Genomic DNA, 57,671 nt, shown 5'->3' with positions numbered 1-57,671 from the left:
CGCGGCGGCCATCCGGAGGGCGTCCCGGTCCTGGGGCATCCGATTGAGGTACTCCTCGTTCAGCCACGGGGTCAGGGTCACGCCGTACGGGGTCCGGGCGGCCGCTCGGCGGCGCTTCTCCTCGTCGACCAGCTTGCGCACGACCGCCAGATCCGAGTTGTAGGGCATGCGGTGGATCTCGTACAGCAGCAGTCCGTCGATTCCGTAGGGCCAGTTGCGGTTGAACGTCGGCTGGAAGCAGATCCACTCGATGTACTTGTTGCCCTTCTCGTCGGTGGACGGCGGCAGCGGGACGATCCGCTGGTACATGGGCGTCGGCCGCCACTTCGAGGCACCGGCCTGGACACTGTAGGAGGTCAGGCTGAAGCCCTCCTTGATGTCGGGATCGAGCCTGCGGATGATCTGCTCGAACTTGTTCAGCTTGTAGCCGATGTCGTCTCTGAGGGTGGCCACCGCCTGATTCGCCGTGGAGACCTCCAGCAGTTCCAGCACGATCGGACCGGCCTGCGGGGGCCTCGCACAGAATCCGAGAATGTCGGGACGCAGTTGCCCCCCGGCCTTGTAGTCCTTGCGGAACTCCCTGAACAGCCGCTCCAGCAACCGGTCCGGTCCCGTCATGTTGGTGAGCAGACGCGTGTACTCGTTCTCGACCAGTACGAAGGACGCCTCGGGACAGCGGCTTTTGAAGTCGGGATAGAAGTAGCCGAACATGGCCCCTTGGGCCCACTGCCACTCCATGGTGTTCTGTTCACCCTTCGCCGTGCCCTGCACGCGCCCCGCGCCCCGGGTGAAGTTGCCCTCTCCGGGGCAGATCGTGACCTGCTGGGTGTCGAGCCGGGAGGCCATGACGCACCAACGCCCTTCAGGAGATGGCCGAGAGATTGCTGGTGACCGCGATGTCCGTGCCCGACGTCGGGGTGTATTCGTTCCATTCGGCGATCAGTTCGCCCTTCTCTCCCGGCTGCATGACCGGGAACGGCGCGGTCGGTGACCCGGCGTGTGCCTTGTCGAGCCCGGCGACCTCGATGTGGGTGCCGTCGGGAATCCTGGTGATCTTCTGCGCCTCCTGGCTGTGTTCCAGGCCGTGGACCGCGTCGATGACGACCTGGGCACCGACCACGAACCCCGCGCTGGAGGCGACCGGGATGGAGACCGGCCGGGTGGACGGGCCCACGGTGGCGGTCGAGGTGGTGAACACCGCGTCTTCCAGCCGGGCCGCGGCCCGGCCGGGGTTGGCGGGCGGGATGCCCGGATAGTTGCGGTCGTCGTAGGCGGCGATCTCCTGCGCGACGGTCCAGTACTGCGAGGGGTTCTCGGGGGTGTTCGGGTCGTCGATGACGCCGTGCTCGACGAAGTTCACCCACCGCGTCTCCCACCCCCTGCGGATGGTGAGCACGACCCGCGCGCTGCCCGCGCGCAGGAACGCCTGCCGGTTGGCGTCGGGGTGCTCGATCCCGCGGATGAAACGCCAGCTCTCGGGGAGGTCCCAGAAGTACGAGTAGAGGAAGCTCACCACGTTTTCCCACTCGATCGCCTGGTTGACGAAGCGTACGACGTCCTCGTACTGACGCACCGTGGTCCACAGCGTCGAGTCGGGGCCGACGGTGTTTCCCTCGAAGCCCGTACCGTGCGCCACGTCCACCTTGGCCGCGGCGAACGCGTCGAGAACCTCCTTCGGCATGCTGGGGAACCTGCCGCCGAGCAGGTAGCGCAGCACGTTCTTCATGATCTCGTCGCTCTCTTCACGGCGCAGGGTGAGCGTGTCCACGTCGTTCAGCCGCGCCTCCAGCGCCGAGATCCGGCCGGCGATGTCCTGCTGCTGCGCGTAGTATTTCGTCTGCGCGGCGGTGTAGAGCGCGTTCCACACATCGAACTGCCAGCGCTCCATGGCGGCGTGGGTGGGCCGCACCTCGGCGGTCAGCAGCAGGGACTGGGTGGACACCTGGTCGAAGACCAGGACGAGCACCGGGGTCCCAGTGGCGCCGGCCATGAAGTCGCCGCCATCGGTGCCCCGCTTCAGCACGGTGCCCGGATCGAAGATCTTGTCCGGGAAGGAGTCGAAGGGGAGGGTCGTGCCCTCGATGGTGAACTGGCCCAGATGGCCGGCGAAGCTCGTCATCCGGCCGCTGATGGTGATCCTCACGATCTCGTACCCGGCGGGGAGGTTGAGGGGCATCCTGGTGACGCCACGGCCCTGCGGAAGCGGCCCGGTCTCCACCGCGTACGTCTGCGGGGGCAGGTCCGGGGGCGGCGGCGGGACCTGCGCGTCGAACTGGTCGGCGAGCACCAGGTAGTGCGGCGACTTGGGGGTGGGCGGATCCGTCTTCGGCGGCTCCGGGTCGCCCTTGCGGACCTCGGCAGTGATGTCGTTGTGCGGGACGTTGAAGACGAACGGCCCGAGCTGGGCCTTCAGCGCCTCCAGTTCCGCGTACGGGCGGCGCATCGTGGCGGCAGGCTCCGGGAGGACGACGTCGTACGTCTGCCGCATGCCGTACCGGTAGAGACGGACCCGCCACTTGCGCATCAGGCTGAAGTAGTCGATGCGGATCGGGTTGGTCGCGCTGGGATTCCTCAGCGTTCTGGTGGTGGTCTGCGAGGTCCCCGTGACCGTGGTCGTGGTGATGGTGACCTTGTGCTCCTGCCGGGCCCGGGTGGACGCCTTCTGGGTCAGGGTGGTCGCGTGCTTCCTGCTGTCGGTCGCCGACTGGGAGGAGGTGTCCTGGCCGGTGTATCCCGAGGTGACCGAGCCGGAGATGACGGGGATGCCGCCGGAGACGGTCCCGGTGATGTTGAACTGGTTGGAGTGCTGCTGCTGCGAGGCCGTCGACTGCGACAGCTCGGTGTTGTCCGTCACCCCGGTCTCGCTGAAGGTCTCCAGCGAGTCGGTGACGATCGAGCTGAACTCCTTCTTCTGGACCGACCATTCCTTGTAGGTGACGGCGGTCTCCTCCTGCGGGGCCAGGGGAATGGTGGCGACGAGTTCGCCGCGCTCGATCCCGGCCGGCGTCATCTCCAGCCGCTCCAGGTTCATCAGGCCCATCCGGGGCGCGGTGGTGTTGGCCTCGAGGCCCTTGGCCGCCACCACGGCGGTCTGCAGCGCCTGCAGCGCCGCGCCGCGCGCGGCCTCGCCGGCCTGGTCGGGGTCTTCCGCGCGCTCGTGGCGCAGGGCGACGACAGCCTGCCCGAGTTCCTCGAGCGCGTGGGTGGGGATCGCGGCGAAGGCGGAGAGGGGGGCGGGGGAGAAGGGGGACGGGGTGAGCGGGTCCCGCAGGGGCTCGGCGAGCTCGGGGTACCGGTCCCGTATCACCTCCGCCTCGTCCGGCTGGAGCTGGAGCTGGCGTACGAACGCGGCCTTCGCCAGGGCCTGTCCGATGGGTGGGGTCTCCACGTCCAGGGGCACGAAGGTCGCTTTGTCGATCTCACGGGTCGACTGGTCGAGCACGGGCGCCGTCACCGGCGGAGTCGTCGGCGGGATCGTCGGCTGAGGCAGCGGCGGCACCGGTGAGGCGGCGCTCGGCGTGTCGGCTCCGGACCCGGATCCTGATCCGGACTCGAGCACATCGGTCATGATGATCTCCACAGAGGGTGACGGGGGCCGCACTCCGGGCCACTGGGCCCGACCTTCGCACAGCGGGTCACTCCGGGACATCTGTTGTGCCGCTGAGCGGATCAGCGCCCCGGGCGCCCTTGCATCGCGGCGCCGATGACCCTCCCCGTCCGCATCACCGAGGCCGTCAGCGAGGACAGCGGCTGGGAGGGGTCGACCAGGGCGCACAGGGCCGCGACGGCCGTACCCCTTTGGCCGTGCAAGGGGACGGCGACACAGCACACCCCTTCGGCGACCTCCTGGCGGTCGACGGCGACCCCGGCCTCCCGGATCCCTGCCGCCTCCCGCGTCCATGTCCTGGACGGCGGGTCCACGGGCAGCTCGGGGGGTGCGCCCGCCACCAGGACCTTTCCCGCGGCGGTCGTCCAGGGAAAGGTCATCCCCGCGCGCATCGGCGCGAAGGACTCCCATTCGCCCGGGACCGCGGCGGCCGTCAGCGCCCGGCCCTCGCGCAGTACGAAGATTCCCACCGTCGCACCGGTGGCTCTCGCCAACTCGTGGACCGGTCTGCGGGCGAGAGCCAGCATGCCGGGGTGCGGCTGCCAGCCGAGGCCCAGTCGGAACATGCGCGAACCCATTCGGAAAAGGCCACCCGACTGCTCCACCGCGCCCAATTCGACGAGCTGTTCGAGAAGTCGACGTGCGGTCGTCTTCGGTAATCCGCTCTCCGCGGCCAATGCCGTCAGCCGGGATTCCCCGGCCCTTTCCACGGCTTCCAGCAAGGCGAACGCACCTTCGAGAACCCCGCGCCCGCCGCCTGGCATATTCGTATCCACCACTGCCGAGCCCGCCCTTCCGCCACTGCTTTGCAGTCCCTCAGGGAAAGGAAAGCATTCTCGGATGGACGGGAGATAAATTCCCACGTGAAATACCCGACCGGTTGACAAGTGGAACGCGGATCGCCGCGTACGCCGAGCCGTAACCGGGCCGCGCCCCGGGGTGTGGCCCGGTTACGACGGCTGCCCGGCCCCCTGGCCGGGCGAGGTGACCTCGCCCGGCCAGGGGGGCGTCTCTCCGCGTTACGCGGTCACCCGAGCACGCCCTGTCCGACGGTCGGCAGGTCCTCCGGCAGCAGCGTCCGCAGGTCGTCCACGCTCGGCTGGCGCAGCGCCGTCAGCCGCCGCGCCTGGTAGGTGATCATGGTTTCGAGCAGCTGCCGGGCCAGCCGCGCATTGCCGAAGGAGCGGTCGCGGGGAATGGCCGCGATATGGGTGCGCAGCGCCTCCAGCGTGGCTGCCGGGCAGGTGTAGCCGGACTCCTCAGCGTGCCGTTCCAAAATGGTGAGGAGTTCGTCGGTGGTGTAGTTCTCGAACTCCACGAAGCGGGAGAAGCGTGAGGCGAGGCCGGGGTTGGGGTCCAGGAAGCGCCGCATCTCCGCGGTGTAGCCGGCGACGATCACCACGACCTGGTCCCGGTGGTCCTCCATCAGCTTCAGCAGCGTGTCCACGGCCTCGCGGCCGAAGTCGCTGGAATTGCCCTCGAGGGTGAGGGTGTACGCCTCGTCGATGAACAGCACACCGCCCATCGCGCTCTCGAACACCTCCTTGGTGAGCTGTGCGGTGTGGCCGACATAGCGCCCCACCAGGTCGGCGCGCGCCACTTCCACCAACTGGCCGCGGGGGAGTACACCCAGGGAGTGCAGCAGCCCGGAGTAGAGGCGGGCCACGGTGGTCTTGCCGGTGCCGGGCGGGCCGGAGAACACCAGATGCTGGCTGATCCGCGGGGCGGGAAGCCCGGCCGCCTCCCGCTGCTTGACCGTGGTGAGCAGGGAGAGCAGATCGGTGACCTCGCGTTTGACGGCGCCGAGGCCCACCATGGCCTCCAGCCGGGCCAGCATCGCCTCCCGGTCCTCGCCGGGCTTCTGCTCCGTACCGCTCTCGTCGCTGACGTCCTCGGGCAGCAGCAGGGTGAGGTCGCGTTCGGCGGGTTCGGCCATGGTGGCGAGGCGGAACGCCTGGCGGTCCACCATCTCCTCGAACACCCGGCGCGCGGCACGGCCGTTGCCGAACGTGGCGCCCCGGTCCATCGCCTCGAAGTGGGCGGCCAGCGCCTCGGTGGTGCCGGGGCCCAGTTCGTACTGGTGGGAGGCGCACATGCTCTCGGCGATGGTCACCAGGTCCGTGACGGAGTAGTTGGTGAACTCGATGGTGCGGGTGAAGCGCGAGGCCAGACCCGGGTTGGACTGCAGGAAGGAGGTCATTTCCGCCGAGTAGCCGGCGGCGATGACCACGACGTCCTCGCGGTGGTCCTCCATCAGCTTCAGCAGCGTGTCGACGGCCTCGCGGCCGAAGTCGTTGGAGCTGCCACCCTCGGGGGTGAGGGTGTACGCCTCGTCGATGAACAGCACACCGCCCGATGGCCTCGTTGAACGCCTCCGTGGTCTTGATGGCGGTGCCGCCGATGACCTGGGCCACCAGATCCGCGCGGGACACCTCGACCAGATGGCCCGAGGGCAGGACGCCCAACTGGGCGAGGATGGAGCCGTAGAGGCGGGCCACGGTGGTCTTGCCGGTGCCGGGCGGGCCGGCGAACGCCAGATGGCGGCTCATGGACGGCACCGGCATGCCCAGCCGCTGGCGCCGCTGGGAGAGCTGGTTGAGGTTGACCAGGGTGCGCACCTGGTGTTTGACGCCGTCCAGGCCGATCAGGGCCTCCAGCTCGTCCAGCGGCTCCTTGGACTCGCCGGAGCCGGAGCCGGAGCCGGAGCCGGAGCCCGAGCCCTTCCGCGAGGCGCGCCCGGTGGTGTTCGCGGTCACCGCGGCGCCCCAGATGTCGGGTGTGGCGTTGTCGGCGCTGGTCAGCTCCAGGACCTCCAGACGCTCGCTCACCCGGGTCTGGGTCAGGCCGGCGCCCCGGTTCTCGCGTACGGTGCAGCCGGTGACGCTGACCGGCTCGGCGCTGTCGATCCGGATGCCGTCGCCGACGCTGCCGCTGATCTCACAGTGGTGCAGCTGTGCGCGGGAGCCCGCGGCCAGGAGCACACCGTGTGCTCCGGCCCCGGTGACCCGGGCCCGGGTCAGGGCCAGCTCCCCGCCCTCCTCCACGGCCACGCCCGAGGCGCCGCTGGTGTCGATCTCACAGTCGAGCACGGCCGCGACGGCGTCGCGGCCCACCGAGACGCCGGTCTCCGAGGACGAGCGCAGCGCGCAGTCGTCGATGCGGATGTTGCCGCCGTCGGCGACACGTATCCCGCCGTGGCCCGCCCGCTCGACGGCGCAGGACTCCAGGCGTCCGCGCCCGTCGTCGACCACCTCGAAGCCGTACTTGCCGGGCGCGGTGAGACGGGCGCCGCGCAGCAGCGGGTTGGCGTGCGAGCGGATGGCGACCGCGGTGCCGACCGCGTCGGCCACCTCCAGCCGGTCGAACTCGGCGGTCGACTCCTCGGTGAGCAGCACGGCCGCCGCCGCGTCGGCGCAGTCCGACACCGCGGTGCGCAGAAACGACGGTGAGCTGGAACCGGCCACCCGGATCGCCGGGCCGGTGGCCGAGATGAACGCGGTGTTCCGCAGGGCGCACACCACGGCGACGGGGGCCTCCCGCAGTACGGCGGTGAGCCGGCGCAGCAGATCGTGGAAGTCCGGTGGCGCCCAGTCGAGGTCGTCGATGACGCACAAGGCGGGCCCTTGGGTGAGCTCCCGGACGAGCGCGGCGAGCCGGTCCTCATCGGGGCGGGCCACGGCGGTGTTCCCCGGGCGGGCGTCGGGGCCGGTGCCGGGCCGTTCCCGGCGCAGCGCGTCCAGGAGCTGGGCGGCGGGGCACACCAGGGAGATGCCGTGGCTTTCGCTGAGCGCCTGGCCGCCACTGGCCCGCGCCACGGTGAACCCGGCGTCCTCGGCCCCGGCGGACATCTCCTCCAGTAGCCGTGTCTTACCGGACCCCGGCTCCCCCGAGACGACGGCCCACTGGGTGCGCCCCGCGGCCGCGGCCCGTAGCAGGGCGGCGAGCTGTGCGGTCTCCTCGGCCCTGCCCACCAAAGGCGCCGCGGCGGAGGCGGTTCGGGCGGGGGACAGGGTCACCGCGGGGCTTGTCGGGTGGGGCTCGCCGAGGACCTGGGTGTCGTGGCGCAGGATGGCGGTGTGCAGATCGGAGAGACCGGGGCTGGGGTCGAGGCCGAGTTCCTGGGCCAGGAACGTGCGGAACCGCTCGTACTGCCTGAGCGCCTCGACGGACCGCCCGGCCCCGTACAGCGCGCGCATCAGCAGCGCCCATGAGGCCTCGCGGAGCGGGGCGCTGACGGTGAGGCCTTCGGCCACGCCGATCGCGGCTTCCAGGTCGCCGCGTTTGATGAGGATCGTGGCCTGTAACTCGGTGGCATCCTGGCGTGCGGCGTTGAGCCGGGCCGTCTCGCGCGCCGCGAAGGCGTGTTCGGCGGTCTCGCCCAGGGCCTCGCCGCGCCACAGTCCGAGCGCTTCGTCTATCTCCTTGTGAGCGACGTCCAGTTGGCCGCGCCGCATCGCCTGCCGGGCCTGGGTCACGGACATCTCGAAACGTGTGGTGTCATGCGCCTCGCCGGGCACCTTCAGGGCGTAGCCGGCCGGGCCGTTGACCAGGAGGGTGGAGCGGCCGCGCCGTACGGGTTCCAGCACCGAGCGCAGTCTGCTGATGTGCGCGCGTACTGAGGAGACGGCCCCGGTCGGCTGGGACCCCTGCCACAGGTCCTGGCAGAGCTGTGCCAGGGAGACGGGCCGGCCGTCCTCGATGAGCAGTGAGTTCCTTCCCTGTCAGCACGCGTGGGGGTTCTCCCAGGGCCTGCGCGGCAGGGTCCGAGGGAAGGGGCTGCCGTGCGGGATGAGTTGTCCGGCAGGGACCGGAAAGCCCTCTTGGTGTGGCCACCGCGGGGCGCAGGCGACAAGCCCGGATACTCCGAACGCGACGCTATAGAGCCCGCTTTGAGCAGGTCCAGGTGTGCTGGGGCATTGTGTCTGGGCCTTTCGGGCAACGGGGGGCGTCCCTCGGGGCGCGCGGGCCGACCGCGGCGGGTTCCCCGAGCGGGACCGGTCACCGGGGTGCCCGGGCGGCCGCTCGCGATCACCACCCGCCCGAGCCTGCCTGCGCGTTCATGTCTGCGCGGCGCTTTTTCGAGGATTTTCCTTAGCGTTTTCGTTGTAGGGGCTGCCGGTGATATCGGAATGATAAGGGAGGATTTCGCGCGGTCGCTGAGGTCGGCCAGCGTATGACCAAATCCGGAGCCGTACAATCCGTTTCAACGGTGGACAGAGGGAGAACATTGCGCGCCTCTTTAGAGCCGCCGAATCCACAGTCGGCGACAAAAGAATCCAGGCGCAGGATTTCCGTCGTGATCCACGCGCAGGACCCGATCTCCCGGGAAGGGACGATCGGCCAGCTGCGCCGGCACCCCGAGGTCGCCCTCCTCGACGAGGCGGACGCCAAGGCGGGGGATGCGGCGGTGCTGCTCGCGGACTCGGTCGACGAGGCCACGCTCTCCAGCCTGCGCAGGCTCATCCACGACGCGGGGCTGCGCGTGGTCCTGGTCGCGAGCCTGATCCGCCGGGCCGAACTGCTCGATGTGATCGAGTGTGGCGTCGGGGCCATCGTCTGGCGGCGCGAGGCCACCGGGGACCGCCTCTTCCAAGCGGTCCTCGCGGCCTCCCGTGGCGACGGCGACCTTCCCACCGACCTGATCGGCCAACTCGTCAGCCAGGTCGGCGCGCTGCGGCCCGGGGCGGTCGGCCGCCCCGGGGTGCCACTCGGTCTGACGCCGCGTGAGACGGATGTCCTGCGGCTGGTCGCGGAGGGGATGGGCACCGGTGAGATCGCAGTCAAACTTGCCTACTCCGAACGGACCGTGAAGAACGTCATCCAACGCCTGACGGCCCGCCTGGGCCTGCGCAACCGCGCCCACGCCGTGGCCTACGCACTGCGCGAGGGATACATCTCCTGACGGCGCGCGCGAAGTGTCCGGCCGGCCACGGCGGTCACGTGGAATATGCGACGTTGCCGGTACGACGATTCACTCGTTCGCGTGCCGCGGGGGAGAAACGAGCACCTTCGCGGATCGGCGGCCGTTGTCCTCCCGCCACCCCCAATGTGACGCTGCTGCCCCTGATCGGCGGTCAGTGGCGGCCGGGGGACCGCCACCCTCATGAGCCGCGCTGGTGACGAACTCCCGGCCGCCGGTAGCGCTTGGTACCCATCCCGGCACCCGGCGAGTCGTGGACACCGCCGGCCGCGTCGAGCGCTTCGAGCGGCGCTACGGGCGCGGACGGGGGAGCCGATGGAACCGGTCGGAGACACGGAGATCCTGCGCGTGGTGCCCGGTTCCATCGCGCTGCACCACGACCTGACGGTCCCCGCCGACGGCGCCGTGCACCGCACCGTACGAGACGCCTCAGGCCTGCTCGACCGGGGCGACGCGCCCCTGGGGAACGACTGCGCGTGCTGTGCGCTGCGCGAGGACCTGGTCCCGGAGCTGCTGCGACGGGGCGACGGTGGCGGCCACCGGCTGGCCGTCGTCGAGCTGTGGGACTCTGCCGAGCCCCAGGCCATGGCCGCGATCATTGCCGCCGAGGGCGCGCCCCTGGTGCTGACCGGAGTGGTCACCGCGGTCGACCCGGCCCTCGTGGTGCCCTACCTCGCGACTCGAATACCCCACGGTGATCGCAGTCGCCGAAGGCGGCGCGGCCGACGAGCCGCCGACGACGGCGACCACGCGCTGCTCGCCCAGCTCACGCCCGGCGCGCGGCGGGTGCGTACGGGCGAGGCGGCCCTCGGCGCCGCCCTGATGGAGGGGTTCGACGTCGCGGCGGCGGCCGCCCGGCAGCATCCGGCGTGCGCGCTGTTGCCGCAGGAGCGCGAGGAACACAGGGGTGCGCACCCTCGTCTGGCGGCGCGAGCGGCCCTTCCACCCGGGCGGCTCTACGCGGCGCTGGAGGACCTGACCTGCGCCGCCGCGCGCAGCCGGGGACGCTTCTGGCCGGCCGACCGCCCCGACCCCCTGCTGTCGTGGGACGCGGCGGGCGGCGCGCTGTGCGTGGAGTCGGCCAAGCCGTGGATGGCCGCGCTGCGGGAGGCGGCCTGGGAGATGGCGCCCGCCGAGCGCCGGGTCGCCGCCGCGGGGCCTGGCCGGCCCCGACCGCGACGGCCTGCGACTCCTGCCTGCTCACCGACGCTGGACTACAAGGACAACGAGCTGCTGCGGAGATTCATCTCCGACGGCGGGGCGCTCCGGCCCGGGATCTGTGACGGGACTGTCAGACCAGCGCCTCGTGGATGAAGCACCACCGCCAACCCTCACCCGGCTCCATGGGCTCCATGATGGGATGCTCCTCGCTGTGGGCGTGGGCGCGGGCGTGCCTGAGCGGTGAGGAGTCGCAGCAGCCGACGTGTCCGCAGGTCAGACAGAGCCGCAGATGCACCCAGGGGGAGCCCAGGCGCAGGCACTCCTCGCAGCCGTCGGGGGTGCGCGGAGTGACGTCGCGGATCATGGACAGGTGCGGGTCCCGCTCGATGGCCATGTCCTTCACTCTTTCTGTCGCTCTCCTGTCCTTTCCGCCTTCCATCGTCCACCCTGGCGCCGATCGCCGGGGCAGTCGCTCAGCGGGTCTTCTTTCGGTCGAACCAGACGGTGGCCAGCGTGGGCGCCAGCCCCGCCCAGAAGAGGGTCTGCGGCACGGTGCGCTCCGTCCACGGCACCTGCGAAATCAGCAGGGCGCAGAGCATCGCCCAGGCCGCCTGGGCGAGCACGACGCGGGCCCAGCGGCCGCGGCGCACCAGGGACCACACGTTCAGCTGGACGCCGGTGCGCAGCCTGCGGTAGCGGCGCCAGGCGCCGAAGCCCCAGACCGCCGTCATCGGCACCAGCACCCACAGCCGGTTGCCGAGCGGCACCGGCAGGTCTCGCGCCACCTCGCCGTCCTGGGGGAACAGGTCGACCATGGCGCCCGCGGCCGCCACACAGATCAGCGCCAGCCAGCGGATGCCGCGCAGCAGCCGGTAGGTGGCCCGGTCGAGGTCGTGGCGCAGCCCGGTGTTGTCCGGGGCGGCGGCCAGGGCGTCGGCGTACACCGCCGCGGCCTGCGCGGCCGTGGTGCCCGGCTTGTGGGCCTCCTGCATGCTCACCAGATACAGCGCCTGGTTATTGGTGGGCTCCAGGCGGAGCACCTGGCGCAGCGCCCACTTGTACGTCTCGGTCTCGGGGATGGCGCCGGCCGTCCGCCACAGTGCCTGGTACGCGTCCACGCTCTCCGGGTCCAGCCGCACCGCCTCCTTGGCCAGGTCCAGGGCCTCGAGGCGGCGGGTCGGGTAGTACATCAGGAACTCGGCGAGCAGCGCGTGCGCGAAGCTGTTGTGCGGATCCACGCGCAGGGCCTGGCGCAGCGACGCCTCCGCCTTGCGCCAGCGCTCCGGCTGTTCCAGGTGGTCCGCGCGACGCAGCGCCTGGGCCTGCATACACAGCGCGCCGATGTCCTCGGGGGCGCGCTGGAGGGCCTCGCCGAGCGATTCGAGCGCCTGCTCCACCCGGCCCGCCGCCACCTGGCAGCGGCCGAGCGTCACCCAGGCGCGGATGTCCTCCGGATCCTCGGCCAGGCGGCGGCCCAGCAGGGCCGCGGCCTCGTCGTACCGCTTCAGCTCGATGAGCACATCGGCCTGTTCGAGGGCCGGGTGCAGGCTCACAGCTTCCGCCTCTTCTTCAGATAGGTGAGCAGGTCGTCGTACATCCCGCCCTCGTTGGCGAACATGGCCACATTGCGGGCGGCCGCGAACCACGGTTCGGTGGAGGGGACCACGGATTTCGCGGCGCCGAGCAGGTCCTTCATGCCGATCATGCGCACGGTGCCGGTGCGCGCCGAGTCGAGCAGCGCCGTCTCGGCCGCGGCCTCGCACACATGGGCCAGGTCGGCGCCCGAGAGGCCGTCGGTGGCCTTGGCGAGCTTGCCCAGATCGACGCTTTCGATGGGGCGGTCGCGCAGGTGGTAGTGGAGGATCGCCTCTCGCGCGGGGGCGTCGGGCGGCAGCACGAGGAGGGTGCGGTCCAGGCGGCCGGGGCGCCGCAGCGCGATGTCCACGTCCCACGGGAGATTGGTGGCCGCGAGCACGAACACACCGTCGTTCGCGGGGGCGTCGACGCCGTCCAGCTCGGTCAGCAGCTGGTTGACCGTGTTGCGCATGCCGCTGTTCTGGGTGCGGCTGCGCTTGCCGCCGAGGGCATCCAGCTCGTCGAGGAAGACCACACAGGGGGCCTGGCGGCGGGCGGTGGCGAACACCTCGTGCATATTGCGCTCGGAGTTGCCGATCCACATGTCGAGCACATCGTTGATGGACACCGACAGAAAGCCGGCGCCGAGCTCTCCGGCCACGGCGCGGGCGATGAAGGTCTTGCCGCAGCCGGGCGGGCCGTACAGCAGCAGTCCGCCACGCAGGCTCTTGCCGTACAGCTTGCGCAGTTCGGGGTTGCGCATGGGGGCGAGGAAGGCTGCCTCCAGACGCTCCTTGACCTCGTGCATGCCGCCGACGTCCGCCAGACGTACCGCGCCGGGCGCGGCCACCTCCCAGGCGGCGGCGTCCCCGGGATCCCCCCTGCCGTCGACGGTGAGCGGGGTCTCGACGAATCGGGGCGGCACCGCGTCGCCGACCTGGTCCTCGGCGGCCCGCCAGTCGAAGCCTGCGCGGGGTGCGGAGGACGGCGGCCGCGCGGCCGGGACCTCGGGGACCTCGGGAGCTTCGGCGGCGGGCGGTCCGCTCTGCAGGGGCTGGGCGGGCGCCCCCATGGCGCGGGTCATCAATTCCCGCGCCTGCGGGTCGCCGGGCGCGTGCTGCAGCGCGACGGCGACTTCCGCGATGGCAGCGTCGTGCCGGCCCGCGGTCAGCAGGAGTTCGGCGAGGTGCAGCCGCAGGGGTACGTCGCCGGGGGCCGCCGCGACGGCCGCGCGCAGGCTCTGGATCAGGGGCGAGTCGTCCGACATGGCGCACACTTTACGGAGGTGAGCCATGCGGGTGATCACCCTCCCCCGGAAGCGCGCCGCTCCTGGTGTGCGCGGTCGGTCACGCGCCGGGTGCGCAGGGGCAGCGGGCGAGCACGACGATGGCCGCGTCGTCGTCCACATGCCCCCCGGTGTGCCGGAGCAGGTCGTCCCGGAGATAGTGCGCCAGCGACCGCGGATCGTCGCCCGTCCAGGCCGCGACGCGGTCGATGAGCGGGTAGAAGGCGCCGACGGCGTTTCGCGCTTCGATGAGGCCGTCGGTGTAGAGCAACAGCAGATCCTCCTGTACGAAGTCGAAGGTTCCGGCCTTGTAGTCGCTCTCGGACGCCGTGGTCAGCCCCAGCGGCAGCGCGGGCTCACAGAGCTCGAGCGTGCGGACCGTCCCGTCCCGTAGCAGCAGCGGAGGGGGGTGTCCGCAGTTCACCATCGCCGCCAGCGGGCGGTCCTCGTAGACGTCCAGCACCAAAGCGGTCACGAACGACTCCTCGGGGTTCTCGCCGTCCTTGCTGCCGTGTTTCCAGTTCCAGCGCATCGCGTTGCCCAGGTGTCCCGCGAGGGCGGGCAGCGGGAGATCGCGGTAGGCCGAACCGCGGAAAGCGCCGATCAGCACCGCCGCGTCCCCGACGGCGGACAGCCCCTTGCCGCGTACGTCGCCGATGACCAGGCGGGCCGCGTCCTCGGTGGCCACGGCCGCGTACAGATCTCCGCCGATCTGGGCCTCCTCCTCGGCCGCGAGGTACGCGGAGGCGATCCGCAGCGATCCCATCCGGTCGGGCAGCGGCCGCAGCAGGACCTCCTGCGCCGCCACGGCCACCGAACGCACCTGGGTGAGCTTGCGCTGGTGCCGGTCGGCAGCGAACCGGAAGGCCGTCACAAATACCGAGATCACCAGGAGGGTGCCGATCTGCGCCTGGTGGTTCGGGGTCGTCAGACCGCCGTGCAGCTGGCCGATGATCACCTGGGCCGCCACGGCGAGGGCTCCGATCACGCCGGTGGCCGCGGGGCCCGCGAACGAGGCGGTGATCGCGGGCGCGGCGATCAGGAACGGTCCCATGTGGACGGTCCTGGGTGACTGGGCGTCGATCAGGGTGACCGCCAGAATGATTCCGAGCGGAACGGCGAGCAGCGCCCGGCTCCACCGCCGTGAACCGGCCGGACGGGCAGGACCGAGCCGAACGCGCATATCTCCTGCTTACACCCGTTGCCGCCGTGGCGCTCGACCGTTAATGGCGCATGATGCCCACCGGGCGGAAACGGAGACGACGGTACAGGCGGATCGCACGCTCGTTGTCCGCGGCCCGCCGATGCCCCGAGGGTGCCAGCCCGGATGGACGGCGGCGTCGATGCCGGCGTGCCGGTAGTCGGGGGTGGGCTCCTTGCAGGACTGGATGATGCCGACGACCACCCCCTGGCACTCGTGATCACATCTGTCATGGTCCGGTTATACGGAGTCGCAGGTCTCACGTGTGTAGCCGTCGCCGTCCGGCGCGGACACGTCCAGGTCACGGCGGACGATGGCGACCCCCGGCTGCTGCCAGCCGGCGCAGGCGGTCTCGAGCGCGGGGTCCTTGTACTCGATCATGATGACCTTCGAGAAGGCCTCGGTGTAGTCGCCGCACTCGGGGGGACCCTGCTGCCCGCACTCCTCGGCGATGGCGAAGTCCAGGCCCAGCTCCTCGCGGTGCGAGGCGAGCTCCAGGGTGTTCTTCTGGCCGATCGCCAGGTGCGCGGCGTGCGCGCGGTCGGCCAGCAGCTTGATGAACGCCATGGCGTCGTCCTCGGTGAGCAGGTCCCCGGAGCGGCTGTAGCTGTCGTAGTTGTCCGGCTCGACGGCCTGGTAGCCGGCCTTGGCGCAGCCGTCGATCCAGCCCCCGACCGTGTCCGCGATCCGCTCTCGCTTGTCCTCGGTGCCGATGTCGAGGAGCGCCTCACCCCAGTCCTCGTCCACCACCACATCGCCGTTCGTGTCCCTGAGCAGCAGATCGGCGTCCCAGTCGCCGTCGGCGTCCGGCTGCGCCTGGAAGGCGTTGACATAACAGATGTTGTACAGGCCCGGCGCGGGCGGTGCCTCGCGGTCCCTGCTGACGATCTCCACACCGGAGGGCGGGGTGTACGGCTCGTTGATCTGGTAGTCGAAGTTGGCGCCGTCGGCCGGCGGGAGCGTGACCCCGTCGGGCGGGGCGGCGCGGTCGGCATCGGGGGAGGCGGTGGCCCGCGTGGCCTTGGTCGCCTTCTTCGTCCGCGGGGTGTCCTCCGGTCCCGCGTGGGCGATTCCGATGACGGTGAAGAGGGCGACGATGCCGATCAGGGACACCAGCACCGCACCGGTCAGCGGCCGGCGGGGCGAGAGAGAGCTGCGTAGAGACATGTGCTTTCCCATGTGGTGGACGCTGACCCCGCCTCGGACCTCGATCCTGGCGACCAATGCCGGGCTGGTGATGAGGACATCCGTTACCGGCTGGGTGCGTCGCTCTCGGCGCCGGGCTCCGGGGAACCTGCGACCATACCGAATGTAATGATCGGCCTGAACGAGCGTCAAGTGGTGCCCTGCGAGGGCACCCGGCTCTCCCTCCGGATGGACAGAAGGCCAGGCCCGATAGGGTGCGGGCCATGTCTTGGCACCAGAATTCCCTGCACACCCTCCAGCGTCGACAGCCCCTCACGGTGTCGTCCCGCCGGAGCAAGAAGACCCTGATCGTGGCCGTCGGCATCGGCTTGACTCTGGTGCTGAGCGGGTGCAACGACGACAAGGGCGGGACCGAGGACGGGACCAAGGACGAGGGTGCCCGCGCCACGCAGTCGAAGGCGCCGTCGTCCGGGTCGCCCGAGTCCTCCTCCGCCCCGGCGAGCCCGGCGGGCGACAAGTCGCTGGTCGCCGGGTGGCAGACGCAGACCCGGAAGGAACACCACTTCCGCTATGACGTGCCGGCCGAGGCCGAGCAGTGGAAGGTCTTCAAGCCGGACATATCTCTCTCCTACATCGACGCGAACGGCAAGCCGATCGTCGTGATGAACGGCGCCGCCAACTACCGCCAGGGAGGTTGCGCGTCGAGCCCCAACCCCAAGGCGTTCGGCGAGGCGGGCAAGGGCCAACTCGCCACGGTCGGAACCACCGGCGGGGGAACGGACGGCACCCTGCAGGAGAACGCCCGGAACTGGGCCGGCAACTGGGGCTTCGCGGCCTACGGTGGTGCGGACCACAAGCCCAAGATCCGGGTCGGCCAGGCCAAGCCGTGGAAGCGGAACGGCATTGCGGGATACACCGCGACCGCCAAGGTCACGGTCACGAACCGCCCGAGCGACTGTGTCCCGCCGACGGCCGTCGTGCACAGCATCGCGCAGAAGCTCCCCGACGGCACCATGCACGGCTGGGTCATCTACGCGGACCAGGGTGTGCCGCACGCGCTGACGTCCGCCGAGATCGAGAAGATCATGAACACCGTCCGGCCGACGGACGGCTGACGCCCGCGCGTCGCCCTCGTACGGCCACGGTGAGGGCCGCCCCGAGGTGAAGTTGAGACTGTGTCATTTTTGCCGTCCCCAGCTCTTGTGGGTTGGGGACGGCTTCATTACTTTCCAGTAGGCAGCGCGTTGCCATGTTCACGACTGCGCTCGGAAGGGGCGTTCCCCGCCGTCTGGAAGGAACCACCATGCCTGTCTGCGCAGCCGGGCGTACCCGGCGAGTGTTCTCCGCGAGCGCCCCTCGGCACCGCGGATCCGCGCGAACCCTGCTCTCCCTCGCCGCTGCCGTGGTGCTGGCCGTGACCGGCTCCACCGCGGCGACCGCCGCCCAGCCGGCCACCGCATCGGGCGACGCGCGCACCGGCGCCGCCGGGCTGCGGGAGGTGATGTTCGTGGGCAACAACTGGGACGGCACGGCCGATGTCATCAAGTCCAGCGGAGACCTCGCCAGGATCGGCCGGATCAACGTCATACCGGACAAGGATCAGCGGCTCACCGAGATCTACCTCAACCCCATCAAGCTCGCGTTCTTCCTCGGCATCCGGCAGGGACCGGGGGAGGGGCATGACCAGTTCGTCGACGACATGTACTCGACCCCGGACGGGTCGGCCATCGTCGTCTCCCGCCCGAGCTTCGCCGACGTGGTGTCCATCGACCTCGCCACCGGCAAGGTCAACTGGCGTTTCCCGGTGTCGGGGTTCCGCGCGGACCACATGGCGGTGTCACCCGACGGCAAGCGCGTCGCGGTGTCCGCTTCGACCTCGAACACGGTGCATGTGCTCGACATCGAGACGGGCAAGCAGCTCGGACAGTTCTCTGCCGGGGACAAGCCCCACGAGAACGTCTTCACCGACGGCGGGAAGTATCTGTGGAACATGTCGATCGGCGAGGTCAACACCGCGCTGGACGACCCGTCCATGGACTGGACGAAGGGCGACCGCCACATCACCGTGGTCGACGCGAACACATACCAGCAGATCAAGGTCATCGACATGCGAGACCGGCTGGACGCCTTCGGCCGCAAGGACCTGTCCGACGCGGTCCGGCCGGTGGCCTTCACGCCCGATGAGTCGAAGCTCTACTTCCAGGTGTCCTTCTTCAACGGATTCCTGGAGTACGACGTGGCCACGGACAAGATCACCCGCGCCAAGACCCTGCCGAAGAACCCCGCGACCAGCGAGGACCGCACCACCTGGGTCAACGACTCCCGCCACCACGGGTTGTCGATGAGCCCGGACGGCAACAAGCTGTGCGTCGCCGGGACGATGGACGACTACGCGACCGTCGTCGACCGCGCCTCCTTCCAGGAGGGTCCGCTGGTGCCGACCTCCAAGCCGTACTGGGCGACGGTGAGCGGCGACGGCAAGTCCTGCATCGTCTCCGAGAGCGGCGCCGACCAGGTCACCGCAATCGACTTCGCGACGGGCAAGAAGGTGGTGTCCGTCGCGGTCGGCGACCACCCGCAGCGGGTCCGCATCGGCCATGTGGCGGCCGACTGGACCGGCCCGCAGGCCCCGTAGGGCCGGTCCCGGCGACGGGGCCGGCCCGGGGGCGGAGCCGGTCCCGACGCCGGATCAGTCCCTGCGTACCGGCCCCGTCGACTTCCTGACGACCAGGTCCACCGACATGTCGAGACGGATCGGGGCCAGGCCGGGGTCGTCGGTGACCGCGTCGAGCACCCGGATGCTCTCGGCCGCCATCTCCTCGAACGGCTGCCGCACGGTGGTCAGCGCCGGGGCCGCGGACGCGGCGGCGTCGATGTCGTCGTACCCGACGACCGACACGTCTGCCGGGACGCGCAGCCCACGTTCCACACACGCCTCGATGACGCCCAGGCCCTGCAGATCGTTGCCGGTGACGAAGGCTGTCGGCGCGCTCCACAGGTCGAGGAGGGCGTGGGCGGCGCGCCTGGCCGGCTCGGTCTGGAACGGCACCACGCGGATCAGGTCGCGGTCGGGACGGATCCCGGCGTCGCGGAGCGCGGCGAGATACCCGCCGAAGCGCGCCCGGCAGCAGGTCAGCTCGAGGGGTCCGGAGAGCAGCGCGATCCTCTGGTGGCCGAGGCCGGTGAGGTGGCGGGCCGCGAGCCACCCGCCCCGCCACTGGGTCGCCCCGACCGTGTTCATCCCCGCCGGCGCGTCGCCGATCGTGTCCAGGACGACCGTGGGGACGCGGGACCGCGCCAGCCGGTCCACGACGGTCGGCGGGACCGGGGAGAGCACGAGGACGACGCCACCCGGACGGTGCGCGAGCAGGGGGTCCAGCCAGTCCCCGTCGTCATCGGCGTGGTTCACCGCGAGCGCACGCCCGGAGGAACGGAGCACCTGGGAAAGGCCCCGCAGCAGTGGCGCGTTGACGGCGCTGGCCACGCAGCCGAACACCACCTCGACCGATCCGCGCCGGGACCCGCGGCGACGCCACTCGTAACCGGTGGCCCGCACCGCGTCCAGGACGCGCTGCCGGACCTCGGACGACACCCCGGGCCGCTCGTTGAGGACCTTCGACACGGCGCTCTGCGAGACATTCGCGGCTTGCGCCACGGTCGCCATGCGCACTGCCGATCGCACACTCATTGCCTGCTCCTTCAACCAGTCGTCTCCCCATCGGGCCCTGTCAGGTCCGTAAGACCTCGTCAGGCCTCGTCGTGGGCCGCGCGCGGCGCGGTGCTCTCCCGGGCCACGAGCGAGGTCGCCAACTCGATCCTGCGGCCGACCGACGAGCCGTGCCGCGACTGCTCCTGGGCGATCAGCCGCACCCCCTCGCCCCCCATCTCCGCCAGCGGCTGACGGACGGTCGTGAGCGGCGGTGCGAGCATGGTGCAGATCACCGTGTCGTCGAAGCCCACGACCGACAGGTCATCGGGCACCCGCATCCCCCGCGCGCGGGCCACCTGGTACACGCCGGCCGCCTGGGCGTCGGAGCCGGCGAAGATCGCCGTCGGCGGCTGCGGAAGATCCAGCAGGGCCGCGCCGTGGTCCGTGCCACTGGTGACGCTGAAGTCGCCGTAGTGCGTCAGGGCCGGGTCGGGGGCGAGGGAGAACTCGCGGTGTGCGGCGAGATAGCCCTCGTGCCGCTCCCTGGTGCACTGGATCTCGGCGGGCCCGCCGATGAACCCGACGCGCCGGTGGCCGAGTTCCAGGAGGTGGCGCGTGGCCGCGGCGCCTCCGGACCAGTTGGTCGCCCCCACCGTCGGGATCGTGGGTTCGCTGGTGCCGACCGGATCGAGGAGGACCAGGGGCGCCGGCAGCCCCGCCAGCGCGGCGATCTCGTCGTGGCGCGCCCGGGAGAGCACCAGGAGAATGCCGTCCGACGGGCGCGTGCGCCGTGCGTCGATCCAGTCGCTGACGCGGAAGCGCGGATGGCCGGTCGCGGTGAGCGCCAGGGTGTACCCGAGGCTGAACGCGGCGTGCTGGGCCCCGGCGATGAGCTCTCCCGCCCAGGGCGAGGTGGTCCCCTCGATGAGGACGTCCAGGATCCCGCCGAGTTGCTTCCGGCGCCCCTTGCGCTGCAGATAGCCCGTGGCGTGTGCGGCCTGGGTGACGCGGACGCGGGTCTCCTCCGAGATGTCCGGCTTGTCGGCGAGCACCCGGGACACCGTGGAGACCGAGACCCCCGCGGCCTCGGCTACGGCCGCCATCGTTGGGCGCGTGGTCATGCTGCCTTTCCCTCCCGTAGGGCATTGCGACGGTACTGCCCTGCCGCAAATTCCCGCAATATTTGTTGGAATATTCCGCGAGGACCCCACGCAAACGGCCGGTGATCCGCGCTTTAGATCTGTTGTATTGACAGTCGTTTTTACCCCGGCTTAGCTTCTCGATCGCAGAACTTCCGCAAACTTTTGCGGGGAATTGCAGAGCTCTGGTTGTCGGAACCGCGGGCCCGCCCGCCGAGCACGGAGATGTGACGAGTGTCTGCCATCGATGACGAAACGGTCGGGCTCGGCCGCGGCCGAGCCGGGGTCCGCGAGCTGATCGCGGCCATGACGCTGGAGGAGAAGCTCGCTCAACTCGTGGGCCTGTGGCAGGGAGTCGACCGCGAGGGCGGTGCCGTGGCACCGTTGCAGGACGCGATGGACACCGTCGAGCAGAGCTTCGCCGACTTCGCCGCTCACGGACTCGGCCAGATCACCCGGCACTACGGGACCCGGCCCCTGGACCCGCGGGAGGGCCGGGCGACCCTGGCCACCAAGCAGCGGTGGCTGAAGGAGAACACCAGGCTCGGCATCCCCGCCCTCGTGCACGAGGAGTGCCTGACCGGGCTCGCCGCGTGGAAGGCGGCGACCTACCCCGTACCGCCGGCCTGGGGCGCCACCTTCGATCCGCCGCTCGTCGAACGCATGGCGGCGCGGATCGGCCGCACCATGGCGGGCCTGGGCATCCATCAGGGCCTGGCGCCGGTCCTCGACGTGATCCGCGATATGCGCTGGGGGCGGGTCGAGGAGTGCATCTCCGAGGACCCCTACCATGTCGCGGTCACCGGCGCCGCGTATGTGCGAGGCCTGCAGAGCGCCGGGATCATCGCCACCCTGAAACACTTCGTCGGCTACTCCGACTCGCGCGCCGGCCGCAACCTCGCACCGGTGCACGCCGGGCCGCGCGAGGTCCGTGACGTCCTGGAGTTCCCCTTCGAAGTGGCCGTACGGGACGCCGGGGCACGCTCCGTGATGAACTCGTACGCCGAGATCGACGGAGTGCCCGTCGCCGCGAGCACCGAGCACCTGACCGGGACACTGCGCGAGGAGTGGGGCTTCACCGGCACCGTCGTCGCCGACTACTTCGCCGTGGCCTTCCTCCAGACCCTGCACCGGGTGGCCGAGGACGGCGGCGACGCCGCGGCCCAGGCGATCACCGCCGGGATCGACGTCGAACTCCCCACCGGCGTCACCTATCTGCAGCCCCTGAAGGAGCGCATCGCGGACGGCCGGCTCGGCATGGACGTCGTGGACCGCGCGCTCGAGCGGGTGCTGCGCCAGAAGGCCGAGCTCGGCCTGCTCGACCCCGAGTGGTCACCCGACCCCGTGCCCGTCGACGGTGCGTCCGCCGATGATGTGTCCGCCGGCGACGTGGACACCGAAGAGGACCGTGCACTGGCCGCGGCCATCGCCGAACGCTCCCTCGTACTGCTGCGCAACGACGGTGTGCTCCCGCTGGGCGGCACCCGGGCCGCGCCCGGACGCATCGCGGTCATCGGCCCGAACGCCCAGTCGCTGTCCGCGATGTTCGGCTGCTACTCGTTCATCAACCACGTCCTTCCGCACCACCCCGACTGCGACACCGGTCTCGGCGTCGAGACCGTCGAAGGCGCCCTCCACCGCGAGTTCGCCTCCGCCGACATCGTCACCGCGCACGGCACCGGTGTCGACGACGGCGCCACCGACGGCATCCCGGCCGCCGCCACCGCCGCGGCCGGCGCGGATGTGGCCGTCGTCGTGGTCGGCGACCGCTCCGGCCTCTTCGGACGCGGCACCAGTGGGGAGGGCTGCGACGCCGACGACCTGGAACTGCCCGGCGCGCAGCGGGCCCTCGTCGAGGCGGTCATCGCCACCGGGACACCGACCGTGGTCGTCCTGCTGACCGGACGCGGCTACGCGCTCGGGTGGCTGCTGGACAGCGCCGCCGCGGTCGTGCAGGCGTTCTTCCCCGGCGAGGAGGGCGCTGCCGCCATCGCCGGAGTGCTGAGCGGCCGGGTCAACCCGAGCGGCCGGATGCCGATGAGCCTGCCCCGCGGCGCCGGGGCGCAGCCCTACAGCTATCTACACCCGCCGCTCGGTGCCGCGAGCTCGGTGACCAACATCGACACCGAGCCACCCGTCCGGTACGGATTCGGCCTCAGCTACACCCGGTTCGCCTACGAGGACTTCACCGTCGACTCCCCAACCGTCGATGTCGCCGACGCGATCCGCTGCGCCGTCACCGTACGCAACGCCGGCGACCGGGAGGGTGCCGAGGTCGTCCAGCTGTACGCGAGCGACCCCGTGGCCTCGGTCACCCGCCCGCTGGCACAGCTCGTCGCCTTCGCCCGCGTCCTCCTCGGCCCCGGGGAGTCGGCGCGCGTCCGCTTCACCGTGCCCACACGGCTGCTGGCGTTCACCGATCGCGACGGGGTGCGGATCGTCGAGCCCGGCGACATCGGCGTCAGCGTCCGGCGCGACGCGGGCGACGTGATCGTCGAACACACCGTGCGGCTCACCGGCGATGTGCACAGCGTGACCGGCGCCGAGCCCCGGATCAGCGCGGTCGACATCTCCTAGAACCCGCCGCCCCCCACCGGCGCCTGCCACCCGGCACAGTCCATCCGTCCGAGCACACTCAACGAAGAGTTGTCATCATGTCGCACACAGCAATGTGCTTCCGCCCCCGCGGCCTGGCCGCGGCGGCGGCCGCCCTGGCCCTCGTCCTCACCGGCTGCTCCTCCGGCTCCTCGGACAGCGCCACCTCCGGCAAACAGACCATCGTCTTCTGGGGGTGGTCCGATATGTCGAAGCCGGTCGCCCTCTGGAACAAGACCCACCCCGACATCCACGTCAAGTTCCAGGCGATCACCTCGGACTTCTACCCGAAGCTCCAGGCCGCGATCAAAGGAAAGGACGGGGCGCCGGACGTCACCCAGGTGGACTACCCCAACCTCACCTCGACCATCATCGCCGGTGACCTCAAGGACATCACATCCGAGTCCGCCGACCTCAAGCCGCACTTCAAGCCCGCCGTATGGGACCAGGTCGTGGTCAACGACAAGGTCTACGGCGTGCCGCAGGACATCGGCACACAGGTGCTCTACTACCGGTCCGATGTCTTCAAGGAGGCCGGCCTGACCGCCCCCAAGACGTGGGACGAGTACATGACGGCCGCCGCGAAGCTCAAGCGGACCAACCCCAAGGCGTACACCACGGCGTTTCCCGCCAACGGCGGCGCGTGGTTGGCCTCCCTGGCGTGGAACGCGAAGGCGCAGTGGTTCGGCACGGACAAGGACGCCTGGAAGGTGGACCTCGACGACCAGCCGACCCTCAAGGTGGCCGAGTACTGGCAGAAGATGCTGGACAAGGGCTATGCCAAGGGTGACCAGCACTGGCAGCCCACCTGGTTCAAGGGGCTCGCCCAGGGCAAGTACCTGACGTGGATCGGCCCGGCCTGGGGTGGTGCGGCGCTCAAGGAGAACGCCCCCGACCTCTCCGGCAAGTGGGCCGTCGCCCCGCTGCCGCAGTGGTCGAAGGGCGACACCACCCCGGTGTACTGGGGCGGCTCCCTGACGGCGCTGACCAGCGTCACCGACAAGACCGACGCGGCGATGAAGTTCATCACCTGGCTGAACACCAGCGAGGAGAGCGCCAAGCTGCTGGTGGCCGATGTCCTCCCCGCGTCCGATGTCGGCCAGGGGATCCCGGAGCTGACCAAGCCCGACCCCTACTTCGGCGGCCAGGTGCCCAGCGAGGTGTTCACCGTGCGCGGCACCCAGTCGACCCCCTGGACCTGGGGACCGACGATGACCGACACCACCAACTACCTCAATGACGCCCTGCAGTCCGTCATCAACAAGTCGACGACGCTGCCCGACGCGATGAAGAAGGTCAACGGCGAAACCAAGTCCCAGCTGAAGCGGAAGGGCCTGTCCGTCCGATGACCGCGCCAGCCCTCGACCCGGCCACCCGGGGCCCGAGGAACGGGGCCGAGCAGGCGGGGGACCCGCCCCGCCTCTCGGCGTCGCGCCGCAACAAACGCCGCTTCGGCGCCGACTGGAAAATGGCGTGGGCGTTCGTGGTCCCGTTCCTGGTCCTCTTCGTGGCCTTCCACCTGGTGCCCGTGTTCTACGCACTGTGGCAGAGCTTCCACGGCGTCGAGAAGTCGGGCGGCCTGGGATTCGACACTCCCAGTGTCATCTGGGTCGGCCTGGACAACTACACCCAGGCCCTCACCGACCCCGCCTTCCTCGAGTCGGTCGGACGCGTACTGCTCTACGGCCTCGTCCAGGTGCCCGTCATGCTGGGCCTCGCGCTGATGATGGCGCTCATCTTCGACACGGCGATCGTCCGGATGCGCGGCCTGTTCCAGCTCGCCGCGTTCCTGCCCTACGCGGTACCGGGGATCATCGCGTCGATCGTCTGGGCCTTCCTGTACCTGCCCGGAGTGAGCCCGGTCGTGGACTTCTTCGACGGCATCGGAGCCCATGTGGACTTCCCTAAGAATGGTTGGCGGTCCGGGAGGACCGGGTGTGGCTGATGTGGACTTGCCGTTGATGGCTCGAGAGGAATGGCCGCCTGGTCCTCCGGGACGCTCCGACCACTGATTGAGAACTGCGGTCATCGCTGGTTAGGGACCTGTCGGCGGAGTGTTCTGCGGGCCACGTAGTGCTGGTCACGAGGGACACGGAGCAACGTTGAGCACGCGGCAGACGCGGATATGGGTCGGCATCGACGCCGGCAAGGGACACCACTGGGCGGTGGCCCTCGACTCCGACGGCGGGACGCTGTTCTCGACGAAGGTGATCAACGACGAGGCACAGATCCTCGCCCTCATCGAGACCGCCCGCGAGCGGGCCGACGAGGTGCGGTGGGCGGTGGACATCTCCGGCCGGGCCTCCACCTTGCTGCTGGCCCTGCTGGTCGCCCACGGCCAGCACGTGGTCTACGTGCCCGGCCGCACCGTGAACCGCATGTCCGCGGCGTACAAGGGTGAGGGCAAGACCGACGCCAGGGACGCCCGTGTCATCGCCGACCAGGCGCGTATGCGCCCGAAGGACTTCGCCCTGCTGGACACACCCCCGGAGCTGGTCACCACACTCCGGATCCTGACCAATTACCGGGCCGACCTGATCGCGGACCGGGTGAGGTTGGTCAACCGGCTCCGTGACCTGCTGGTAGGCATCTGTCCCGCTTTGGAGCGGGCCTTCGACTATTCCGCGGCCAAGGGCCCGGTCGTGATGCTGACCGAGTACCAGACCCCCGCCGCCCTGCGGCGGATCGGCGTCAAGCGGCTGACGACCTGGCTGGAGCGGCGCAAGGTCCGCAGTGCCGACGCGGTCGCCGCGAAGGCGGTGGAGGCGGCTCAGTCCCAGCAGATCGCGTTGCCGGGCGAGAAGCGGGCCGCGAAGCTGGTCTGCAACCTCGCACACCAGCTCCTGGCCCTGGACGAGCGGCTCAAGGACAACGACCGCGAGATCCGCGAGACCTTCCGCGCCGACGAACGCGCCGAGATCATCGAGTCCATGCCCGGCATGGGCCCCATCCTGGGTGCCGAGTTCATCGCCATCGTCGGCGACCTGTCCGGCTACCACGACGCCGGCCGCCTCGCCTCCCACGCCGGTCTCGCCCCAGTAGCCCGGGACTCCGGCCGCCGCACCGGCAACTACCACCGCCCCAAGCGCTACAACCGGCGTCTGCGGCACATCTTCTACCTGGCCGCCCAGACCGCGATGATGCGGCCCGGCCCGTCTCGCGACTACTACCTGCGGAAGCGATCCGAAGGCCTGATCCACACCCAGGCATTGCTCGCGCTCGCCCGACGACGCGTCGACGTGCTCTGGGCCATGCTCCGTGACAAGAGGCTGTTCACCTCCACCCCACCCGTCACGCAGGCGGCTTGACTTCATCATTGAGATTCCTCTCCAAGGGAAACGTCCTGTGGTCCATCGCGAACGTCGCGACCTGGCAGTGGACCGGGTACAACATGATCATCATCTTTGCCGCGCTCCAGGCCATCCAGCGCGAGATGTTCGAGGCGGCACGCATCGACGGTGCAAACAACTGGCAGATCGCCTGGCGGATCAAGGTGCCGCTGGTGGCCCCGGCCATCCTCATCACCGGACTCTTCTCGGTGGTCGGCACGCTCCAGCTGTTCTCCGAGCCGACGGTACTGCGCACGATCACCGGCAACGTGACGTACAACTACACACCGAACATGATCGTCTACAACCTCGCGTTCGGGTCCGACCAGCCGTACTACTCAGCCGCCGTCGCGGTCGTCATCGCCATCGGCGCGTTCCTGCTGTCCTTCGGCTTCCTGCGAATGCTCCAGAGAAGGAATCCCGATGAGTGACACCACCACCCGACGCAGGCGCCCCCGCGCGCTGTGGACGAGCGGGGCACGGCGGGATCGCGCGCCGCTGTCGACCCGTTTCATCCTGACCGCGACGATCGTCGCGCTGACGGCCTACTTCCTCGTCCCGATCGCGTGGATGCTGATCGCCTCGACCAAGTCGACGGCCGACCTCAACACCACCTTCGGGCTCTGGTTCTCGCACTTCGACCTGGTCAAGAACGCTCAGGACCTGTTCGCCTACCGCGACGGCGTATTCCGGCAATGGCTGGTGAACTCGCTCATCTACTCGGGAGGCGGCGCCCTCGGCTCGACGTTCCTGGCCGCCTTGTGCGGGTTCGCCCTGGCCAAGTATCGTTTCCGCGGTCGCAACGCCATCATGGGCCTCAACTTCGGTGGCGTGCTCATCCCGGGGACAGTGCTCGCCCTGCCCACCTATCTGATCCTCAACTCCTTCGGCCTCATCAACACCTACTGGGCGGTGATCCTGCCAAGCCTGTCCAGCGCCTTCGGGGTGTTCCTCGTGCGTATCTACGCGAGCGCCGCCATCCCCGACGAACTGCTGGAGGCCGGCCGGATCGACGGAGCCCACGACGTCCGTATCTTCTTCACGGTGGTCCTGCGGATCCTGCTCCCGAGCCTGGTCACCGTGTTCCTCTTCGCCTTCATCTCGATCTGGAACAACTTCCTCCTTCCTCTCCTCGTCCTCAACGACCAGTCGCTCTGGCCGGTCACCCTCGGGCTCTACTCCTGGCAGAAGAACGCGATGAGCGAGCCCGATGTCGTCCGGATCGTCATCTCCGGGTCCCTGGTGGGCACCGTCCCCCTCGTCGTCCTCTTCCTCACGCTGCAGCGGTACTGGCGCAGCGGCATCACGACAGGAGCACTCAAGTAGCCATGAACAATCGTATGGACGCCTTCCGCGCCCGCCTCGGCGGGTTCGCCTTCGGCGGGGACTACAACCCCGAGCAGTGGGACCGGGCGGTGTGGGACGAGGACCTCGAGCTGATGCGGCGCGCCGGGGTGAACCTGGTCACCCTGGGCGTGTTCGCGTGGGCGTCGCTCGAGCCCGAGCCGGGACGCTTCACCTTCGACTGGATGGACGAGGTGATGGACCTCCTCCACGCGGGCGGGATCAGCGTCGACCTGGCCACCCCGACCATGGCGCCACCGGTCTGGCTCACCCACGAACACCCCGAAGTCCTGCCGGTCATGGAGGACGGGGAGCGCTTCGGCTTCGGCAACCGGCTCCAGTTCGACCCCGCCTCGCCCCGCTACCGGGAACACGCCGCCCGGATCACCACGGCGCTGGCCGAGCGGTACTCCCACCACCCGGCCCTCGCGATGTGGCACATCAGCAACGAATACGGGCAGCCCTCCTACGGGGAGGCCAGCGCGCTCGCCTTCCGCGGCTGGCTCCAGCGGAAGTACGGCAGCCTGGACGCGCTCAACGACGCCTGGTACACCCGCTTCTGGTCCCAGGTCTACACCTCCTGGGACCAGATCAACCCGCCGGAAGTGCCGCGGTCGTGGTCCAACCCGACCCGCCGCCTGGACTTCAAGCGGTTCGTCTCGGACGTGCTGCTCGAGTGCTTCGTCATGGAACGCGACATCGTCCGCTCCTACCGCGACGACATCCCCGTCCTCACCAACTACATGCGCTTCTACAAGAACGCGGACTACTGGACCTGGGCGCTCGAACAGGACGCCGTGGCGCTGGACATCTACCCCAATCCCGGCCACGACGACGCCCGCATCTCCGCGGCGCTGAACTTCGACCTCATGCGCTCACTGCGCGGCGAGCCCTGGGTCCTCATGGAGCAGGCGGCCAGCAGTGTGTCGCAGTGGAAGGTGAACAACGTCAAGCGACCCGGCCATATGCGCCTCGGCTCCTACCAGGCCATCGCCCACGGCGCCGACAGCGTCCTGTACTTCCAGTGGCGCGCGAGCCGCGGTGGCCACGAGCGCTTCCACTCCGCGATGCTGCCGCACTCCGGTACGGCCTCCCGCACCTGGAAGGAGATCGAGGCGCTCGGCGGGGAACTGCCGAGGATCGCCGAGGCGGTGGGCGCCCGGTCACGCGCCGAGGTCGCGGTGTTGTTCGACTGGAACGCCTGGTGGGGGCTGACCGAGACCCACGGGCTGCCGCGTAACGACTTCGACTACACCCAGCTCGCCACGGACCACTACCAGCCGCTCCTGGAAGCACATCACGCGGTGGACATGGTGCACTTCGGCTCCGACCTCAGCCCGTACAAGGTCGTCGTCGTGCCGAACGCCTACTTGGTCGACGATCGCTTCACCGACGCCGTCACCCGCTTCGTCGAAGAGGGCGGGACGCTCGTCTGCTCGTTCTTCTCCGGGGTCGTCGACGCGAACAACCACGTCAGGCAGCCCGCCTACCCCGGGGCCTTCCGCGGCCTCATCGGCGCGTACATCGACGAGTACTGGCCCGCGCGCGGCGACGAGACCTTCGCGGTGACCTTCGCCGACGGGACCACCCGGACCTCCGACTGGTGGCAGGACAGCATCCACCCCGAGACCGCGCGGGTGCTCGCCACCTACGCCTCCGGCCACCTGGAAGGACGGCCCGCGATCCTGGACAACGCGGTCGGCCGGGGCCGCGTCGTGTACCTCGGCACCCGTCTCGAACCCACCGCGCTGCGTGACACCCTGCTCGACGCGGTGGCGGCGGCGGGGGTCTCCCCGCTCGTCGACTCCGCGCCCGGACACCTGGAGGCGGCCAGGCGCGTCGGAGGCGATGCGGAGTTCCTCTTTCTGCTGAACCACTCCGAGACCGAACCCGCCCAGGTCCGGCTCGCGGCGGACGGGCTCGACCTGATCTCCGGGGCGAAGACCGGAGCGACCCTCGAGGTGGCGCCGCTCGGTGTCTCGGTGGTGCGGTTCGAGCACACCGAGCGGGTCCAGGAGTGAGGTACGAGCCCGCTCAGGCGGTGGCGGGGCGCAGGACGACGGGCAGTTCCCGGTAGCTGTTTATGCCCAGCGACGCGGTGCGCGGCGTGGGCCTCGGGGCGAGGGCGATGTCCGGGAAGGCCTCGAACAGCCGCCGCAGGGCGATCTCTGCTTCCACCTTGGCCAGGGACGCCCCGGGGCAGCGGTGGGCGCCGAAGCCGAAGGAGAGGTGGCGGGCGGCGTCCGGCCGGTCGGGGTCGAACCGGTCGGGCTCGGCGAAGGCGTGGGGGCAGCGGTTGATGGTCGCGAGGGGGAGGAGCACCGCTTCTCCCTCGCGGACGACGCCGCCGCCCGCCACGGGGACGTCCTCGGTGGCGTAGCGGAACATCAGGGTGCGCACCGGGGACTCCCAGCGCAGGGCCTCCTCGACCACGTCGGGCCACGGGTCCTCGCCGGCCGCCTGCCGGGCCCTGGCGGTGGCCAGGATCTCGGGGTGCGTCAACAGGCCCCGCACCGCGTGGCAGATCAGGGTCACCGTGGTCTCGTGGCCGCCGATGACGGTAACCACCAGGTTGCCGATCACCTCCGCCACCGTCAGCTCACCCTGGTCCATGGCTTCGACCAGGTCCATCGTGAGGTCGTCGTGGTCGCCGCCGGCGCGCTTGCGCTCGATTATCGACATCAGGGTGGCCGGGAAGCGCTCCGCCATCATGCGCTGGAGCTCCTCGGCCCCGGCGTCGTTGCTCAACGCGGCCGCCGACAGTTCGTGCAGCTCCTCGCGCAGGCCGCCCTCCTCGGGTACGCCGAGCAGATAGCAGATGACGTCCAGGGGAAGCGGCAGCGCGAAACGGGACTGCAGATCGGTCTCCTGACCCGGAGCCACATCGCCCAGGGCAGCCAGCAGCCGGTCGGTGACCGCCTCGATACGCGGGCGCAAATCCCGCACCCGGCGCGGGGAGAAGGCGCGCTGGACGGGCAGCCGCAGCCGGCGGTGGACTTCGCCGTCGGTGGTGAGCAGCCCCTCGCCCTCCAGGATGAAGAGCAGCGGCCACTCGGCGGGGATCTCCCCGCGCTGGTGGGCACCCCAGTGCCGGATGTTCTTGGAGAACCGCGGGTCGTTCAGCACCTGGGCACCCGCTTCGCGGGTGGTGACCGCCTTGACCACCACTCCGCCGGGAAGCGCCACTGTGGCGACCGGGCCCGCGGCCCGCAGGGCCGCGCCCTCGACACCGTGGAGGTCGGTCGGCTCGGGGGCGAGATGAACGGGGGTTATCGCATTCATTGCTGTCCTGCTGTCCGTTCTGCAGACGTCGGCGGGGCCGGGGCCGGAGGTCAAAAGCCTATCCCATGAACGACCTTGGCGGCTGTGCCGCGGCGAGCATGGGTCCCCTCGCGTCCGCGGCACACTGGGCCGACCCGAACGTCCGGCCCACCGTGGATTTGGTGGTTGAACGCGGAGTTCGGCCGAAGTCGCACGCATTTCTGGATTACGGGAATTACTGCCGGGATGGGCGGTCAACCAGTCCTTTTGTGGCCTGGCGAGAAATAGTTGACACGAGTGTGTTGCCGGTAGCAAAATCGCGGTGCTTGATCCACAGGTAATTCGCCCCTGCCGGCCAGTAATGCAGAAAACCCCTCACGCTTAGCGGGCAGCCTCCGGCTTGTTCTCTTATTTCAGTATGCGCGTCGATAACACCGTGACCGGGAGCGCCGACGAATTCTATCCGCTGAGGCACGCGAAGGCCGGTCATGCGCTGTATCGCGTTGTTACTGCTGGAAATGGACTGATATGACACGAGACCTCTACGAGCTCGGCGAGATACCCCCGTTGGGGGAGGTGCCGCGCTATATGTACGCCGCGCTGATCCGCCCGGAGCGCTACGGCCTGCCCCAGAACGCGATCAAGGTCGAAGTCGTCGAGGTGCCGCCGCTGGGTCCCGGCCAGGTGTTAGTGATGGTCATGGCGGCCGGCATCAACTACAACGGCATCTGGTCCAGCCTGGGCTCGCCGGTGGATGTGATCGCGGCCCGGCAACGGAAGGGCGATCCGCACGACTTCCACATCGGGGGCTCCGAAGGGTCGGGCGTGGTCTGGGCGACCGGCGAGGGGGCCACTCGGTTCGGCGTGGGCGAGCACGTTGTGTTCGGCGGGCTGAAGTGGGACGAGACGGCCGATGACATCAGGCTCGGGGCGGACCCGGCCACCTCCAAGTCCCAGGCTGCCTGGGGCTATGAACTCAACTTCGGCACCTTCGCCCAGTTCACCGTGGTCGACGAGTACCAGCTGCACCCCAAGCCGGAGAGGCTCACCTGGGAGCAGAGCAGCTGTTTCCTCGCCGGCGGCGCCACCGCCTACCGTCAGCTGTGCGGTTGGCCGCCACACACCGTGCGGCCCGGCGACCCGGTCCTGGTCTGGGGCGGCTCCGGCAGCCTGGGGTCCATGGCGATCCAGATCGTCGACCTGCTCGGCGGTGTGCCCATCGCGGTGGTGTCGGCCGCGGAGAAGGCGGAGCACTGCCTCCGGCTGGGTGCCCGAGGGGTGATCGACCGTACCGGGTTCGACCACTGGGGCAGGCTGCCGGACTGGGACGACACCGCCGCGTACAGCGACTGGGTGAGCGGTGTCCGCGCCTTCGGCCGCAGAATCTGGGATGTACTCGGGGAGCGCCGGTCGCCCCGTATCGTGCTGGAACATCCGGGCCAGGACACCTTGCCCACCTCGCTGTATGTCTGTGACAACGGCGGAATGGTGGTCACCTGCGCCGGGACCAGCGGCTACAACGGGGATGTGGACCTGCGGTTCCTGTGGATGTTCCAGAAGCGGCTGCAGGGTTCCCACTGCGCCAACATGCGGGAGTCCCGGGAAGTCACCAATCTGGTCGCGGCGGGCAAGCTCGACCCCTGCCTGAGCCGCACCACACCGTTCGCGGACATCGCCGACCTGCACCAGCTCATGTACGACAACGCCCACCCGCCGGGCAACATGGCCGTGCTCGTCAACGCGCCCGAGCCGGGCATGACCGGTGTGCCGCGCTCATGACCGGAACCTTCGCGCTGCCTGTCCCCGCTCCCGGCGAGCCACGACTCCGCACCATGGGGGGCTGATTTCCTCACCGCATGCCGTTGTGCCGTGCCGAGCGTCGGCACAACGGCATGCCGCACGGCAGCCACACGGGGTCGCTGCCGAGATGGCCGACTCACCGCGGAGTGAACACCCATGACCATCATCACATCACCCCACGAGCTGACCGGCTCCGACCTGTACGTTGACCTGCGCTCGCTGTTGGGGCGTGAACTCTATGTGAAGTGCGAAGGGCTCAACTTCGGCGGCTCGGTCAAGATGAAGGCCGCCGCAGCCATGATCGCCGCGGCCGAAAGCGCCTCCCTGATCAAAGAGGACTCCCTCATCATCGAGTCCTCCTCCGGCAACCTCGGTGTGGCCCTCAGCGTCATCGCGGCGAGCAAGGGACTCCGCTTCACCTGTGTCACGGACCGCCGGTGCAACGACCTGACCGCGGCCACCATGCGCGCGTTAGGCACCACCCTCCTCGTCGTCGACGAGCCTGACCCCGAGGGCGGGTACCTCCAGGCGCGCCTTGACCTGGTGCGCCGCCGTTGCGCCGAGGACAGCCGCTACATCTGGCTGAACCAGTACGCCAACGAGGCCAACTGGAGAGCGCATTACGACACGACGGCGCCGGAGATCCTCAAGCACTTCCCCGACGTGGACGTCGTGTTCGTCGGCGTCGGCACCTCCGGCACCGCGATGGGGTGTGTGCGCCACTTCCGGGACATGGGGAGCACCGCCCGGATCGTCGCGATCGACGCGGTCGGGTCGGTGAGCTTCGGCGCCCCCGCGGCGAACCGTCTGATCCCGGGCCTCGGGGCGGGTGTCAAGCCGCCCATGCTCGATCCCGGCCTGTTCGACGACGTGGTTCATGTACCGGAGGCGGACGCCGTCCGGACGTGCCGCGCGCTCTCCGCGCGCGGGATGCTCTTCGGCGGCTCCACCGGAACTGTCATCGGGGGCGCCCGTACCTGGCTCGACCGGCACGATCCGCGCCGCTTGCTGCAAGCGGTCTGCGTCTCCCCCGACATGGGCGACCGCTATCTGGACACGGTCTACAACGACGCTTGGGTGGCCGCGAACTTCGGGCCACAGGCCCTTCTGCCGCCCTTCTGACCCTGGGGGACATGACGATGTCCATGATCTTCGCGGACTCCCGCGCGGCGGCGGCGCCGCGTTCGTACTTCGCGGCCTCGTAGCGGCCGACGGCGGCGTCCGGTTCGCTCGGGTGGGCGGTGAGCTCAAGGGCGAGTTCCACGGCGTCGAGCATGGCCATGTTGGCGCCAAGGCGAGCTGGCCGGCGGGTACTGGCGCGGTGCCCTGCGGTCCCTCGTGCACCACACCAGACGGGCCGCGCTGCGCGGCGCACCCGAGTTCGACGGCATCGCCGCCCGGCTCACTCGCTGAGCCCCTGAGCCCCTGAGCCGCTGACCGGGGCAGGGCCTCACGAGCGCGGCCGGCCGTGTCCCCCCTGCTCACGACCGACCGCGCCCCCGGTCGCTATCCGACCGGTCGCAGCTGGAGCAGTCCGGCCACGGCGTCCGCGGTCTGCGGATGCCGGCTCAGCAGCTCACCCGCCTCCTGCCACTCGGCTCCGCCGTCGGCGGGCTCGGTGGTCTGCCACCCCGCGTCGTACCCGAGCGCCCCGGCCACGGCGTCACAGGCCGCCGGATGGGCGGCCAGCAGCCGCGCGACCACCGTGCCCGGCGCCGCCACGGGACCCGACGCCGCGTCAGCGCCGCCCGCCTCCGCCTCCGATGCCGCCGAGCGCGCCGACCATGGCGGCACCCACGCGTCGACCGCGGACAGCGCGGCGGGGAAGGTGCGGCCCGCCTCGCGCACCAGAACCGGCACCAGCTCCCGCGCACCGTCGCGCAGCGTCGCGATCAGCTTGGGCAGCCAGGGGAGCAGGACCGAGTCGGGCAGGCGCGCGAACGCCGTGGAGATCTGCTCGACCACGAAGGGCGTCAGCGTCGGCACCGGCTCCAGGGCCTGGACGAACCCGCTCATGTAGCGCGGGAAGGCCGGGATGACCAGCGGATTGGCCAGTAGTTCGGCGCAGCACGAGCGCAGCTCGGCCGAGGACATCAGGCCCAGCCGCGACCGGGCCGCCCACACCAACGCGACCTTGTCGGGCGCTTCGGGATGTGACTGCCGCACGGCGAGTTCGAGCTGGGTGTGGTCACACCCGAGGGAGAGCGCGAAACTCTCCATCTCGAACAGGAAGCCCAGCATGGCGGCGACCTGGCGCAGCCCGGTGGCCTCGTCCGCGAAGGCCGTCGGCAACAGCGTGCAGTAGTGCGCGTAGCCCGCCGTGACGAACCGTTCGCACCAGCGTGGCAGCTCCGGCTCCGCGGCCCGGTAGTGGGCCAGCAACCGGCGGATCCGGCGCAGCACCCGGGGCGCGCCGTCCACCGTGCGCTCCGCGGTCAGCAACTCCACGGCCCGCGCCCCGAGGTCGTCGGCGAGCCGTCGGCTCCCCAGATAGACGATGGCCTCCTCCACGGCCTCGAGCGCGGTCGCGGCGGTGGCCTCGGGCGCCCACGCGTCGCGGCGCAGCCGCTGCTCCAGCACCTGCTCGATGGTGACGCCCTCGTAGCCGAGCTGGACGAGAGAGCGCTGGTTGCGGCCGATGGCCAGGTCCCAGCTCTCCTGGATCGCACGCTCGCCCAGCCTGCGGGTCCCCATGATCGGACGGGCCACGTCCGCCAGCAGTCGGCGCAGGATCCACAGCAGGTCGGAGCAGGGTTTGAGCCCAGGATCGGCCTGCAGATCGAGCAACGCGCGCTGGTTCGTCCGTGCGCTCGGATTGAGCCCGAGCGGCTCCAGACGGTCCAGCACGTCGCGGGCCAGCGGCGGCAGCGCGTCATAGCCCACCGCGCCGATGCGGTCACCGCCCAGCAGGATCTCGCACAGCCGGCGCACATCGCGGCGGCCCGGCACGGTGTCCTTCTCGATGCAGGTGACCGCGGCGTCCTCGAAATCGTACGGCGTGGGGCGGCCGCGGCCGCGCATCCCGGCCAGCAGGATGGACGTCTCGAACACCGCGATGGCGTCGGCCGTGCTGGCGAGATAGCCGTTGCGGCGCGCCAGTCTGACGATGTCGACACTCCACCCCAGCAACTCGGCCTCGTCGAGTTCGTCCAGCACCGGCGGGGTGGCGAGGAACCCGGACAACCGGTCCGTGCCCCCCTCCGGGGAACCCGGCACGAGCGCGTGCGCGGCGCGCCCGCGCACCTCCCGCTTCTTCCCTCCCTCCTGGCCGGCCAGCCGGAACGGCGTGACCCGGCCCCGCTTCAGCGCCTTGGCCCAGGTCGCCGAGGCGATCGACACCGCTCCCGGGGCCAGCTGGAACTGCGCCTCGATGGCGGAGTGGCTGGACGGGATGAGCCCGTACATCCAGCGGGTTTCCGTACGGGGGCCGATCTCGTACGGCTCGCCCTCGGCCGCCAGCCCGAACTGCTCGACCGGGCTGGCCGCGTGGAAGGCGCCGCACACATACAGGCACTGCACCGGGTCGGCGCCCGAGGCCGCGAGGTGTTCGCGCATCCGCGTCCACATATAGCGCTCGCGGTCCTCGTCCTGGGCGCCGCGCGCGTGCCGGTCCGGGCGCAGCCGCCGGAACAGGCTGCCGATCATCACCATGACCTGTCGGTACGTCTCGTAGTCCGCGCCGACCAGGGGCTGCTCCACGTACTGGTCCCACCACTCGGACCAGTGGCGGACCTTGCCGTGGTGGAGCAGATGCGCCTCCAACTCGGCGAAGCGAGGCCGCAGATCGCCGATCTCGATTCCGACCGCGTCGCCGTGCAGGGCGGCCTCGTCGTGCCGGGCAGTGTCGCTTTCGGCACCACTGGCTTTGCCGCCCGCCGCGGGCGGCAGTGCCGCCTGAGCGGGCTCGGCAGGCTCCCGCGGCGTCCACTGGAAGACATGGTCCGTGGAGCGGTCGACCAGGACCAGCTCCACGTCCGGGCTGTCCAGGGCGTAGGCGATGGCCTGGTACTCGGCCGAGGCCTCGGTGATGGGCGCCACCACGCTGAGCGGGGCCCAGTCGGGCGGAAAGCCGTCGATGTCGGTCGCGAAGGCCTGCAGCGCCACGGGGAGGCGGCAGTTGCGCAGCTCGTCGAGGAGCGGCCGCAGATCCTCGCACAGCTCCAGATAGATGATTTTGGGCTGCTTGACCCGCAGCCGCCGCACCATGGCCAGCGCCGAAGCCGGTGAGTGATGGCACACCGGGAAGATCTCGAGCTCTTCGCGCAGCGCCCGGTCGACGTCGTCGACCATGCCCGACAGGATGCCGGGGACGGCGCCGGCGTCGCCGGCGAAGGCGGCCGCGGCGTCGCGCAGCTGCTCACGGAGCGCACCGAAGGGAAGCGCCCCGCTCGACGTGCTCGGCGGACCCTCCGGACTCGGCGCGCTCGCGGGGCTCTGGGGGCTCAGCGTCGTCATGACAGGGTCGCGATCGTCTCGCGGCCGCCCTCCAGGAAGTCCTGCCAGGGCCCGCCCTCGTCCTTGCTGCGCGGCTCCACGACGCCGTGCCAGAACTTGTTCAGGATGGCCAGGTCCTCGGGGCTGCGCCGGGCCAGCGAACTCACCAGTGAACCGGCGAGCGTCCGCGCGCCGAGGACACGGTCACCGAAGAACTGGCTGTGCAGGACGGCGTCCTCGAGCACACCGATCTGCTCGGCGGTGGACAGCGCCGATTCGAGCTTGTCGTCGTCGCTGGTGGCCGAGGCCGCCGCGGTGCGCAGATCGGCGAAGCTCTGCAGCAGGATGTCCAGCAGGGTGGGCGGTACCTCCAGCTCGATCCGGTGGCGGCGCAGCAGCTCACTGGTGCGGAACCGGACGATCTCCGCTTCGCTGCGCTTGTTCGTCACCACCGGGATGCGGACGAAGTTGAACCGCCGCTTCAGCGCCGACGACAGGTCGTTCACGCCCCGGTCACGGCTGTTGGCCGTGGCGATGATGGAGAACCCGGGCTTGGCGAAGACGAGGTTGTCGTCGTCGAGCTCCGGGATGGACACGTACTTCTCGGACAGGATCGAGATCAGCGCGTCCTGTACATCGCTGGTCGACCGGGTCAGCTCCTCGAAGCGGCCGATCACGCCCCGCTCCATCGCCGTCATGATCGGCGAAGGGATCATCGATTCCCGCGACTGTCCCTTGGCGATCACCATCGAGACGTTCCACGAGTACTTGATGTGGTCCTCGGTGGTGCCCGCGGTGCCCTGGACGACCAGGGTCGAGTTACGGCAGATGGCGGCCGAGAGCAGCTCGGCGAGCCAGCTCTTGCCGGTGCCCGGGTCACCGATCAGCAGCAGTCCCCGGTCCGAGGCGAGCGTCACGATGCTGCGCTCGACAAAGCCGCGGTCGCCGAACCACTTCTGCGGGATCTGGCGGTCGAGCCCGTCGGAGGGCTCGGACCCGAGGATGAACAGCCGGACCATCCGGGGGCTGAGCCGCCAGGAGAAGGGCTTGGGGCCGTCGTCGATCGACTCCAGCCAGTCGAGCTCCTCGGTGTACTTCACCTCGGCCGGCGCGCGCAGCATGTTGATGTCGGTCATCGTCGGTCTCCTAGGCGAGGAAGTTCTTGAGCTCGAACACGAGCTTGCGGATATGTCCGGAGATCACGGGCGCGCCGAGGTCCTTGAGGTGCTCGCGGAACCAGGGGTCCACGCTCTGCCGCCCCGAGCTGTTCACGGAGCCGACCGGGATCAGCTTCGCCCCGGAGCGGTGCACGGCCTGGAAGTCGGTCATCAGCGCCCGGTTGTCGTAGAAGTCGGAGATCCACACCAGCACGGTGTTCCGGGGATCGGCGATCTTCGGCCGGGCCAGGGCGATCGCGGCGGTGCCGTCGGTACCGCCCCCGAGCCTGGTGCGCAGCAACACCTCGAACGGGTCGTTCACCCACGGGGTCAGGTCCAGCGCCCGGGTGTCGTAGGCGACCAGATGGACATCCACCTTGGGCAACCCCGCGAAGATGGAGGCGAGGATGGTGCAGTTCACCATCGAGTCGACCATCGATCCCGACTGGTCGACGACCACGATCATCCGGGCGGGCGTGGTCCGCTTGGCGGTGTGCCGGTAGAACAGCTGGTCCACGTAGAGCCGCTCGCTCTCCGGGTCCCAGTTGGTGAGGTTCTTCCAGATGGTGCGATCCAGGTCGAGGTTGCGGAAGGTGCGCTTCGGCGGCACCGACCGGTCGATGGTGCCCACGCTCGTCTGCTGCACCTGGGTGCGCAGCACCTCGGCGACCTCGTCGACGTACCGGCGGATCAGCGCCTTGGCGTTGGCGAGCGCGACGCCCGAGAGGTTGTCCTTGTCCCGGAGCAACTGCTCGATGAGCGACATGCTGGGCGTCAGCGCCCTGGCCAGCGTCGAATCGGCCAGCACCTCGCGCAGCCGCATGCGCCGCACCAGGCCGCCCTCCAGGGCCGACAGGGTGCCGCTCAGCTCGCCCGCGCCCTCGGTGCCCAGCGCCCGCTTGCACCAGCCCGCGTCCCGCTGCCAGTCGGCCATCTGCCTGGCCGTCACATCGCCCGCTCCGGTGCTGAACACATTGAGCAGAAGCTTGGACACCAGGGCGGCCCGGCGCACCCGCTCCCGCGGGTCCTCCGGATCGGCCCCGTCGTCGTCCCCGTCCTCGGCGCTGTCCTCGTCGTCGTCCGCGGGCGCCATCAGGTCCTGAAACTCGGCCTCCAGCTCGGGGAAGCGCTGGACGAGGCTGTCCACCGACACGGACGGGTCCAGCAGTGCGGACGGCAGCCCGAGGTCCTCGACGACGGCCACGCTCGCGGTCTCCAGCGCGGGCTGCTCCTCGGGGTCGAACAGGCGGGCCAGCAGCCGCCAGTAGAGCACCTGCCGCCGGTTCTCGTCGGCGCCGCCGACCGCTGTGTCAGGTACGGTGTCGTGTGTGATGTCGGTCATTTCCGCAGCAGCCGCCCCGCTCGCTCCCGCAGCACGGCGACCGCGTCGCCTGCCCTGGCCTCGGTCTTGGCGACCTTGGGATCGGTGATCCCCCGCGCCCAGTCGCCGCCGTGCACCTCGACCGGCTTGCGCTTGACCGTCGCCTGGACCGCCAGGGGCTGCAACATCCAGCGCCCGCCGTCCCAGCGGAGCAGGCCGATACAGGCAAAGGACGCGGCCACCAGCGCGGGCGTCAGCGGCCCGCAGGCAGGCAGCCGGTCCAGGTCGAGGGGGAGGACCCGCCCGTCCAGCTCCAGCGCGCCTCCGTCCGTGGTGTACCCCTCCAGCAGCACCGGTTCGGCGATGCGCACCGGATGGCGCTCCAGCGGCGGCACCGGCGGCGCGAGCGCCCCGGCGAGCTGGATCCGGGCGGTGGCGAAGGGGTCCGCGGGCTCGCCCGCGGTGGCCCGGTCGTCGTGCCACACCAGGTCGCCACCGGCCAGCAGGGGCAGATCGGTGACCTCCAGCGCGCGGCGCTCCGCCAGCGCGGTCAACAGCACGGGATGGCCGTGCAGCAGGCGCCACAGAGCCGGGCCGACGATCGTGTCGACCTTCGCGGCGACGACGCTCGTGCGCACCAGGCGCGCCGGTGCGCCACCGGCGGGCTCCAGGATCGCGTGGATCTGCGCCTGCACGGCGGTGCCGTGCTCGTGTACGTCCACGCCGAGGAGCAGCAGCCGCCCCGACACCGACTCGACCGGTGGTGCCGCGCCGGGCCGGCCGCCCTGCCACGACAGCGTCATGGCGCGTGCCCACAGGTCGGCCCAGCGCCGCGCGGGCAGCCGCTCCGCCGTCGCGATCGGGGAGGACGCGCGCAGCTCCGCCGCCAGGCCGTCCAGGAGCACCGCCAGGCGCCGCAGTTCGGGCTCGGCGAGCAGGGCCTCGACGGTCTGGTCCGCGGCGGACATCAGGCCGTGGCCGACGCCCCGCCAGCCGGCGATGGCCAGCTCGCGGAGCCATGACCGGGGGCCGGCGAGCGGGCTGTGGGTCTCCGGCGCCGCCGCGGGTGGTTCCTGCCATGCCTGCCTGGTGCGTCCGAGCGCGGCGTCCAGGTCGGCCAGCCGGGCGTCGTGCACCGCGCCGAAGAGGGCGGTGCGCGCGCCCGCCAGGGCCGCCAGGTGGTCGTCCGAGACGGAGCCGGCGGTGACCTTCCCGGCCGCCTCGGCCACCGCCGGTCCCAGGGGGGAGGCCGCTACGGCGCCGGCCAGGGCGGTGAGCGCCGCGGCCCGCTGCTCGCCGAGGCGGGCGAGCCCGTGGACGAGGGTGTCGTCGAAGCCGGTCACCAGGTCGAGGGCTTCACCGACCCCGGGCGGGTCGGCGTCGAGCAGTTCGGCGAGCTGCACACCCAGCATCAGCGGACCGCCTCCGTGGCCGGGAACCAGTGCAGTTCGGGAACGGGCGCCGTGGTGTCCGGCAGCTCCAGGTAGGCCAGATGCCGCAGGAAGCGGCTGAACACCACCGCTGCCGGGGCGGACTCGCGCGAGCCGGTCAGACGGCTCATCAGATCCTCGGCCTTGCTGTCTTCGCCTGCCTCGATGTGCAGATAGCGGGCCACGCGGTCGATCCCGTACTGCAGCACCGCCTCGTCGGCCAGCTCCCGCAGATGCTTGCACGGCCCCCCGTTGGCCCCGCCGCACGGCCGGTTGTTGTTCGTACCGCAGCTGTAGTCATGGGTGTGTGCGGCGATCGACGAGACATACACCCGGGCGATGTCCGAGCCGCTGGACACCACCCCCTGCAACCGGCCCTCCGCCAGCTCGACGAAGGGGACCTTCGCCAGCTTGCGCGGCCGCACGGGGGGAATCACCCGGACCGTACTGCACTGCTCCCACGCGGTTGTTTCCGCGTTCACGACCATCGACCTCCAGCCTGGCGCCTGCACCGGGACGGTTGCTCACATCCGAAAAACAGCATCGCGGATGCCACTGACAATCACGTCTCGGCCGGCGCCAGGCTCCGCTCACCGCGGAGTGAGGGCCGTCAGTGCGACTCCCGGGCGACGAAGGACCCGCGGGTCCCGGCGAGGAAGTCCAGACCGGCGCCCCGGTCCGCCTGCTCGACATGTGCGCGGTAGATGTGCTCCCAGCCGCTCTCCGCGGGCGGGGCGGCGGCCGTCACCGGCTGCCGTGTGGCGAGTTCCCCGTCCGGGACGTCCAGCCTCAGCACGCGCCGTTCCACGTCCAGCTCGATCCAGTCGCCCGTGCGGACCAGACCCAGCGGCCCGCCCGCCGCGGACTCGGGGGCGATGTGCAGGACGACGGTGCCGAAGGCGGTGCCGCTCATGCGGGCGTCGCTGATCCGGACCATGTCCCGCACACCGGACTCCAACACCTTGCGGGGGAGCGGCATGTTCCCCACCTCGGGCATGCCGGGGTAGCCGCGGGGACCGCACCCCCGCAGGACCAGCACGTCGGACGCCGCCACCTCGAGCTCGGGGTCGTCGATCCGGGCGTGGAAGTCCTCGATGCCGTCGAACACCACGGCGCGGCCCCGGTGGCGCAGCAGCTCCGGCGTCGCGGCGGCCGGCTTGATGACCGCGCCGTCGGGACAGAGGTTGCCGCGGAGCACGGCGAGCCCGGCCTGATGCGCGATGGGCTGGTCGGCGGTGCGGATGACGGTGAGGTCGGTGCTGGGGCGGCCGGAGATCTGATCGGTCAGGGAGCAGCCCAAGACGGTGACGCTCGGCTCGAGCTGATCCTTGATCTCTCCGAGCACCGCGTCCAGGCCGCCGGCCCGGTGGAAGTCCTCCATGAGGTGGGCCCCGGCGGGTTGCACGTCGGCGAGCAGGGGAATGTCGCGGCCCGCGCGGTCGATGTCCTCCAGGCCGACGTCCACGCCGACCCGGCGGGCGAGGGCCAGCAGATGGACGACGGCGTTGGTGGACCCGCCGATGGCGGCCACCGCGCGCACCGCGTTCAGCAGGGCCTCGCGGGTCAGCACGGCGCTGGGGCGGAGGTCATCGGCGACCATCTCGACGATGCGGTTGCCCGCCGCGTGCGACAGTTCGAGCAGCCGGCTGTCCGGCGCCGGGAGCCCCGCGTTTCCGGGCAGCGTCATGCCCAGCGCCTCGGCGACACAGGCCATCGTGGACGCGGTGCCCATGGTGTTGCAGTGTCCGCGGCTGCGGATCATCGCCGACTCCGCGCGCCGCAGATCCGCGCGCGGCATCCGCCCGGCGCGCACCTCCTCGCTCATCTCCCAGACCCCCGTGCCGCAGCCGAGCGGCCGCCCCTTCCAGGAGCCGTTGAGCATGGGGCCGCCGGTGACCATCAGCGTGGGCAGATCGACCGACGCGGCTCCCAGGAGCAGCGACGGAACCGTCTTGTCGCAGCCGCCGAGCAGGACGACACCGTCCACCGGGTTGGCGCGGATGAGCTCCTCGATGACCATCGCGGCGAGGTCGCGGAAGAACATCGCGGTCGGGCGCAGCAGGGTCTCGCCCAGCGACGGCACCGGCAGCTCCAGCGGCACACCGCCGGACTCCCACACGCCGCGCTTCACATGCTCGGCTATCTCACGGAAGTGGCTGTTGCAGGGCGTCAGATCCGACCAGGTGTTGCAGATGACGATCTGCGGCCGCCCGTCGAAGGCGTGGTCGGGGAGCCCGCGGCGCATCCAGGCGCGGTGGATGAAGGCGTCGCGGGAGTCTCCCGCATACCACTGCTGCGACCGAGTCGTGCCACTCATACGAACCGTTCCGATCTGTCGATGAAGATCCGTGCGAGTAAGACCTTGCCCGCGTACCCCGCCCGTCATGGCTCGCCGGAGCGCCCACCGGCACCGAAAGTTTCGAATAGCGCCTCTTACGCGACCGAAACATTGACCGCATGGAAACCGGTTCCTACATTGACCCCGCCTGGACACGGCGCAGAGGGCGGGAGAACCCACGGAATTCCCGAGCGCCGAAACTTTCGAAATCCCGAATGTGTAAGGGCGCAATGCCGAACACGGAAGCAGAGAGGTGAGGGCATGAAGTACCACGCCAGCCGGAGAGTTTGGGTGGCGGCCGGAGCCACGGTCATCGCCCTCACGGCTTCGGGCTGCGGAAGCGGCGCGGGCGACTCGGACGGCAAGATCACGCTGACCGTGACCACCCAGGTCGACTACGGGTACCGGGACCTCTACAAGGAGTACGAGAAGAGCCACCCCGGCATCAAGATCCGCGAGGTGCTCGTCGACGACCTGCCGAAGAAGCTGGTCACCCAGCTCGCGGCGAACCGCGGTGCCTCCGATGTGGTGGGCCTCGGCGACGACACCATCGGCAAGTTCAAGCCCAGCCACCAGCGCTTCGTCAACCTCGCCGACCACGGCGTCAACAACACCGACGACCCGTGGGTGCAGTGGGCGTACGACTACGGAACGGTCGAGAACGGCAAGTACGTGATGGGCCTGCGCACCGACATCGGCGGGCTCGGCATCTGCTACCGCACCGACCTGTTCAAGAAGGCCGGGCTGCCCACCGACCCCGAACGCGTCGGCGCGCTCTGGCCCACCTGGGACAAGTTCACCTCGGTCGGCGAGGAATTCCGGGCCAAGGTGAAGGACGCCTCCTTCACCGCCAATACCGGAGACATCTGGGTCGGGATGGAGAACCAGCACAAGGAGACGTTCTTCTCGGCATCCGACGACTCGTTCATAGCCAGTGAGAACTCCGGCCTCAAGCAGGACTTCCTGACCGCCGCGAACATGTCCGTACGGAAGGTCAGCGGAGGATACCCGCCCTTCACTCCGGAAATGGCCAACGCCCTGAAGACCGGCAAGGTGGCAACCGCTGTCTGCCCCGCCTGGAAGCTGGACCGGACCAAGGAGGCCTCCGGCCCTGACAACGCGGGCAAGTGGTCAGTGGCCGCGGCTCCCCAGGGCGGCAACTGGGGCGGCTCGTATCTGCTGGTGCCCAAGCAGACCAAGCACACCAAGGAGGCGGTCGCGCTCGCCCGCTGGCTGACCTCGTCCAAGGTCCAGAAGAGGCTCTTCCTCTCCAAGGGCTACCTCTCCAGCCACCCGTCGGTGTACAACGACCCCACCGTGCAGGCGAAGAAGGACGCGTACTTCTCCAACGCCCCCACCGGCAAGATCTTCGCCGAGGCCGTCGACAAGATGCAGCCCATCTACCGCGGCACCAAGGACAGCGATGTGGCCACCGCCTTCATGAACGCGCTGCTCCGGGTCGAACAGGGCAAGCAGAAGCCGGAGGATGCCTGGGACCAGGCGGTCTCCGACGCGAAGAAGGTCGCGGGGGACTGACCCGATGACGGTCACCGAGACCCGCCCGGGGGCGGAGGCTGCCACGGCCTCCGCCCCGGGGCGCCACCCCCGACGCCGCGCCTGGCGATCCCGTCTGACCCGCTTCGACCTGCGCTACACCCCGTATATCTTCATCGCCCCGTTCTTTGTGGTCTTCGGTGTCTTCGCGGTCTGGCCGCTGCTGTACACCGGCTGGATCTCCTTCCACAAGTGGGCGATCATCGAGGGTGACCAGGGCTGGACCGGGCTGCACAACTACCAGGCCCTCTTCGCCGACGAGTACTTCTGGAACGCGCTGCTGAACACCGCCCTGCTGCTGGTGCTGGGCACCGGAGTGCAGTTGGCCGTGGCGCTGTGGCTCGCCGGTGTGCTCAACCGGAAGCTGAACGCCAGCGCGATCTGGCGGGCCGGGGTCGTGCTGCCGCACATCGTGTCCGTGGTCGCCGTCAGCCTGGTGTTCGCGCAGCTCTACGGCTTCCACACGGGCGTCGTCAACGATGTGCTGAGCCTGGTCGGCATCGACCGGGTCGACTGGCAGGCCAACCGCTGGACCGCGATCCCCGCGGTCGCCACCATCATCATCTGGCGCTGGGCCGGCTACTACGCGCTGATCTTCCTCGCCGCTATGCAGGGCATCCCGCGCGAGCTCAACGAGGCCGCGATGCTCGACGGCGCCTCCCCACGGCGCATCTTCTGGTCGATCACCGTGCCCTCGATCCGCCCCACCATCATCTTCTCCGTCGTCATGTCGACCATCGGCGCCATGCAGACCTTCACCGAGCCCCAGCTCTTCGACACCCAGGGCACCGAGGGCACCGGCGGCAGCGACCGGCAGTTCCAGACGTTGATGATGTACCTCTACGAAAAGGGCTTCCGCGAGTTCAACGCGGGCTACGCGGCCACCCTCGCCTGGGTGATGTTCCTGCTCATCGCCGTCGTCTCCGGCATCAACTACGCGCTGTCGCGGCGCATCGCCTCGAAGGACTGATGTCGTCATGGCCCTCGCCACCCACCCCAGGACCGGCCGCCGCCGCGCCGGGTCCGACGGCGGCCGGCGCCCCGGATTCCTCGTGTACGCCACGCTCGTCGGTGTGCTCGCCGCCTCCGTCTTCCCGCTCTACTACTCCTTTGTGCTGCCCACCCGCGACAACTCGGCGATCGGTGACTCGCTGCTCACCCTCACGCCGGGCGGCAATCTGCTCCACAACATCCAGCGCGTCTACGACACCGTCGACTTCTGGCTGGCCCTGCGCAACTCGCTGATCATCTCCACCACGGTGACGGTGTGCTGCGTCCTGCTGTCCTCACTCGCCGGATTCGCCTTCGCCAAACTGCCGTTCCGGGGGCGCAACGCCCTCTTCGTCGCGGTGGTGATCACCGCGATGCTCCCCACCCAGCTGGGCATGATCCCGCTGTACATGCTGATGGGAAAGCTCGGCTGGATCGCCACCCTGAAGGCCGTCATCGTGCCGGCGCTCGTCAACGCCTTCGCCGTCTTCTGGATGCGGCAGGCCTGCGACGAGTCCGTGCCGTACGAGCTCGTCGAGGCCGCCCGCGTCGACGGCTGCTCGACACTCGGCATCTTCTGGCATGTGGCGCTGCCCGCGATCCGCCCGCAGGCCGCCGTGCTCGCCATGTTCACCTTCATGGCCACCTGGAACGACTTCATGTGGCCGCTGATCGTCCTGGACCCGTCCGTCACCCCGACCGTGCAGACCGCGCTGTCCTCGCTGGCCAGCGGCTACGCCCTCGACTACACACTCATCCTGTCCGGCGCCGCCATCGGGGTGCTGCCGCTACTGCTCGTCTTCCTCCTGCTGTCCCGGCAGATCGTCGCCGGTGTGATGCAGGGCGCCGTCAAGGGCTGACCCACAAGGGCTGACCGCCCCGGTTCCGCCGCCCGGCGGCGCCCCTCCCGACACGCCCGTTTCCCAAGCCGTTCGAAAGGACCTGCATGACCGAGGGCCATATCCGCAACCCCGTGCTGCCCGGATTCCACCCGGACCCGAGCATCGTGCGCGTCGGTGCGGACTACTTCCTCGCCACCTCCACCTTCGAGTGGTTCCCGGGCGTGCCCGTGCACCGCTCCACCGACCTGGTCCACTGGGAGCCGGCCGGACACATCCTGGACCGCACCGACCTGCTCGACCTGCGGGGGGTCCCGGACTCGGCCGGGGTGTGGGCGCCCTCGCTCTCGTACCACGACGGCCGGTTCTGGCTGGTGTACAGCATCGTGCGCACCGTCGGCTCCCCGTACAAGGACGTCGACAACTACCTCGTCACCGCCCCGGACATCTCCGGTCCGTGGTCGGAGCCGGTGTTCCTGAACTCCTCCGGCTTCGACCCCTCCCTCTTCCACGACGAGGACGGGCGCACCTGGCTGCTCAACATCCAGTGGGACCCGCGCGCCGGGCACCCCTCCTTCGCGGGGATCCTGCTCCAGGAGTACGACCCCGCACAACAGGCCCTGATCGGGGCCCCGCGCACGGTCCTCACCCACGATGTGCTGATCGAGGGGCCCAACGTCTACCGCCGTGACGGCTGGTACTACCTGATGCTCGCCGAGGGGGGCACCGGCTGGAACCACGGCATCCTGATGGCCCGCTCGCGCGAGCTGACCGGACCGTACGAGCTCGACCCGGCCGGCTCGCTGCTGACCACCCGCGACACCCCCGAGTGGCCACTGCAGAAGGCCGGCCACGGCGAACTGGTGCGGACGGCGGAGGGGGAGTGGTTTCTCACGCACCTGGCCTCGCGCCCGGTCCGCACGCTCGCCGGGGCGCGCTGTGTGCTCGGCCGGGAAACCTGCCTCCAGCGGGTGACGTGGACCGACGACGGCTGGCTGCGGCTCACGGACGGCGGCCGTCTGCCGAGCCTGGAGGTGGCCGCCCCCCGGGGCATCGCGCCGGCCCCCGCGCCGGTCCGGCCCGTCCGCGACGACTTCGACGCGCCCGCCCTCGCCCCGTACTGGAACACGCTGCGGACCCCCGCGACCTCCCAGTGGCTGAGCCTGACCGAACGCCCCGGCCATCTGCGGCTGCGCGGCCGCCAGAGCCCGCACTCCCACTACGACCAGTCCCTGGTCGCCCGCCGCCTGACGTCGGTGCGCTGCGAGGCGACGACGGTCGTCGACTTCCGCCCGTCCCACTTCAGCCAGCTCGCGGGCCTGATCTGCTGGTACGACACCACCACCCACTACTACCTGCGGCTGACCCATGTGGAGGGCCGGGGCCGGGTGCTGGGCATCGTCTTCACGGACGACGGCGCGTACGGCGAGCTGCCGTCCTGCGAACTCGATGTCGACGACTGGCCGCTGGTGCATCTGCGCGCCCGCTTCGACGGTCAGGAACTGCGCTTCGCCGCCTCGCCGGACGGGGTGTCCTGGCAGGACGTCGGCCCGGTGCTGGAGGCGACCAGGCTCTCCGACGACTACGGGGACCGCCTGCGGTTCACCGGCGCCTTCGTCGGGGTCTGCGTCCAGGACCTGGGCGGGACCCGTGTCGCGGCGGACTTCGACTGGTTCGAACTGCGCGATCTGGCGCCGTGACCGGCCGCCCGGGCGGTCAGGACAGGCCGAGCGCGGGGAAGACCGACGCGTCGAGGAAGCGGAGGAGGTAGTCGCAGTCGGCGCGCTCCCCGTCCAGCAGCGGCCTGACCCGCATCACGCCGATCAGCTGGGCGGGGACGAACTCGGCCGCCGCGCTGTCCGCCGGGATCTCGCCGCGCTCGATCGCGCGCCGGACCATGGCGGCGATCACCGAGACCTCCCGGGAGAACAGCGCGTCGTGCAGCGCCTGGAGCAGGCTCGGGTCGCTGAGCGCGGCATGGCCCAGCGCGTAGAGCAAGGTGGTGTCCGAGTCGCACATCCGCCCGATGGCGCGCGCCGTCTCCCGCAGGTCGCCGGCGAGGCTGCCGGTGTCGATGCCGTCCAGCGCCATGCGCCGGTCACAGCGGCGCAGCGCGGCGGCGACCAGCTGGGGCTTGGTCTTCCACTGGCGGTAGAGAGTGGACCTGCTCGCCCGGGCCTTGGCAGCGACCCCCTCGAAGGTGCAGGCCTCATAGCCGCCCTCGGTCAGCAGGGCGAGCACGGCGTCGAAGATCTCCTGCTCGCGCTCGGGACTGATCTTGGAGCGGCGTGTGGTGTCCGCCGTCGTGGGCGCTGCCATCAGCTCGGCACTCTCCTCCCGCTGTGAGCTCGACTGTGCGGTGTGTGACTGTGCGGCACGACACACGGTACACCAGCGTATCGATACGTGGGTGTGCCGATACACTGTCGTATCGATACGCGGATGTATCGAACGCACGTCACCATCAAAGGGGCCGGGTAATGCCGTGAACGCCACCCTCATAGCCGTCATCCTCGCACTCCTGTCGGCCGTCGCCTACGCGACCGCGGCCGTCGCGCAGGAGCGCCTCGCGGCCCGCACCGGCCCGGGCGGCCTGCGGCGACTGCTGGCACAGGGAGCCTGGTGGTCGACCGTCGGGCTCAACTCCGGCGGGGCCCTGCTCCATGTGGCGGCTCTCAAGTTCGGGCCGCTCACCCTCGTCCAGCCCCTCGGCGCGCTCACGCTGGTCGCCGCCGTACCGCTCGGCGCCAGGGTCGCCGGCCGGCGCGCCACCCCCGACGAGTGGCGGGGCACCGCGCTCACCCTCATCGGCCTCGGCGCGCTGCTGCCGCTCACCGCCAGCGGCACCACCCCCGACGAGACACTCGGCACCGTCGCCGCGCTCGGCGTCGCCGCCACCGTGCTGGCCATGGTCGCCCTGCTCGCCCACGCCCGCCGCGGCCGGGGTCTCGGCCACGCGGCCGCCTCCGGCCTCACCTCCGGGGCCGCGTCGGCGCTCACCCAGACCCTGACGGTCGCGGGCCTGGCCCTGACCTGGCGGTTCGCGGTCGTGGGCGTGCTTGTCGCGGGCTTCGCCGTGGGCGGGCTCCTGCTGTCCCAGACCGCCTACACCGGCGGCCTCGGCGCGCCACTGGCCGTCCTGACCCTGGCGAACCCCACGGTTGCCGCGGCCATCGGACTCGCCCTGCTCGGCGAGCGGGTCCACGGCGGGCCCGCCGGGGTCGCGCTGGCCGGCCTGGGCGCCGTGGTGGCCGCGCGCGGCGTCGTACTACTCACCCGGGCCACGCCCCCGACGCACACCGCGCCACCGCGCCCGGAACCGCGCACGCCGGCGGAGCCGCTCGTGGTCGCCGAACCGGTCCTGGTCGCCGAACCGGTCCTGGTCAGCGCGCCGGCCCTGGTCAGCGCGCGGTGAAGCCGACCACATGACGGCCGTCCACTGCCACCGTCATCCGGGTGCCGCGCTGCCGCACCCGGACCTTTGACCAGTCGCCGACCCGGAACGAGGGAGTGCCGGTGGCCAGGGACCGCTGCCCGCCCCGGTATGCGGGGCCCCGCTTGCCCAGCTTCCAGCCGTTGGGCTTCACCGGGCGGTGGAGGCCACCAGTAGCCGCCCGGCGGCGGCCAGCCGCCTTCGACGGCCCGCCGTGGTGGGCCGTCGTGTGCTGGGGGATGTGGGACGACTGGCCGGACAGCGGCGAGACCGAGCGGCGCCTGGCCTGCACCCCGCGCGGCAAGCCCGCCGAGCAGGTGCTGCGCGGCTGGTGGCGGAAGTGACGGCGCCCGTGGCTCCGTTCACCTGACATCCACTCGGGAGCAACCTCACCACAACCCTCCGCGCCGCTCGGGTGTCAAAAGCCCCGGAAGACCGACCCCGCACTTCTGGGAGAGCCCGTGCGCATACGCATCCTGGCCGTGACCGCCACCGCGGCGGCACTGGCCGCCGTCCTCACCCCCTCGGGCCCTGCCGAGGGCACCGCCACCGCGGCACCCTCGGGTCTCAAGGGGGACTTCAACGGCGACGGATACGCGGACCTGGCGGTCGGCATGCCGAAGGCCACCGTCGACGGCCGGGCGAAGGCGGGCTATGTCAACGTGGTCTGGGGCGGCCCGGACGGCCTCGGCACCGCGGGCTCCGCCCGCGTCAGCCAGTCCACGACCGGAGTGCCCGGCACCGCCGAGGCGGGCGATCTGTTCGGCACCTCGGTCAGCGCCGCCGACCTCAACGGCGACGGCTACAGCGACCTGGCCGTCACCTCCCCCGGCGAACGGCTGATGGACGCCGGCACCGACCAGGAAGGCACGGCCACCGTCGTCTGGGGCTCGGCGTCCGGCTTCGCGGGCGGCCTCACCGCCGCCAAGGGCCGGGCCGACGGGCGGCTCGGCAGGCTGCTCACCGTCGGCGACTTCGACCGGGACGGACACAAGGACCTCGCCCTGAGTACCGATGGCGAGGAGGGCGGCGCGACGCTGCTGCGCCGCGGTCCGTTCACCACGGGCTCCGCCACCGACACCTCCTTCGTCGAGAGGTACGACTTCGGCGGCGCCCGCGCCCTGGTCACGGGGGACTTCGACGGCGACGGCGGCGACGACCTGGCGGTGACGTACAAGGGCATGGAGATCGCCGGCACCCATGTCCTCAGCAAGGTCTCGGGCGAGTGGAAGAGGACATGGGGCACTAGCGACTTCGGCAACGCGATAGCCTCCGGTGACTTCGACGGCGACGGCACGTCGGACCTCGCCATCGGCCAGGTCCAGCCCAACCCGGAGGTCGACACCACCTTCTGCGCAGACCGCCTCGGCGGCGCCATCGCCGTGGTGTACGGCAAGCCGGACACCACCCTCGGCGGCAAGGTCGTGTGCACCACGCAGTCCTCGCCCGACGTCGCGGGCTCCGCAGAGCCCGAGGACAACTTCGGCGGGGCCCTCGCCGTCGGCGACCTCGACCGGGACGACATCGACGAACTGGTCGTCGGCGTCAGCCACGAGGCCATCGGCGCCGAGGCGGACGCGGGCGCGTACCAGTGGCTCGCCGCGGGCCACGACGGCACGATGACCGGCGTCGGCTTCAACCAGAACTCCGCGGGCGTGGCCGGTACGGCGGAGGCGGGCGACCTCTTCGGCACGGCGGTCGCCACCGGCGACTACAACGGTGACGGCTGCCCGGACATGGCGATCGGCGCGCCCGGCGAGAACGCGGGCTCGGGCGGCGTATGGTTCGAGGCCTCCCGTGAAGAAGGCCCCAAGCCCCCGGTCACCTCGGTGACACCGGCGCGGCTGGGCCTTTCCGGCGCGGTGGAACACGGCGGAGTGCTCGCCCGGTAGCCGTGCCCTGCGCAGAAAGCGAGCCCGCAAAAGCGATCTTGACAGCGCATTCCCACTCCGCGGGCTGGTCCGCCTCGGCTCAGCGGCGCACCCACGAGAGATCGCCAGCCGAGAAGACGTCGTACAGGCCCGAGAGCGGTCGCCGCCTCCCGGCTCTTGCCTGTATCTGACGCACCGTCATATCGTCCTGGGGGGGCGATGCGGGTCATGCGATCGCTTCCGTACCACACCCGACCGATCGGATCAGGAGGCACGGGGTGGAGCCGCACACCACACCCACGGCCGCGCCGAAGGTGCGCGCCCGCGCGGTGACCCGCAGCTTCGGGCACTCGGGCGGGCGGGTGCACGCGCTGGGGCCACTCGATCTGGATGTCCAACACGGAGAGTTCTGCTGCGTCGTCGGCCCGTCCGGCTGCGGCAAGTCCACCTTCCTGCGCATCGTCGCCGGGCTCGTCCGCCCCAGTGGCGGCGAGGTCGAGGTACGCGCCGGTCGGCGCCACCCGGCCGCGATGATCCCGCAGGACTACGGGATCTACGACTGGAAGACCGTGCTCGCCAACGTCCGCTTCGGCCTCGACGTGCAGCGCGTGCCGCGCAAGGCCGCCGACGCGCGGGCCCGGGACTGGCTGGACCGGCTCGGCCTCGCCGACTTCGCCGACGCCTACCCGGCCGCGCTGTCCGGCGGCATGCGGCAGCGGGTCGCGATCGCCCGCGCGCTCGCGGTGGAGCCGGAGCTGCTGCTCATGGACGAACCGTTCGCCGCGCTCGACGCCCAGCTGCGCACCATCCTCCAGGACGAGCTGCTCGCGGTCTGCCAGGCGACCCGTACCACCGCGCTGTTCGTCACCCACAGCCTGGAGGAGGCGATCGTGCTCGGGGACCGCGTGGTGGTGATGTCGGCCAGGCCCGGCAGGGTGATCGCCGAGCGACGGCCGCCGTTCGAGCGCCCCCGCACCGGACTGCTGCGCCGCTCCCCGGAGTTCGCCGAGCTGCAGTCCGAGCTGTGGGAGCTGTTGCGCGGCGAGGTGCAGACGGAAGCCGGTGGCGCCGTGATGGTGGACACGGCGGGGAAGCGCTCATGAACAGCGAGACCGCGTCGCTCGGCGCGGACCGCGCCGACCGGGCCGGTGCGGCACCGGGCGGACCCGCCGAGACCGTGCTGGTGCGGCGCCCCGGACCCCGGGAGCGTGACCCGGTCCGCGCCCACCGGCGCCGCCTCGCCCTCGAGATCTCCCTGGCCGTCGCCGTGCCCACGGTGCTGATCCTGCTGTGGCAGCTCGCCGCCTACCGGCACTGGATCGACCCCCGCGTCTACCCCGCGCCGTCCACGATCGCCGCCGACGGCTGGCAGCGCGCCGCCGACGGCAAGCTGTGGCCGGATGTGTGGGCCACGCTCCAGCGGGTGATCGCCGGCTATGCGGCCGGCACGGCCGCGGGCTATGCCGTCGGGCTGCTGATGGGCGCGGTGCGGATCGTCCGCGCGGCGCTGGAGCCCCTGCTCGACGCGCTGTACGTGGTGCCCAAGCTCGCGCTGCTCCCGGTGTTCCTCAATATGTTCGGCCTCGGCGAGGGCCCGCAGATCGCTCTCGTGGCCACCACTGTCTTCTTCTTCGTCTGGATCTCCACGATGGCGGCTGTGATGGGCGTCGCCGAGGGGTACCGGGAGGCCGGCCAGGTCTTCGGCGCCGGTCCCTGGCAGATGTTCCGCCATGTGCTGCTGCCGGCTTCGCTGCCGCAGGTCCTGGTGGGCATGCGGGTCGCCGCCGGGGTGGCGGTCCTGGTGATCGTCGCCTCCGAGCAGATCGCCGCGGACAGCGGCCTCGGCCATCTCGTCTTCGACTCGCGGGCGCTCTTCCAGAACGACGTGATGTTCGTCGGCATCGTCTGCGTGGCCGTGCTCGGCGTGGTCTTCTCCGAACTCGTGCGCTTCGTCGGCCGCCGGCTCACCCCGTGGGCCCCGCGGGACCGCGGCCGCCCCCAGTCCTGACCCCACCCCTGACCCCCACTCCGTCTCGGCCTCACCGGACCCGGAAGGCAACACCCATGCCAGCACCCGGACCCTTCCTCACCCGAGCCCTGGCCACGGCCGTGACCCTGCTGGGCGTCCTCGGCCCCCTCACCGCCTGCGATGTGCGGACCTCCGACTCGGCGCGCTCCGGCGCCGAGCGCAAGGCCCGGCCGATCACCCCTGTCGTCGGCTGCGCCAAGGGCTGGACCGACCCATCCGACCTGTCCGAGGACCGCGCGCCCGCCCGCTGCGAGCCCGGCGCGCCCGCGCCCGAGCCGCTGAAGAAGAAGACGAAGGTCGTCGTCTCCGCCAGCACCCTGAACGCCGAGTACCTGGCGCCGCTGCAGATCGCCCTGGCCAAGGGCGAGTTCGCCAAGGAGAAGCTCGACGTCGAGGTGAAGCTGCTGCCCACCCCGGACGCGCTGCCGCTGCTGGCCAAGGGCGACATCGACGTCCAGTACGCGGCTCCGGAGGCGGGCGTGCTCAACGGCATCCGGCAGGGATTCGACATCCGCTGGGTCGCCGGGAACTTCTCGCCCGCGCCCGGCTCCAAGAGCGGATTCTGGGTCAGGCTGCGGCCGGGGCAGACGGCGGGCGAGGTCGGCCTCAAGGACCGTACCGTCGGCACGCTCATCGGCAAGGGCTCGGTCATCATGTACCCGATGGAGAAGGTGCTGGCCCGGCACCAGGCCGACGTGGACAGCGTCCGCTTCCAGCAGCTGGGCCCCGCCGAGGTGCTCACCTCGCTGAAGAACGGCGGCGTGGACGCGGCATGGCTGCTCGACCCGGTGTGGCGCGAGGTGGACGGCGACGCCGGCTACGCGTTCCTCGGCGGCCAGCCGCGGGGCGAGCCGCTCGGCGGTCTTCTCTTCGGCCCCGATCTGCTGACCGGGGACCCGGACGCGGGAGTGGCGTTTCTGCGCGCCTACATCCGCACCGTCAACACCTACTTCGCCGGGGACTACAAGAAGGGCAAGGCGTTTGTGAACGAGCTCGGCGAGGCGCTCAAGACCGAGCCGGACACGCTGGCCGCCGTGCCGTCGCTGCGCATGGACTGGGAGATCCGCGACGGCACGGTGGACCGCCTGCAGAAGGCCTACGCCGCGGCCGGCGTGATTGAGGGCGATCCCCTGCCCGAGGACGGGGTCGTTGACCGCTCGTTCTACGCGGAGGCGGTCGGCCACAAGCCGTGACTCATGGGGGCCTGGTGTCAGTCGAAGACGAACGGGCCCGGAGTCTGCTTCGCCAGCGCGTCGCAGGTCACCAGGACGGCCCCGATCGAGATGCGCAGCGAGCCGCCGCCCAGGTAGGAGTCCAGGCTGTCGCCCGGCGCCACCGTGCCGACGAGCGTGAACCGTATGGGGGAACCCGCCGGAATGGCCGGGCTGGAGCCGTTGGTGAACGTGGTCGTGCCCGGGCCGCCGTTCTTCTCGAACCGCAGGGCGGCGGAGATGGCGTTCGCCGGGATCGCGATCGGGGCGGTCAGGTCCGGGGAGCCGGGCGTGATGGTGGCCCTGGTGCCGTTCTGGGCGGCGTGCAGGGTGAGATCCACGACGCCGTACGTGCCGCAGTTGTACGGGGCCGTGGCGGTGTCCGGCGACACGGCGGCGGCCGTGGGCGCCAGGGCCACGGCCGCCGCGAGCAGTGCCGCGCAGGCGGCGGCGGTGGCCGTGGCGCGTAACCCGGCAATGGTGCGTCTCATCGCTCGTCCCGTCCGATCCATGTCCGCATCGCTGATGCCCTGTCAGATGGTGGGCTCATTGACGCGCAGGGATCTTCAGAAGGCAAGCTCCGCGGCCGTCCGGGCGGCCGGCTGTGAATGGCCTGCGTCCCGGCGGGTCAGGCGGCCGGTTTGCGGGCGACCCCCACCCAGAAGGAGACCTCTTCGTCGGTCACATCGCCGGTGTCCGTTCCGGTGTCCGGGGCCGCCAGGTCGGCGCGCCAGCGGTGCGGCACCTCGATGCCCGGCTCGACCAGCTCCAGCCCCGTGAAGAACCGTTCCACCTCGGCCCTGCTGCGGATTTTCCCCTGGATGCCGCCGCTGTGGTAGATCTGCACGGTCCGCTGGGTCGCCTCGGGGTCGAAGTCCGGAGTGATGTGGCTCAGCACGAGGTACGAGCCCGGCGCCAGCGGCTCGAGCAGGCGCTGGACGATCCCGTACGGGTCCCACTCGTCGGGGACGAAGTGCAGCAGCGCGCACAGGCTCAGGGCGACGGGCTGGGACAGATCCAGCACCTCGGTGAGTTCCGGGGCGCCCAGGACGGTCTCCGGCTCGGCGACATTCGCGTCCACGTAGGCGGTGCGCCCTCGCGAGTCGCTGCTGAGCAGGGCCTGGGCGTGGGCGAGGACGATCGGGTCGTTGTCGGCGTAGACGATCCGGGATTCCGGGGCGATCGACTGGGCGACCTCGTGGAGATTGGGGCTGGTCGGAATGCCGGTGCCGATGTCGAGGAACTGGCGGATGCCGCACTCGGCGGCGAGGTACCGGATCGCGCGGTGCATGAAGGCGCGGTTGGTGCGGGCGGCGATCATGACGCCGGGCCACATGGTGAGCACCTTGGCGGCGGCCTGGCGGTCGGCGACGTAGTTGTCCTTGCCGCCCAGGAAGTAGTCGTACATCCGGGCGCTGTGCGGCTTGCCCTGGTTGAGGGGGCTGCTGGGGGGCTCCGGTCCGCTACCGGTCTGGGCTGCTACCCCTTGAGCGGTCACGTGTGATCTCCTCATGTCAGGGCTTTCGGGGCGCGATCCTCCATCGCACGTCTTCGCACAGGATCGTAAGCCGCCCGCCCACCCCGCGCCGTAACGGGGTGGGCGCAACTGTCCAGGCGCAACCCCGAGTTGTTCGCGCCCGGCACGGCTCGGTCGGGCAGCCCCCACGGCTTGGCATCGCCCACGGCCGGCACATCGCGCGGGTCCAGGTCCGGGTCGGTGCCGTGCGGGACGACGACCGCCGTCTCGTCCCGGCCCAGCGGGATCTCGATGCCGTGACGTCGCATGGCTCTGCACGGCCATGTCGAGGATCGACTGGGTCGCCGTCAGCGGGCTCTCCCGTGCCCAGGTTCGCGCCCTCCACATACATGGAGTTCGGGGTCATCCAGGCGTTGTTGATGACCTCGCCGTCGGTGAAGAAGGTGAGGAAGTCCAGGGTCGGGTACGGACAGCAGGCTGCGCCGCTCGCGCCAGGCGGTGGCCCACCCGCCGTCGGCGAGCATGAGGTCGAAGTGGCCGATGGGCAGCCGTGCGAAACCGTGCGGGGCGCGCCA

43 protein-coding genes and 5 pseudogenes (1 of these 48 running past the window's edge) are annotated in these 57,671 nt (G+C 70.6%); 23 read left to right on the top strand and 25 right to left on the bottom strand.

What is annotated here, in order from left to right; genetic code table 11:
* From PV419_RS20110 to PV419_RS53325, 6 genes and pseudogenes are all read right to left on the bottom strand, one after another.
* Positions 1-846 carry the 5' portion of a hypothetical protein gene (locus PV419_RS20110; RefSeq protein ID WP_319690819.1) on the bottom strand. It extends 273 nt beyond the left edge of the window, so 846 of the gene's 1,119 nt are visible here — the first part of the coding sequence; its start codon is at positions 844-846; the stop codon falls past the left edge of the window.
* A gap of 16 nt (positions 847-862) precedes the next feature.
* The gene (locus PV419_RS20105; RefSeq protein WP_319690817.1) at positions 863-3,568 is read right to left on the bottom strand and encodes a hypothetical protein; all 2,706 of its coding nucleotides are present in this window, start codon (positions 3,566-3,568) and stop codon (positions 863-865) included.
* A gap of 101 nt (positions 3,569-3,669) precedes the next feature.
* Positions 3,670-4,173 carry an IclR family transcriptional regulator domain-containing protein gene (locus tag PV419_RS20100; protein ID WP_319690940.1) on the bottom strand — a complete coding sequence of 168 codons (504 nt, stop codon included), beginning with the start codon at positions 4,171-4,173 and terminating at the stop codon, positions 3,670-3,672.
* 39 nt (positions 4,174-4,212) lie between these two features.
* Positions 4,213-4,371: pseudogene (locus PV419_RS20095) on the bottom strand (helix-turn-helix domain-containing protein); the annotation flags it as partial.
* A 263-nt stretch (positions 4,372-4,634) separates the two neighbouring features.
* Positions 4,635-7,578, bottom strand: a pseudogene (locus PV419_RS20090) (AAA family ATPase).
* A gap of 105 nt (positions 7,579-7,683) precedes the next feature.
* A pseudogene (locus PV419_RS53325) lies at positions 7,684-8,124 on the bottom strand (AfsR/SARP family transcriptional regulator); the annotation flags it as partial.
* A gap of 779 nt (positions 8,125-8,903) precedes the next feature.
* On the opposite strand from PV419_RS53325, the gene PV419_RS20080 reads away from it, so the two are divergent.
* From PV419_RS20080 to PV419_RS20070, 3 genes and pseudogenes are all read left to right on the top strand, one after another.
* Complete coding sequence (locus tag PV419_RS20080) at positions 8,904-9,509, top strand: response regulator transcription factor (RefSeq protein ID WP_415925333.1); 606 nt, start codon at positions 8,904-8,906, stop codon at positions 9,507-9,509.
* Positions 9,510-9,759: 250 nt separating this feature from the next.
* Positions 9,760-9,843, top strand: a pseudogene (locus PV419_RS20075) (50S ribosomal protein L31); the annotation flags it as partial.
* A pseudogene (locus tag PV419_RS20070) lies at positions 9,843-10,841 on the top strand (GTP-binding protein). The pseudogenes PV419_RS20075 and PV419_RS20070, both read left to right, overlap by 1 nt.
* Here PV419_RS20070 and PV419_RS20065 read toward each other — a convergent pair.
* The 5 genes from PV419_RS20065 to PV419_RS20045 all read right to left on the bottom strand — a co-directional run bounded on the left by PV419_RS20065 (position 10,819) and on the right by PV419_RS20045 (position 15,928).
* Positions 10,819-11,082, bottom strand: a complete 264-nt coding sequence (locus PV419_RS20065; RefSeq protein ID WP_319690796.1) for a UBP-type zinc finger domain-containing protein — start codon at positions 11,080-11,082, stop codon at positions 10,819-10,821. The pseudogene PV419_RS20070 and the gene PV419_RS20065 overlap by 23 nt on opposite strands.
* 79 nt (positions 11,083-11,161) lie before the next feature.
* The gene (locus PV419_RS20060) at positions 11,162-12,241 is read right to left on the bottom strand and encodes a tetratricopeptide repeat protein (RefSeq protein ID WP_319690790.1); all 1,080 of its coding nucleotides are present in this window, start codon (positions 12,239-12,241) and stop codon (positions 11,162-11,164) included.
* Complete coding sequence (locus tag PV419_RS20055; RefSeq protein ID WP_319690784.1) at positions 12,238-13,530, bottom strand: ATP-binding protein; 1,293 nt, start codon at positions 13,528-13,530, stop codon at positions 12,238-12,240. Before PV419_RS20055 ends, PV419_RS20060 begins: the two co-directional genes overlap by 4 nt.
* Before the next feature lie 79 nt (positions 13,531-13,609).
* Positions 13,610-14,731 (bottom strand): PP2C family protein-serine/threonine phosphatase, encoded by a 1,122-nt coding sequence (locus PV419_RS20050; RefSeq protein WP_319690783.1) that lies wholly within the window; start codon positions 14,729-14,731, stop codon positions 13,610-13,612.
* Positions 14,732-14,989: 258 nt separating this feature from the next.
* On the bottom strand, positions 14,990-15,928 hold the full coding sequence (locus PV419_RS20045) for an endo alpha-1,4 polygalactosaminidase (protein ID WP_319690782.1): 939 nt from the start codon (positions 15,926-15,928) through the stop codon (positions 14,990-14,992).
* 230 nt (positions 15,929-16,158) lie between these two features.
* Here PV419_RS20045 and PV419_RS20040 point away from each other — a divergent pair, with 230 nt between their 5' ends.
* Both PV419_RS20040 and PV419_RS20035 read left to right on the top strand, forming a co-directional pair.
* The gene (locus PV419_RS20040; protein ID WP_319690781.1) at positions 16,159-17,010 is read left to right on the top strand and encodes a hypothetical protein; all 852 of its coding nucleotides are present in this window, start codon (positions 16,159-16,161) and stop codon (positions 17,008-17,010) included.
* Between the two features lie 188 nt (positions 17,011-17,198).
* Complete coding sequence (locus tag PV419_RS20035) at positions 17,199-18,530, top strand: YncE family protein (protein WP_319690779.1); 1,332 nt, start codon at positions 17,199-17,201, stop codon at positions 18,528-18,530.
* A 54-nt stretch (positions 18,531-18,584) separates the two neighbouring features.
* Here PV419_RS20035 and PV419_RS20030 read toward each other — a convergent pair whose 3' ends face one another.
* Both PV419_RS20030 and PV419_RS20025 read right to left on the bottom strand, forming a co-directional pair.
* The gene (locus tag PV419_RS20030; protein WP_319690778.1) at positions 18,585-19,583 is read right to left on the bottom strand and encodes a LacI family DNA-binding transcriptional regulator; all 999 of its coding nucleotides are present in this window, start codon (positions 19,581-19,583) and stop codon (positions 18,585-18,587) included.
* 59 nt (positions 19,584-19,642) lie between these two features.
* Positions 19,643-20,665, bottom strand: coding sequence for a LacI family DNA-binding transcriptional regulator (locus tag PV419_RS20025; RefSeq protein ID WP_319690776.1), 1,023 nt, complete (start codon positions 20,663-20,665; stop codon positions 19,643-19,645).
* A gap of 252 nt (positions 20,666-20,917) precedes the next feature.
* On the opposite strand from PV419_RS20025, the gene PV419_RS20020 reads away from it, so the two are divergent.
* The 7 genes from PV419_RS20020 (at position 20,918) to PV419_RS19990 (ending at position 29,972) form a co-directional block, all read left to right on the top strand.
* Positions 20,918-23,260 carry a beta-glucosidase family protein gene (locus tag PV419_RS20020; RefSeq protein ID WP_319690775.1) on the top strand — a complete coding sequence of 781 codons (2,343 nt, stop codon included), beginning with the start codon at positions 20,918-20,920 and terminating at the stop codon, positions 23,258-23,260.
* Between the two features lie 77 nt (positions 23,261-23,337).
* On the top strand, positions 23,338-24,627 hold the full coding sequence (locus PV419_RS20015; RefSeq protein WP_319690773.1) for a sugar ABC transporter substrate-binding protein: 1,290 nt from the start codon (positions 23,338-23,340) through the stop codon (positions 24,625-24,627).
* Positions 24,624-25,223, top strand: a complete 600-nt coding sequence (locus PV419_RS20010; RefSeq protein WP_319690771.1) for a sugar ABC transporter permease — start codon at positions 24,624-24,626, stop codon at positions 25,221-25,223. The genes PV419_RS20015 and PV419_RS20010 overlap by 4 nt, the downstream gene beginning before the upstream one ends.
* A 157-nt stretch (positions 25,224-25,380) precedes the next feature.
* Positions 25,381-26,586, top strand: coding sequence for an IS110 family transposase (locus PV419_RS20005; RefSeq protein WP_319690770.1), 1,206 nt, complete (start codon positions 25,381-25,383; stop codon positions 26,584-26,586).
* Entirely contained in the window at positions 26,583-27,038 is a 456-nt protein-coding gene (locus tag PV419_RS20000; RefSeq protein ID WP_319690768.1) for a sugar ABC transporter permease, read from the top strand. The genes PV419_RS20005 and PV419_RS20000 overlap by 4 nt, the downstream gene beginning before the upstream one ends.
* Positions 27,031-27,933 (top strand): carbohydrate ABC transporter permease, encoded by a 903-nt coding sequence (locus PV419_RS19995; RefSeq protein ID WP_319690767.1) that lies wholly within the window; start codon positions 27,031-27,033, stop codon positions 27,931-27,933. Before PV419_RS20000 ends, PV419_RS19995 begins: the two co-directional genes overlap by 8 nt.
* Positions 27,934-27,935: 2 nt before the next feature.
* Positions 27,936-29,972, top strand: a complete 2,037-nt coding sequence (locus PV419_RS19990) for a beta-galactosidase (protein ID WP_319690766.1) — start codon at positions 27,936-27,938, stop codon at positions 29,970-29,972.
* Positions 29,973-29,985: 13 nt separating this feature from the next.
* Here PV419_RS19990 and PV419_RS19985 read toward each other — a convergent pair whose 3' ends face one another.
* Positions 29,986-31,233, bottom strand: coding sequence for a cytochrome P450 (locus PV419_RS19985; RefSeq protein WP_319690764.1), 1,248 nt, complete (start codon positions 31,231-31,233; stop codon positions 29,986-29,988).
* Between the two features lie 507 nt (positions 31,234-31,740).
* Between PV419_RS19985 and ccrA the strand changes: the two genes are divergently transcribed.
* Together ccrA and sbnA are read left to right on the top strand one after the other, a co-directional pair.
* Entirely contained in the window at positions 31,741-32,991 is a 1,251-nt protein-coding gene (gene ccrA / locus PV419_RS19980) for a crotonyl-CoA carboxylase/reductase (protein ID WP_319690762.1), read from the top strand.
* A 177-nt stretch (positions 32,992-33,168) separates the two neighbouring features.
* Positions 33,169-34,134 carry a 2,3-diaminopropionate biosynthesis protein SbnA gene (gene sbnA, locus PV419_RS19975; protein WP_319690760.1) on the top strand — a complete coding sequence of 322 codons (966 nt, stop codon included), beginning with the start codon at positions 33,169-33,171 and terminating at the stop codon, positions 34,132-34,134.
* Between the two features lie 384 nt (positions 34,135-34,518).
* On the opposite strand, the gene PV419_RS19970 is transcribed toward sbnA, so the two are convergent.
* The 6 genes from PV419_RS19970 to PV419_RS19945 all read right to left on the bottom strand — a co-directional run bounded on the left by PV419_RS19970 (position 34,519) and on the right by PV419_RS19945 (position 43,671).
* Entirely contained in the window at positions 34,519-37,467 is a 2,949-nt protein-coding gene (locus PV419_RS19970) for a DUF5682 family protein (protein WP_319690759.1), read from the bottom strand.
* Positions 37,464-38,582, bottom strand: a complete 1,119-nt coding sequence (locus tag PV419_RS19965) for an AAA family ATPase (protein ID WP_319690757.1) — start codon at positions 38,580-38,582, stop codon at positions 37,464-37,466. Before PV419_RS19965 ends, PV419_RS19970 begins: the two co-directional genes overlap by 4 nt.
* Before the next feature lie 10 nt (positions 38,583-38,592).
* On the bottom strand, positions 38,593-39,945 hold the full coding sequence (locus PV419_RS19960) for a VWA domain-containing protein (protein ID WP_319690755.1): 1,353 nt from the start codon (positions 39,943-39,945) through the stop codon (positions 38,593-38,595).
* Entirely contained in the window at positions 39,942-41,336 is a 1,395-nt protein-coding gene (locus PV419_RS19955) for a hypothetical protein (protein WP_319690753.1), read from the bottom strand. Before PV419_RS19955 ends, PV419_RS19960 begins: the two co-directional genes overlap by 4 nt.
* On the bottom strand, positions 41,336-41,842 hold the full coding sequence (locus PV419_RS19950) for a hypothetical protein (RefSeq protein WP_319690751.1): 507 nt from the start codon (positions 41,840-41,842) through the stop codon (positions 41,336-41,338). Before PV419_RS19950 ends, PV419_RS19955 begins: the two co-directional genes overlap by 1 nt.
* 122 nt (positions 41,843-41,964) lie before the next feature.
* Complete coding sequence (locus PV419_RS19945) at positions 41,965-43,671, bottom strand: IlvD/Edd family dehydratase (RefSeq protein ID WP_319690749.1); 1,707 nt, start codon at positions 43,669-43,671, stop codon at positions 41,965-41,967.
* A 282-nt stretch (positions 43,672-43,953) separates the two neighbouring features.
* Here PV419_RS19945 and PV419_RS19940 point away from each other — a divergent pair, with 282 nt between their 5' ends.
* From PV419_RS19940 to PV419_RS19925, 4 genes are all read left to right on the top strand, one after another.
* Positions 43,954-45,228 carry an ABC transporter substrate-binding protein gene (locus PV419_RS19940; protein WP_319690747.1) on the top strand — a complete coding sequence of 425 codons (1,275 nt, stop codon included), beginning with the start codon at positions 43,954-43,956 and terminating at the stop codon, positions 45,226-45,228.
* A 4-nt stretch (positions 45,229-45,232) separates the two neighbouring features.
* Entirely contained in the window at positions 45,233-46,216 is a 984-nt protein-coding gene (locus PV419_RS19935) for a sugar ABC transporter permease (protein WP_319690745.1), read from the top strand.
* Between the two features lie 7 nt (positions 46,217-46,223).
* The gene (locus PV419_RS19930) at positions 46,224-47,096 is read left to right on the top strand and encodes a carbohydrate ABC transporter permease (protein WP_319690743.1); all 873 of its coding nucleotides are present in this window, start codon (positions 46,224-46,226) and stop codon (positions 47,094-47,096) included.
* A gap of 86 nt (positions 47,097-47,182) precedes the next feature.
* The gene (locus tag PV419_RS19925; protein ID WP_319690741.1) at positions 47,183-48,775 is read left to right on the top strand and encodes a glycoside hydrolase family 43 protein; all 1,593 of its coding nucleotides are present in this window, start codon (positions 47,183-47,185) and stop codon (positions 48,773-48,775) included.
* A gap of 16 nt (positions 48,776-48,791) precedes the next feature.
* Here the strand turns inward: PV419_RS19925 and PV419_RS19920 are convergent, their stop codons facing one another.
* Positions 48,792-49,394: a TetR/AcrR family transcriptional regulator gene (locus PV419_RS19920; RefSeq protein ID WP_319690740.1), complete on the bottom strand. Its 603-nt coding sequence runs from the start codon at positions 49,392-49,394 to the stop codon at positions 48,792-48,794.
* Between the two features lie 166 nt (positions 49,395-49,560).
* On the opposite strand from PV419_RS19920, the gene PV419_RS19915 reads away from it, so the two are divergent.
* Complete coding sequence (locus PV419_RS19915; protein WP_319690738.1) at positions 49,561-50,490, top strand: hypothetical protein; 930 nt, start codon at positions 49,561-49,563, stop codon at positions 50,488-50,490.
* On the opposite strand, the gene PV419_RS19910 is transcribed toward PV419_RS19915, so the two are convergent.
* Complete coding sequence (locus tag PV419_RS19910) at positions 50,477-50,662, bottom strand: hypothetical protein (RefSeq protein ID WP_319690737.1); 186 nt, start codon at positions 50,660-50,662, stop codon at positions 50,477-50,479. The two genes, PV419_RS19915 and PV419_RS19910, sit on opposite strands and share 14 nt — an antisense overlap.
* Positions 50,663-50,969: 307 nt before the next feature.
* Here PV419_RS19910 and PV419_RS19905 point away from each other — a divergent pair, with 307 nt between their 5' ends.
* From PV419_RS19905 to PV419_RS19890, 4 genes are all read left to right on the top strand, one after another.
* Positions 50,970-52,400 carry an FG-GAP repeat protein gene (locus tag PV419_RS19905; protein WP_319690736.1) on the top strand — a complete coding sequence of 477 codons (1,431 nt, stop codon included), beginning with the start codon at positions 50,970-50,972 and terminating at the stop codon, positions 52,398-52,400.
* A gap of 257 nt (positions 52,401-52,657) precedes the next feature.
* Positions 52,658-53,482, top strand: a complete 825-nt coding sequence (locus PV419_RS19900) for an ABC transporter ATP-binding protein (RefSeq protein ID WP_319690735.1) — start codon at positions 52,658-52,660, stop codon at positions 53,480-53,482.
* Positions 53,479-54,387: an ABC transporter permease gene (locus PV419_RS19895; RefSeq protein WP_319690733.1), complete on the top strand. Its 909-nt coding sequence runs from the start codon at positions 53,479-53,481 to the stop codon at positions 54,385-54,387. Before PV419_RS19900 ends, PV419_RS19895 begins: the two co-directional genes overlap by 4 nt.
* A gap of 56 nt (positions 54,388-54,443) precedes the next feature.
* Positions 54,444-55,601 (top strand): ABC transporter substrate-binding protein, encoded by a 1,158-nt coding sequence (locus PV419_RS19890; RefSeq protein ID WP_319690732.1) that lies wholly within the window; start codon positions 54,444-54,446, stop codon positions 55,599-55,601.
* Positions 55,602-55,618: 17 nt separating this feature from the next.
* On the opposite strand, the gene PV419_RS19885 is transcribed toward PV419_RS19890, so the two are convergent.
* The 3 genes from PV419_RS19885 to PV419_RS19875 all read right to left on the bottom strand — a co-directional run bounded on the left by PV419_RS19885 (position 55,619) and on the right by PV419_RS19875 (position 57,404).
* Positions 55,619-56,110, bottom strand: a complete 492-nt coding sequence (locus tag PV419_RS19885; RefSeq protein ID WP_319690731.1) for a hypothetical protein — start codon at positions 56,108-56,110, stop codon at positions 55,619-55,621.
* A gap of 137 nt (positions 56,111-56,247) precedes the next feature.
* Positions 56,248-57,117 (bottom strand): SAM-dependent methyltransferase, encoded by an 870-nt coding sequence (locus tag PV419_RS19880; RefSeq protein ID WP_319690729.1) that lies wholly within the window; start codon positions 57,115-57,117, stop codon positions 56,248-56,250.
* A gap of 11 nt (positions 57,118-57,128) precedes the next feature.
* Positions 57,129-57,404 (bottom strand): hypothetical protein, encoded by a 276-nt coding sequence (locus tag PV419_RS19875; protein ID WP_319690727.1) that lies wholly within the window; start codon positions 57,402-57,404, stop codon positions 57,129-57,131.
* Positions 57,405-57,671: the final 267 nt, after the last annotated feature.

The sequence above is a fragment of the Streptomyces sp. ME19-01-6 genome (assembly GCF_033793745.1).
In the GTDB taxonomy this organism is placed as follows: domain Bacteria; phylum Actinomycetota; class Actinomycetes; order Streptomycetales; family Streptomycetaceae; genus Streptomyces.
The sequence above is the reverse complement of the archived record's forward strand: the minus strand, read 5'-3'. Positions and strand labels throughout refer to the sequence as shown.

Excerpts from the sequence above, each read along its gene's own strand:
- PV419_RS20035 (WP_319690779.1), top strand. The coding sequence starts at position 17,199 with ATGCCTGTCTGCGCAGCCGGGCGTACCCGGCGAGTGTTCTCCGCGAGC.
- PV419_RS20055 (WP_319690784.1), bottom strand. The coding sequence starts at position 13,530 with ATGTCGGACGACTCGCCCCTGATCCAGAGCCTGCGCGCGGCCGTCGCG.
- PV419_RS20065 (WP_319690796.1), bottom strand. The coding sequence starts at position 11,082 with ATGGCCATCGAGCGGGACCCGCACCTGTCCATGATCCGCGACGTCACT.
- PV419_RS19965 (WP_319690757.1), bottom strand. The coding sequence starts at position 38,582 with ATGACCGACATCAACATGCTGCGCGCGCCGGCCGAGGTGAAGTACACC.
- PV419_RS19925 (WP_319690741.1), top strand. The coding sequence starts at position 47,183 with ATGACCGAGGGCCATATCCGCAACCCCGTGCTGCCCGGATTCCACCCG.
- PV419_RS19955 (WP_319690753.1), bottom strand. The coding sequence starts at position 41,336 with ATGCTGGGTGTGCAGCTCGCCGAACTGCTCGACGCCGACCCGCCCGGG.
- PV419_RS19875 (WP_319690727.1), bottom strand. The coding sequence starts at position 57,404 with ATGCGACGTCACGGCATCGAGATCCCGCTGGGCCGGGACGAGACGGCG.
- PV419_RS19940 (WP_319690747.1), top strand. The coding sequence starts at position 43,954 with ATGAAGTACCACGCCAGCCGGAGAGTTTGGGTGGCGGCCGGAGCCACG.
- PV419_RS19985 (WP_319690764.1), bottom strand. The coding sequence starts at position 31,233 with ATGAATGCGATAACCCCCGTTCATCTCGCCCCCGAGCCGACCGACCTC.
- PV419_RS20050 (WP_319690783.1), bottom strand. The coding sequence starts at position 14,731 with ATGCGCGTTCGGCTCGGTCCTGCCCGTCCGGCCGGTTCACGGCGGTGG.
- PV419_RS19990 (WP_319690766.1), top strand. The coding sequence starts at position 27,936 with ATGAACAATCGTATGGACGCCTTCCGCGCCCGCCTCGGCGGGTTCGCC.
- PV419_RS19895 (WP_319690733.1), top strand. The coding sequence starts at position 53,479 with ATGAACAGCGAGACCGCGTCGCTCGGCGCGGACCGCGCCGACCGGGCC.
- PV419_RS20010 (WP_319690771.1), top strand. The coding sequence starts at position 24,624 with ATGACCGCGCCAGCCCTCGACCCGGCCACCCGGGGCCCGAGGAACGGG.
- PV419_RS19935 (WP_319690745.1), top strand. The coding sequence starts at position 45,233 with ATGACGGTCACCGAGACCCGCCCGGGGGCGGAGGCTGCCACGGCCTCC.
- sbnA (WP_319690760.1), top strand. The coding sequence starts at position 33,169 with ATGACCATCATCACATCACCCCACGAGCTGACCGGCTCCGACCTGTAC.
- PV419_RS20015 (WP_319690773.1), top strand. The coding sequence starts at position 23,338 with ATGTCGCACACAGCAATGTGCTTCCGCCCCCGCGGCCTGGCCGCGGCG.
- PV419_RS19960 (WP_319690755.1), bottom strand. The coding sequence starts at position 39,945 with ATGACCGACATCACACACGACACCGTACCTGACACAGCGGTCGGCGGC.
- PV419_RS19970 (WP_319690759.1), bottom strand. The coding sequence starts at position 37,467 with ATGACGACGCTGAGCCCCCAGAGCCCCGCGAGCGCGCCGAGTCCGGAG.
- PV419_RS20025 (WP_319690776.1), bottom strand. The coding sequence starts at position 20,665 with ATGACCACGCGCCCAACGATGGCGGCCGTAGCCGAGGCCGCGGGGGTC.
- PV419_RS19885 (WP_319690731.1), bottom strand. The coding sequence starts at position 56,110 with ATGAGACGCACCATTGCCGGGTTACGCGCCACGGCCACCGCCGCCGCC.
- ccrA (WP_319690762.1), top strand. The coding sequence starts at position 31,741 with ATGACACGAGACCTCTACGAGCTCGGCGAGATACCCCCGTTGGGGGAG.
- PV419_RS20100 (WP_319690940.1), bottom strand. The coding sequence starts at position 4,173 with ATGTTCCGACTGGGCCTCGGCTGGCAGCCGCACCCCGGCATGCTGGCT.
- PV419_RS19930 (WP_319690743.1), top strand. The coding sequence starts at position 46,224 with ATGGCCCTCGCCACCCACCCCAGGACCGGCCGCCGCCGCGCCGGGTCC.
- PV419_RS19920 (WP_319690740.1), bottom strand. The coding sequence starts at position 49,394 with ATGGCAGCGCCCACGACGGCGGACACCACACGCCGCTCCAAGATCAGT.
- PV419_RS20030 (WP_319690778.1), bottom strand. The coding sequence starts at position 19,583 with ATGAGTGTGCGATCGGCAGTGCGCATGGCGACCGTGGCGCAAGCCGCG.
- PV419_RS19890 (WP_319690732.1), top strand. The coding sequence starts at position 54,444 with ATGCCAGCACCCGGACCCTTCCTCACCCGAGCCCTGGCCACGGCCGTG.
- PV419_RS20040 (WP_319690781.1), top strand. The coding sequence starts at position 16,159 with ATGTCTTGGCACCAGAATTCCCTGCACACCCTCCAGCGTCGACAGCCC.
- PV419_RS19950 (WP_319690751.1), bottom strand. The coding sequence starts at position 41,842 with ATGGTCGTGAACGCGGAAACAACCGCGTGGGAGCAGTGCAGTACGGTC.
- PV419_RS19995 (WP_319690767.1), top strand. The coding sequence starts at position 27,031 with ATGAGTGACACCACCACCCGACGCAGGCGCCCCCGCGCGCTGTGGACG.
- PV419_RS20105 (WP_319690817.1), bottom strand. The coding sequence starts at position 3,568 with ATGACCGATGTGCTCGAGTCCGGATCAGGATCCGGGTCCGGAGCCGAC.
- PV419_RS20045 (WP_319690782.1), bottom strand. The coding sequence starts at position 15,928 with ATGGGAAAGCACATGTCTCTACGCAGCTCTCTCTCGCCCCGCCGGCCG.
- PV419_RS19945 (WP_319690749.1), bottom strand. The coding sequence starts at position 43,671 with ATGAGTGGCACGACTCGGTCGCAGCAGTGGTATGCGGGAGACTCCCGC.